At 60.5% G+C, this 57,671-nt stretch carries 49 protein-coding genes and 2 pseudogenes (2 of these 51 cut by a window edge); 36 read left to right on the top strand and 15 right to left on the bottom strand.

Going from position 1 to position 57,671, the window contains the following annotated elements; translation table 11 throughout:
- A protein-coding gene (gorA, locus tag KHU30_RS04120) for a glutathione-disulfide reductase (RefSeq protein WP_211441345.1) crosses the window boundary here: on the top strand, positions 1–765 show its 3' portion. Its footprint begins 600 nt before the window's first position; only the last 765 of its 1,365 coding nucleotides appear in the window; the start codon falls outside the window, past its left edge; it ends in the stop codon at positions 763–765.
- Positions 766–864: 99 nt separating this feature from the next.
- A complete protein-coding gene (locus tag KHU30_RS04115; protein WP_211441344.1) occupies positions 865–2,541 on the top strand; it encodes an acid phosphatase in 1,677 nt (558 codons plus the stop codon).
- Between the two features lie 93 nt (positions 2,542–2,634).
- Here KHU30_RS04115 and KHU30_RS04110 read toward each other — a convergent pair.
- Positions 2,635–3,363 (bottom strand): annotated as a pseudogene (locus tag KHU30_RS04110) (YoaK family protein); the annotation flags it as partial.
- Positions 3,364–3,399: 36 nt separating this feature from the next.
- On the opposite strand from KHU30_RS04110, the pseudogene KHU30_RS25050 reads away from it, so the two are divergent.
- Positions 3,400–3,555 (top strand): annotated as a pseudogene (locus KHU30_RS25050) (catalase); the annotation flags it as partial.
- Between the two features lie 196 nt (positions 3,556–3,751).
- Here the strand turns inward: KHU30_RS25050 and KHU30_RS04105 are convergent.
- A complete protein-coding gene (locus KHU30_RS04105) occupies positions 3,752–6,436 on the bottom strand; it encodes a TonB-dependent receptor plug domain-containing protein (RefSeq protein WP_211441342.1) in 2,685 nt (894 codons plus the stop codon).
- Positions 6,437–6,555: 119 nt separating this feature from the next.
- Here KHU30_RS04105 and KHU30_RS04100 point away from each other — a divergent pair, with 119 nt between their 5' ends.
- The 4 genes from KHU30_RS04100 (at position 6,556) to KHU30_RS04085 (ending at position 9,674) form a co-directional block, all read left to right on the top strand.
- Positions 6,556–6,810, top strand: coding sequence for a hypothetical protein (locus tag KHU30_RS04100; RefSeq protein WP_211441341.1), 255 nt, complete (start codon positions 6,556–6,558; stop codon positions 6,808–6,810).
- Between the two features lie 235 nt (positions 6,811–7,045).
- Positions 7,046–8,587: a CYTH and CHAD domain-containing protein gene (locus KHU30_RS04095; protein ID WP_211441340.1), complete on the top strand. Its 1,542-nt coding sequence runs from the start codon at positions 7,046–7,048 to the stop codon at positions 8,585–8,587.
- A gap of 109 nt (positions 8,588–8,696) precedes the next feature.
- Positions 8,697–8,921 carry a hypothetical protein gene (locus tag KHU30_RS04090; protein WP_211441339.1) on the top strand — a complete coding sequence of 75 codons (225 nt, stop codon included), beginning with the start codon at positions 8,697–8,699 and terminating at the stop codon, positions 8,919–8,921.
- Positions 8,922–8,939: 18 nt separating this feature from the next.
- Positions 8,940–9,674, top strand: a complete 735-nt coding sequence (locus KHU30_RS04085; RefSeq protein ID WP_211441338.1) for an rRNA pseudouridine synthase — start codon at positions 8,940–8,942, stop codon at positions 9,672–9,674.
- 13 nt (positions 9,675–9,687) lie between these two features.
- Here KHU30_RS04085 and KHU30_RS04080 read toward each other — a convergent pair whose 3' ends face one another.
- Genes KHU30_RS04080 through KHU30_RS04060 form a run of 5 tightly spaced genes read right to left on the bottom strand, consistent with a single transcriptional unit; the run spans position 9,688 to position 14,614 of the window.
- On the bottom strand, positions 9,688–10,965 hold the full coding sequence (locus KHU30_RS04080) for a DUF445 domain-containing protein (protein ID WP_211441337.1): 1,278 nt from the start codon (positions 10,963–10,965) through the stop codon (positions 9,688–9,690).
- 40 nt (positions 10,966–11,005) lie between these two features.
- The gene (locus KHU30_RS04075; RefSeq protein ID WP_211441336.1) at positions 11,006–11,644 is read right to left on the bottom strand and encodes a PqiC family protein; all 639 of its coding nucleotides are present in this window, start codon (positions 11,642–11,644) and stop codon (positions 11,006–11,008) included.
- A complete protein-coding gene (locus tag KHU30_RS04070) occupies positions 11,641–13,278 on the bottom strand; it encodes a PqiB family protein (protein ID WP_211442196.1) in 1,638 nt (545 codons plus the stop codon). Before KHU30_RS04070 ends, KHU30_RS04075 begins: the two co-directional genes overlap by 4 nt.
- Positions 13,278–13,991 carry a paraquat-inducible protein A gene (locus tag KHU30_RS04065; RefSeq protein WP_211441335.1) on the bottom strand — a complete coding sequence of 238 codons (714 nt, stop codon included), beginning with the start codon at positions 13,989–13,991 and terminating at the stop codon, positions 13,278–13,280. Before KHU30_RS04065 ends, KHU30_RS04070 begins: the two co-directional genes overlap by 1 nt.
- The gene (locus tag KHU30_RS04060) at positions 13,988–14,614 is read right to left on the bottom strand and encodes a paraquat-inducible protein A (protein ID WP_211441334.1); all 627 of its coding nucleotides are present in this window, start codon (positions 14,612–14,614) and stop codon (positions 13,988–13,990) included. The genes KHU30_RS04065 and KHU30_RS04060 overlap by 4 nt, the downstream gene beginning before the upstream one ends.
- Before the next feature lie 247 nt (positions 14,615–14,861).
- Between KHU30_RS04060 and ribA the strand changes: the two genes are divergently transcribed.
- Positions 14,862–15,536, top strand: coding sequence for a GTP cyclohydrolase II (gene ribA, locus KHU30_RS04055; protein WP_211441333.1), 675 nt, complete (start codon positions 14,862–14,864; stop codon positions 15,534–15,536).
- Positions 15,537–15,574: 38 nt separating this feature from the next.
- Here the strand turns inward: ribA and fusA are convergent, their stop codons facing one another.
- The gene (gene fusA, locus KHU30_RS04050; RefSeq protein WP_211441332.1) at positions 15,575–17,695 is read right to left on the bottom strand and encodes an elongation factor G; all 2,121 of its coding nucleotides are present in this window, start codon (positions 17,693–17,695) and stop codon (positions 15,575–15,577) included.
- A 203-nt stretch (positions 17,696–17,898) separates the two neighbouring features.
- Here fusA and KHU30_RS04045 point away from each other — a divergent pair, with 203 nt between their 5' ends.
- Complete coding sequence (locus KHU30_RS04045) at positions 17,899–19,719, top strand: aminopeptidase P family protein (RefSeq protein WP_211441331.1); 1,821 nt, start codon at positions 17,899–17,901, stop codon at positions 19,717–19,719.
- A 15-nt stretch (positions 19,720–19,734) separates the two neighbouring features.
- Here the strand turns inward: KHU30_RS04045 and KHU30_RS04040 are convergent, their stop codons facing one another.
- Positions 19,735–19,944, bottom strand: coding sequence for a SlyX family protein (locus KHU30_RS04040; protein WP_211441330.1), 210 nt, complete (start codon positions 19,942–19,944; stop codon positions 19,735–19,737).
- Positions 19,945–20,414: 470 nt separating this feature from the next.
- Between KHU30_RS04040 and KHU30_RS04035 the strand changes: the two genes are divergently transcribed.
- From KHU30_RS04035 to KHU30_RS04020, 4 genes are all read left to right on the top strand, one after another.
- Positions 20,415–21,764 (top strand): MFS family transporter, encoded by a 1,350-nt coding sequence (locus KHU30_RS04035; RefSeq protein ID WP_211441329.1) that lies wholly within the window; start codon positions 20,415–20,417, stop codon positions 21,762–21,764.
- 70 nt (positions 21,765–21,834) lie between these two features.
- Entirely contained in the window at positions 21,835–23,631 is a 1,797-nt protein-coding gene (locus KHU30_RS04030) for a sensor histidine kinase (RefSeq protein WP_211441328.1), read from the top strand.
- Positions 23,631–24,983, top strand: coding sequence for a sigma-54-dependent transcriptional regulator (locus tag KHU30_RS04025; protein WP_211442195.1), 1,353 nt, complete (start codon positions 23,631–23,633; stop codon positions 24,981–24,983). The genes KHU30_RS04030 and KHU30_RS04025 overlap by 1 nt, the downstream gene beginning before the upstream one ends.
- Before the next feature lie 138 nt (positions 24,984–25,121).
- Positions 25,122–26,264, top strand: coding sequence for an acyltransferase family protein (locus KHU30_RS04020; protein ID WP_211441327.1), 1,143 nt, complete (start codon positions 25,122–25,124; stop codon positions 26,262–26,264).
- A 54-nt stretch (positions 26,265–26,318) separates the two neighbouring features.
- Here the strand turns inward: KHU30_RS04020 and KHU30_RS04015 are convergent, their stop codons facing one another.
- Positions 26,319–27,677, bottom strand: a complete 1,359-nt coding sequence (locus tag KHU30_RS04015) for a TCR/Tet family MFS transporter (RefSeq protein WP_211442194.1) — start codon at positions 27,675–27,677, stop codon at positions 26,319–26,321.
- 286 nt (positions 27,678–27,963) lie between these two features.
- Between KHU30_RS04015 and KHU30_RS04010 the strand changes: the two genes are divergently transcribed.
- Positions 27,964–29,094 (top strand): heavy metal-binding domain-containing protein, encoded by a 1,131-nt coding sequence (locus tag KHU30_RS04010; protein WP_211441326.1) that lies wholly within the window; start codon positions 27,964–27,966, stop codon positions 29,092–29,094.
- 125 nt (positions 29,095–29,219) lie between these two features.
- Positions 29,220–31,184 (top strand): SPFH domain-containing protein, encoded by a 1,965-nt coding sequence (locus tag KHU30_RS04005; RefSeq protein WP_211441325.1) that lies wholly within the window; start codon positions 29,220–29,222, stop codon positions 31,182–31,184.
- 57 nt (positions 31,185–31,241) lie between these two features.
- On the opposite strand, the gene KHU30_RS04000 is transcribed toward KHU30_RS04005, so the two are convergent.
- Both KHU30_RS04000 and prs read right to left on the bottom strand, forming a co-directional pair.
- Positions 31,242–32,711, bottom strand: a complete 1,470-nt coding sequence (locus tag KHU30_RS04000; RefSeq protein WP_211441324.1) for a nicotinate phosphoribosyltransferase — start codon at positions 32,709–32,711, stop codon at positions 31,242–31,244.
- The gene (prs, locus tag KHU30_RS03995) at positions 32,711–33,574 is read right to left on the bottom strand and encodes a ribose-phosphate diphosphokinase (RefSeq protein ID WP_211441323.1); all 864 of its coding nucleotides are present in this window, start codon (positions 33,572–33,574) and stop codon (positions 32,711–32,713) included. Before prs ends, KHU30_RS04000 begins: the two co-directional genes overlap by 1 nt.
- Before the next feature lie 206 nt (positions 33,575–33,780).
- Here prs and KHU30_RS03990 point away from each other — a divergent pair, with 206 nt between their 5' ends.
- From KHU30_RS03990 to KHU30_RS03960, 7 genes are all read left to right on the top strand, one after another.
- Positions 33,781–34,470 (top strand): NUDIX hydrolase, encoded by a 690-nt coding sequence (locus KHU30_RS03990; RefSeq protein WP_211441322.1) that lies wholly within the window; start codon positions 33,781–33,783, stop codon positions 34,468–34,470.
- A 1-nt stretch (position 34,471) separates the two neighbouring features.
- A complete protein-coding gene (locus tag KHU30_RS03985; RefSeq protein ID WP_211441321.1) occupies positions 34,472–36,592 on the top strand; it encodes a hypothetical protein in 2,121 nt (706 codons plus the stop codon).
- Positions 36,593–36,668: 76 nt separating this feature from the next.
- Positions 36,669–37,343 (top strand): TetR/AcrR family transcriptional regulator, encoded by a 675-nt coding sequence (locus tag KHU30_RS03980; RefSeq protein WP_211441320.1) that lies wholly within the window; start codon positions 36,669–36,671, stop codon positions 37,341–37,343.
- A 13-nt stretch (positions 37,344–37,356) separates the two neighbouring features.
- Entirely contained in the window at positions 37,357–38,346 is a 990-nt protein-coding gene (locus KHU30_RS03975; protein WP_211441319.1) for an HlyD family secretion protein, read from the top strand.
- Positions 38,343–39,335 carry an ABC transporter ATP-binding protein gene (locus KHU30_RS03970; RefSeq protein WP_211441318.1) on the top strand — a complete coding sequence of 331 codons (993 nt, stop codon included), beginning with the start codon at positions 38,343–38,345 and terminating at the stop codon, positions 39,333–39,335. The genes KHU30_RS03975 and KHU30_RS03970 overlap by 4 nt, the downstream gene beginning before the upstream one ends.
- Complete coding sequence (locus KHU30_RS03965) at positions 39,332–40,465, top strand: ABC transporter permease (RefSeq protein ID WP_211441317.1); 1,134 nt, start codon at positions 39,332–39,334, stop codon at positions 40,463–40,465. Before KHU30_RS03970 ends, KHU30_RS03965 begins: the two co-directional genes overlap by 4 nt.
- Positions 40,466–40,475: 10 nt before the next feature.
- A complete protein-coding gene (locus KHU30_RS03960; RefSeq protein ID WP_211441316.1) occupies positions 40,476–41,984 on the top strand; it encodes an efflux transporter outer membrane subunit in 1,509 nt (502 codons plus the stop codon).
- Here KHU30_RS03960 and KHU30_RS03955 read toward each other — a convergent pair.
- Both KHU30_RS03955 and KHU30_RS03950 read right to left on the bottom strand, forming a co-directional pair.
- Positions 41,981–42,520, bottom strand: a complete 540-nt coding sequence (locus KHU30_RS03955; protein ID WP_211441315.1) for a hypothetical protein — start codon at positions 42,518–42,520, stop codon at positions 41,981–41,983. The two genes, KHU30_RS03960 and KHU30_RS03955, sit on opposite strands and share 4 nt — an antisense overlap.
- 133 nt (positions 42,521–42,653) lie before the next feature.
- Positions 42,654–43,574 (bottom strand): LysR substrate-binding domain-containing protein, encoded by a 921-nt coding sequence (locus tag KHU30_RS03950; RefSeq protein WP_211441314.1) that lies wholly within the window; start codon positions 43,572–43,574, stop codon positions 42,654–42,656.
- A 156-nt stretch (positions 43,575–43,730) separates the two neighbouring features.
- Here KHU30_RS03950 and KHU30_RS03945 point away from each other — a divergent pair, with 156 nt between their 5' ends.
- Together KHU30_RS03945 and KHU30_RS03940 are read left to right on the top strand one after the other, a co-directional pair.
- Positions 43,731–44,456, top strand: a complete 726-nt coding sequence (locus KHU30_RS03945; protein ID WP_211441313.1) for an isochorismatase family protein — start codon at positions 43,731–43,733, stop codon at positions 44,454–44,456.
- A 35-nt stretch (positions 44,457–44,491) separates the two neighbouring features.
- Positions 44,492–45,388 (top strand): pirin family protein, encoded by an 897-nt coding sequence (locus KHU30_RS03940; RefSeq protein WP_230427175.1) that lies wholly within the window; start codon positions 44,492–44,494, stop codon positions 45,386–45,388.
- On the opposite strand, the gene KHU30_RS03935 is transcribed toward KHU30_RS03940, so the two are convergent.
- Complete coding sequence (locus KHU30_RS03935) at positions 45,342–46,265, bottom strand: LysR family transcriptional regulator (RefSeq protein WP_211441312.1); 924 nt, start codon at positions 46,263–46,265, stop codon at positions 45,342–45,344. The two genes, KHU30_RS03940 and KHU30_RS03935, sit on opposite strands and share 47 nt — an antisense overlap.
- Before the next feature lie 92 nt (positions 46,266–46,357).
- Between KHU30_RS03935 and KHU30_RS03930 the strand changes: the two genes are divergently transcribed.
- The 12 genes from KHU30_RS03930 to KHU30_RS03875 all read left to right on the top strand — a co-directional run.
- Positions 46,358–47,236, top strand: coding sequence for an alpha/beta fold hydrolase (locus tag KHU30_RS03930; protein WP_211441311.1), 879 nt, complete (start codon positions 46,358–46,360; stop codon positions 47,234–47,236).
- A gap of 25 nt (positions 47,237–47,261) precedes the next feature.
- Positions 47,262–48,686 carry a 3-isopropylmalate dehydratase large subunit gene (gene leuC, locus KHU30_RS03925; RefSeq protein ID WP_211441310.1) on the top strand — a complete coding sequence of 475 codons (1,425 nt, stop codon included), beginning with the start codon at positions 47,262–47,264 and terminating at the stop codon, positions 48,684–48,686.
- On the top strand, positions 48,679–49,320 hold the full coding sequence (gene leuD / locus KHU30_RS03920) for a 3-isopropylmalate dehydratase small subunit (protein WP_211441309.1): 642 nt from the start codon (positions 48,679–48,681) through the stop codon (positions 49,318–49,320). Before leuC ends, leuD begins: the two co-directional genes overlap by 8 nt.
- A 72-nt stretch (positions 49,321–49,392) precedes the next feature.
- Positions 49,393–49,890, top strand: coding sequence for a GNAT family N-acetyltransferase (locus KHU30_RS03915; protein ID WP_211441308.1), 498 nt, complete (start codon positions 49,393–49,395; stop codon positions 49,888–49,890).
- 111 nt (positions 49,891–50,001) lie between these two features.
- Positions 50,002–51,027 carry an NADP-dependent oxidoreductase gene (locus tag KHU30_RS03910; protein ID WP_211441307.1) on the top strand — a complete coding sequence of 342 codons (1,026 nt, stop codon included), beginning with the start codon at positions 50,002–50,004 and terminating at the stop codon, positions 51,025–51,027.
- Positions 51,028–51,106: 79 nt separating this feature from the next.
- Positions 51,107–51,400, top strand: coding sequence for a putative quinol monooxygenase (locus KHU30_RS03905; RefSeq protein WP_211441306.1), 294 nt, complete (start codon positions 51,107–51,109; stop codon positions 51,398–51,400).
- 489 nt (positions 51,401–51,889) lie between these two features.
- The gene (locus tag KHU30_RS03900) at positions 51,890–53,518 is read left to right on the top strand and encodes a S10 family serine carboxypeptidase-like protein (protein WP_230427174.1); all 1,629 of its coding nucleotides are present in this window, start codon (positions 51,890–51,892) and stop codon (positions 53,516–53,518) included.
- A gap of 78 nt (positions 53,519–53,596) precedes the next feature.
- The gene (locus tag KHU30_RS03895; RefSeq protein ID WP_211441304.1) at positions 53,597–53,968 is read left to right on the top strand and encodes an EF-hand domain-containing protein; all 372 of its coding nucleotides are present in this window, start codon (positions 53,597–53,599) and stop codon (positions 53,966–53,968) included.
- Positions 53,969–54,220: 252 nt separating this feature from the next.
- Positions 54,221–55,759: a DUF1800 domain-containing protein gene (locus KHU30_RS03890; RefSeq protein ID WP_211441303.1), complete on the top strand. Its 1,539-nt coding sequence runs from the start codon at positions 54,221–54,223 to the stop codon at positions 55,757–55,759.
- 205 nt (positions 55,760–55,964) lie between these two features.
- A complete protein-coding gene (locus tag KHU30_RS03885; RefSeq protein ID WP_230427173.1) occupies positions 55,965–57,206 on the top strand; it encodes a DUF1501 domain-containing protein in 1,242 nt (413 codons plus the stop codon).
- A 128-nt stretch (positions 57,207–57,334) separates the two neighbouring features.
- Positions 57,335–57,661 carry a YbjQ family protein gene (locus KHU30_RS03880; protein ID WP_098496913.1) on the top strand — a complete coding sequence of 109 codons (327 nt, stop codon included), beginning with the start codon at positions 57,335–57,337 and terminating at the stop codon, positions 57,659–57,661.
- A gap of 2 nt (positions 57,662–57,663) precedes the next feature.
- On the top strand, positions 57,664–57,671 hold the start of the coding sequence (locus KHU30_RS03875) for a hypothetical protein (RefSeq protein ID WP_211441302.1). It continues 295 nt past the right edge of the window; only the first 8 of its 303 coding nucleotides appear in the window; it begins with the start codon at positions 57,664–57,666; the stop codon falls past the right edge of the window.

Raw genomic sequence — 57,671 nt, 5'->3', positions numbered from 1 at the left:
TTCTTGCGCGGCTTCGACCAGGGCGTGCGTCTGCATCTGAAACAGGAGTTCGAGAAAAAGGGCCTGGGCCTGCAGTTCAATGCCGACATTGCGCGCATCGACAGGCAGACTGACGGCAGCCTGAAGGTAACGCTGAAGGACCAGCGCGTGCTGGAAACCGACTGTGTGTTCTACGCCACCGGGCGGCGTCCGATGCTGGACAACCTGGGCCTGGAAAACGTCGATGTGGCGTTGGATGACAAAGGCTTCATCAAGGTCGACAGCGAATACCGCAGCTCCGCGCCGTCGATCCTGGCCCTGGGCGACGTGATCGGCAAGGTGCAGCTGACGCCGGTGGCGCTGGCCGAAGGCATGGCGGTGGCGCGCCGCTTGTTCCGCCCGGAGGAATATCGGCCGGTCGATTACAAGCTGATCCCGACAGCGGTGTTCAGCCTGCCGAATATCGCCACGGTCGGCCTGACGGAACAGGAAGCGCGCAGCGCCGGCCACAAGATCAAGCTGTTCGAAGCGCGCTTCCGGCCGATGAAGCTGAGCCTGGGCGACTATCATGAAAAGACCATGATGAAACTGGTGGTCGATGCCGACAGCGACAAGGTGCTCGGCTGCCACATGGTCGGCCCGGATGCCGGCGAAATCATCCAGGGCATTGCGGTGGCTTTGCGTGCTGGCGCTACCAAGCGCGTGTTCGACGACACTATCGGCATCCATCCGACCTCGGCGGAAGAGTTCGTGACCTTGCGCACGCCGCTGCCGGAAGCGCAATAAATCCAATGCAATCTTCCCCGGCCCTGACCGCCGGGCGCGCCTTCAGCGCCGCGGCGGGCCGGCTTTCAATATCTCCATCAAGAACTGTGAAACCCATCCATGAATGAAAACGACAAACCTGATTTGACCACGGAAGATGAACCAGGCGGATTTACGCGCCGCCGTTTTCTCGGTAGCGTAGTCGCAGCCGGCGCCACCCTGGCCTTGGCCGATTGCGCCAGCGACGGCAGCCAGCAGGTGGCCGACGCCAGCCAGGAAAAATTGCTGGACCAGAAGCTGCAGTCGGCGATCAGGCACGTCGTGGTGATCTATGCCGAGAACCGCAGCTTCAATAACCTGTACGGTGATTTCCCGGGTGTGCAGAAACCCTTGGCGCAAGCCATGCAAGGACGCTACACGCAGCTGGACCGCGACGGCAAGACGCCGCTGCCGCAACTGCCGAAGATCTGGGGCGGACTGGTGCCGCAGGCGCAGCAGGTAGACGGCCGGCGCTATGTCATTACGGAAGAGCAGATCAGCGGCCTGCCGAATGCGCCTTTCAAGCTGAGCGATGCGCAGGGCAAGCCCCTGCCGCAAGGCGTCATCACGCGCGACCTGTGGCACAGGTTTTACCAGAATCAGATGCAGATCAACGGCGGCAAGAACGACCAGTTCGTCGCCTGGGCCGATTCCGGCGGCCTGACCATGGGCCACTACGGCGAAACCGCCAGCAAGCTGCGCCTGTGGCAACTGGCCGAGCAATACACCTTGTGCGACAATTTTTTCATGTCGGCCTTCGGCGGTTCCTACCTCAACCATATTTTCCTGATTTCCGGACAGACCCCGTTCTATCCGGATGTGCACAACAGTCCGGCGCGCCATAATGTATCGACGGTAGAGGGCGACGATCCCAAGGGCACGCGCCTGAAACTGGATGACAAGAACCCGGCTTCGGCCATGGACGGCCCACCCAAATTCCTGCGCGACCGCGCCATCACGCCGGACGGCTACGCGGTGAACACCATGGCGCCGCCGTACCAGCCGAGCTTCGTCAAGCCGGCCAAGGACGGCGACGCCGCCTATGCCGACGCCAGCGATCCGATGGTGCTGCCGCCGCAGACCTATCCCACCATCGGCGACCGCCTGTCGGAAAAAAACGTCAGCTGGAGCTGGTACTCCGGCGCGTGGCAGGCGGCGCTGGACGGCAAGGCCAACGACGATGCGGTGCCGAATTTCCAGTACCATCACCAGCCGTTCAACTACTTCAAAAGCTTCGCCCCGGGAACAGCGGCGCGCGAGACGCATCTGAAGGACGCCGGCCTGGGCGACGATCCCGCCACCAATAAATTCCTGGCGGATGTCGACGCCGGGCGCTTGCCTCAGGTCAGCTTTTACAAGCCGCAGGGCAATCTCAACCTGCACGCCGGCTATGCCGACATCGAATCCGGCGACCGCCATATCGCCAATGTCATCGCCCATCTGCAGCGCGGGCCGCAATGGCAAAACATGATGGTGATCGTCACGCACGATGAAAACGGCGGCTGGTGGGACCACGTGGCGCCGCCCAAGGGCGATCGCTGGGGGCCGGGCTCGCGGATTCCAGCGACCGTCATTTCGCCTTACGCCAGGAAGGGTTTCGTCGATCACACCGTGTACGACACGACTTCGATCATGCGTTTCATTACGCGCCTGTATGGCTTGCGCAAGCTCGATGCGCTGGTGGCGCGCGATGCGGCCTTCCTGCAGAACCGGCAAGCGCCGCTGGGAGACTTGACCAATACCTTGAACCTGGCCTAGCCCAGATAAATCCGTTTGCCCTGAAATGTTCCGTTTGGCTGACGCAGCCGCACCAGCCAAGCGGCGTCATGTCTTGCGCCGGAAATTCAGGAAATCATCGAAAATGGGAACGATGGCCAGGCACATCAAGGTGGCGGCCAGCGGTGCGGTCGCAATGAAGCCGACATGCTTGAAGCCCATGGCCCCGATCAGGCCGCCGCTGAAAAACAGGGTCACCAGCGTCGCCAGCAGCCGCAGTTTGTCGCGGTCTCCGAGCACGTCTTGCCGGCTCTGGTGTGGCTTGAGCTTGTTCCAATAGACCAGCTTGCCAAGCTCGATGCCGATGTCGGTCACCATCCCGGTAATGTGGGTGGTGCGGATTTCCGCCTTGGAAATCTTGGTGATGATGGCGTTCTGCAAGCCCATGATGTAGCACAGCAGGATGACCGTGATCGGCACGAACAGCCATTTATGCCCCTCCAGGTTGCCGCCCAGCAGCCCGAACAGCAGTAGCAAAACCGCTTCCAGCATCAGTGGCAGCGCATATTCCGCCTGCAGCTCCTGGCGCCGGCCCCAGTTGATCAGCAGCGCCGATGTCATCGCCCCGGCCAGGAACGCCAGCAGGCAAGCCAGGCCTGCCAGCATCAGGCCGACAGATCCGAGCGCCAGGTTATCCGCCATCGATGAGACGATGCCGGACATGTGAGAGGTGTATTGCCCAACCGCCAGAAAGCCGCCGGCATTGATCGCGCCCGCGATAAAGGACAGGAAACATGCCAGGTGGCGATTTGCTCGCTGGCTGCGGTCCTTGCCGGTCAGCTTTCTCAGATAGGGAATAGGCATTGATTGCGGTTTTTGCAGGGGACAGCTTAATTGTAGCCTTCGCCGGTCACCAATGCGCAGGATCCCAACCGCTTCTTCAACTTCTTCAGCCATCAGCCGAAAAGCAAGGATATGCTGATCCGGGTCTAGTCCAACCTCGGCATTCCTGCCTCATGCCGCATGATGGATGGCAATGGCGAGCATGCCACCAAGATCTGGCCCGACATCGCCGAAACCAGGATCGGCGCCATGACCCTTAACAAGGTGCCGGACACCGGCAATCTCGATGGCAGTCGGAGCACGCTCTGACAAATGAACGGGCGGGCATGCCGCATGACATGCCCGCCCGCTGGCGATCTGAAGAATATCCGCCCGAACCTTAAGCTTGGGTCGGGCGCAAAACCACCGCTTATTTGAACGCGTAACGCATGTTCACATAAAAATAGCGGCCGACCAGGTCATTGGTGCTCTGTACGAAATTGTCTGCATACGCCGTGTTGGCATATACCGGGCCCTTGTCGAACACATTGTTGACGCCGAAATTCAAGGTCATGTTGCGGTTGACCTTGGTATTCACGTTCAAATCCCATACGGTAAAGGAACCGATGCGGGCATTGGTGACGGCAGGATCCTGGGTATGCGTCGGATCATCGATGTTGAGCGTGCTGGCCTGGGTCCGGGCCGTCAGGGCAAGTTCCGTGCCGGCGTACTCATAGGCGGTACGGAAGGAGTTGCTCCAGCGCGGATGATTGATGGAGTCCAGCCGGCTTTGCGGCGCCGTGCCCGGCGTGATGCTCTGCTTGTAGCTTAGCGTGTAGTTGTTGACTTCGCGGAACTTCAACTTGCCCCAGCCCGCCAGCGCCAGTTCGTAGGAGAGGTCGATGTCCAAGCCCTGGATGTCGGTTTTGCCGACATTGATGTAAGGGGTAGTGACGCTGTTGATGCGCCCCTTGGTCAAGCCCGGATGCCTGGCTTCCAGCGCCGGATTGCGCGGATCGCGTCCGACCAGCGCGGCGTAGCCCGGAATGATGTCTTCATTGTCAACGATGTATTGCGGGTCCAGCGCCTGGATCGTGTTGCGCTGCTTGATCGCATACCAGTCGACCGATGCCGACAAGCCTTTGAGCGGCTGCAGCACCATGCCGAGCGAGTAGTTGTTGGCTTTCTCAGCTTTCAGATCCGGATTGCCGACCGAATACTGGCGCGGGCTGTAGCTGCAGTTTGCACCGGTATAACCGAGTGGCCGGCAACGGGCCCAGTCCGCAATGCCATTGGCATAGCCGGCGGTGGTCGAGCTGATTTCCGGCAGGGTCGGCGCCTTGAACGATGTCGTGGCGGAGCCTCGCAGCAGGATTTCCTTGCTCGGACGCCATGCCAGCGCGATTTTCGGATTGAAGGAGCTGCCGAAGTCGCTGTAGTGGTCGCCGCGCAAAGCCAGCTGCATCTCTACCTGTTTCATCAATGGCACATTGAATTCGCCGTAGAGCGAATAGATCGAGCGGCTGGCATTGCTGGCGGTAGCGCCGGCGTTGACGATATTGCCGGCGACATTGAGCGGGTCAGGGCGGTCGTCGATCGATTCGTGGCTCGCTTGCGCGCCCCAGGCGAAACCGACCGGCGCGCCGTTAAAGGAAAACAGTTCCGGCGCGGCCATCTTCCAGTCCAGGGTTTCCAGGCGCGAGACCGCTACCCGTTCGGTGGTGGTCAGCATCGGATCGACGACGCTGGCTGGATTCCAGTAGGCAAACGGATCGTAGCCGCCCTTGCCGAGCAGGCCGTTTTGCAAGGAGACCGTCGAGACGTCTTTCAGGACGGAATTGGAGGCAGCGTCCTTGAGGCGGTTCTGGTTCAGGCTGATCGCGCCTTCGCTGTCCCAGTTGCCGATCTGGCCGCGCCATCCGCCTACCAGGCGAATGGTGTCGCTGGTGATCTTGTTGACGGTTGGCGGCGCTTCATAGATGGCGCGGTACACGCGCAATTGATCGCCGGGCGTGAAGCCCTGCAGGGAACCGTCCGGGCTTGGCCCCGGCAGGTTGGCCAGGCCGGGATTGGTGGAGCCGGCAGTCTTGCCAAGGAATTGCGAATCAAAGCTCGGCAAAGCATATTGCACGCTGGTTTCACTGTGATTGAAACTGGCCTCGCCGAACAGTTCGTCCTGGCCGCTGAGCCGTTTTGTAAAGATCGCAGAGATCCCGCCGCGCAAGATCTTTGGCGACAGCTGCACTGTCTGGTTGTTGAAGCAGCGTGTGTCGCCGGTGCCGCTGCTCACGCCAATCGTGCCGCGGCAGCCGGGTATGGGGAAGCCAGGTTCGCCGGTTGTATAGTCGTTGAGGCTGCCCAGGTAGCGATCGATGCTGCGCTTGTCGCTGCCGCCAAAGCGGCTGAAATCGCGGTTGGCGGTGGCGTCGTGCTTATCGCTCAGCAAAGGATTGCGGCGGAACACGTCGACCGTCAGCAACAGGTTCTGGCCATCCTTGTCGAGATCGCCCCAACCGGCTGTGACGCTGGCGCTGGCAGTGCCGCCGTCGCCTTTTTGATTGGTGCCGAGATTGGCCGTGCCTTCAACACCTTGATAGTTTCTTTTGGTCTTGAAGTTGATCACGCCGGCCACTGCATCGGATCCGTAGATCGCGGAAGCGCCGTCGCGCAGGATTTCAACCGATTCAATCGCGGCCAGCGGCAGGTTGTTCAAGTCGACGAAAGAGTTTTCAGCACCGTCGGCAAACCCGTAGTTCGCCAGGCGGCGGCCGTTCAGCAGGATCAAGGTGTATTTTGCATCGAGTCCACGCAAGCCGACCGAGGCGGCGCCCTGGGCGAAGGAGGTGCTGCTGTTGCCGTCGAGACCGACCGACACCGAAGGCAGCTTGCTCAATAGTTCGAGGACAGTGCTGGCGCCCGATTTTTCGATTTCCTCCCGTTTGATCACTTCGACCGCGGTTGGCCCTTCTTTGTTGATGCGGGAGATATTTGAGCCGGTAATCGTGATGCGTTCAAGGCTGTCGGGGGAAGGGGCGGTTTGATCTGCGCCGAAGGCGAGGGGGTTGTGAGCGAGGCAAATTGCAGCAATTGCCGATGCCAAAAACTTCTTCTTCATCTGAAAAGCTCTCCACTTTGTTTATAAGGAAATGATCAATTTCGCTTCATGCTTTCGTTACGGCCAATTCGGTAAATTCGCCGTAGAGCATGTTTCGTTGTGCATTGTCGGAGTGGGCTGTGTACGTCCAAGCGACAAACGCTGACCCGCGTTTTGCAACGGTTTCGGTCATCGCCATTTCATTCTGTATCAAGTTGCGAGCAGATGTAACACGCATGAAATATTTAACTTTTTACGACTGTTTTTCGTTGTTTTATTTTCCGCGGATCACTATTTTCCCGGAAAATGTGATAAATAAATTTCTTTTTGGCAATGATTGTCAAGTGATTTTGACTGCTGAAGACGTGTTTATGGAAGAATTTAATGATAAATAAAAGAAAATATAGATTGATGGATAGAAATGTAAGCAAAAAATCTTTTATTGCTTGTATGCCATGAATGTAAAATGGAGAATTGTCCAATACTGCAGTGATTGCTTGTATTTCTTACAGTAAAAATGCCGACGCAAGCCCGCTAAGGCTGCATATACTGTGCATATGGCGTGACGGTCGCGATCGTGCCGCCGGGTAGCTTTGCCGCTGCCCACAATTTTGTTTAACATTGGAAAACATGGAAATCGAATTAAAACTGTTGCTGGATCCGGTCGATGTAAATCGTTTCCGACGCCACCCATTATTAAAAAAACATGCGCTGGACAAGCCGCAATCGCGGCAGCTGAACAGTATTTACTTCGATACCCCTGAGCTGTACCTCAAGCAGAACCACACGGCCTTGCGCATACGCCAGGTGGGGCGACGCCTGATACAGACTTGCAAAAGCGGTGGCCGGGTGGCAGCCGGCCTGCATCAGCGCCCCGAGTGGGAGTCGGAAGTGAGCGGCGCCAAGCCCGACCTGCCGGCTTTGCTTGGACTCATCGAAGCCGGATCGGCGGTGGCCAGGCTGATGTCAGCGCCGGCCCTGGCGGAGCGCCTGCAGCCGATTTTTACGACGCAGTTCCGGCGCACCATCTGGCTGCTGCGCCTGCCATCCGGCGCTGAAATCGAACTGGCGCTGGACCAGGGGGAAGTGATCCATGGCGATAAAACAATCCCAATCAGCGAGATCGAGCTGGAACTGAAATCCGGCGATTCGGCCAGCCTGTTCGATGTCGCCCTTGAACTGCAGAACAGCCTGCCGCTGCGCGCCGCCAATGTCAGCAAGGCCGAGCGCGGCTACGGCTTGCATTCGCCGCAAACGCCGGAAGCGGTGAAGGCGCTGCCGCTCAGCCTGTCGCCGGCATTGACGCTGGAGCAGGGCTTCCAGGTGCTGATGCATAACTGCCTGGCGCAGATACAGGGCAATGAAGACGGCGTGATGCATGGCAGCGATCCGGAGCACCTGCACCAGATGCGGGTAGGGTTGCGGCGCCTGCGCGCGACGCTGAGCCTGTTCAAGAAATTCATCCAGGCGCCGCCGGAGATCGCCGTGCAGCTGCGCTGGCTGGCCGGCGTGCTGGGGCCGGCGCGCGACTGGGAGGTGCTGGCGGCATCTACCCTGAACGACGCTGCCCGGCGCCGGCCGCATGAGCCGCAACTGGAGCATTTGCGGCAGCACACTGCCGGCGTCGCAGGCAAACACCGACATGCGGCCGCAAATGCGCTCGCTTCCCGTGCATATGCAAGATTACTGCTGTCGTTGGGAAGCTGGCTGGAGGGGCGGCGCTGGCGCCAGCAGCAAGGCGCCGAGCAGATTGCCGCATTGTCGATGCCGCTGAAAAAATTTGCGCGCAGCAAACTGCTCAAGCTGCAAAAGAAGCTGCTGGAACGGGCCAAGGGCATCAAGCGCCAGGGGCCGGCAAAGCGGCATCGGCTCAGGATCGCCGCGAAGAAGGTGCGCTATGCGGCAGAGTTCTTCGAATCGTATTTTCCGTTCAAGCGCATGCGCCCCTATGTGCAAGCCCTGAGCGAGCTGCAAGACCTGTTAGGCGTTTCGAATGACCGCAATGTCGCCGGCAGCCTGCTGCAACAGATCGCCGAACAGCGCCCGGAGCTGGAGCCGCACTGCGATCTGGCGCTGAGCCTGCTGGACGAGGGCGCCAGGCTGCGCACCTCGAAAATCCGACGGATCTGGCGCAAATTCGCCGAATTGGCGCCGCCCGCCAGGCACGCCTGAGGCCGATAACTTGGTCGCCAGCTCTGTTTGATGCGAAAATACGCCCGCCCGGCTTTTCCTGTAACGCAGTGGATGAAGGAGAGCAGGGCGGGAAACACAGGAGTTAATCATGACCTACGAAGAATATCTGGATGAAGTCACCACGCTGATGGTTGAGTTCTACGACCTCAAGGATGAGGCTGCGATCAAATACGTGATGCGGGCCCAGGCCGCTGATTTTTTCACCTTGCACGACGACGACCCGGCCATGCGTACGCTGGAGCGCGCGCGGGAAGACGCCAAGACCATTTACGAACAGCGCAACAAGTCGCGTCCGGAACTGTACCGCAAATAAAGATCAAGGCACTCATACATGACTGAATCCGTTCGCCTGGCAAAACAACTCGCCGAACAGCTTTCCTGCTCACGCCGCGAAGCCGAACAATACATCGAAGGCGGCTGGGTCAAGGTCGACGGCGTGCTGGTAGAAGAGCCGGGACATCGCATCGGCATCCGGCAGCAAATCGAATTGCTGCCGGACGCCACGCTGGAACCGCAAGACCCGGTCACCATCCTGTTCCATAAGCCGGCCGGGCTGAACCTGTTCGCCGAGACGCCGATGAGCGAACTGGCGGCGCGCCTGGTGACCGCGGACAAGCGGGCCGCCGACGATCGTGCCGAACTGCGCTTCCTCAAGCGCCACCTGAGCAACCTGAATCTGATCGAGCCGCTGGAAACGCTGGCCAGCGGACTGCTTATCTTCAGCCAGGACTGGCGCGTCACGCGCAAGCTGGTCGACGACGCCGCCAAGATCGAGCACGAATTCATCGTTGAAGTCGCCGGCGACATCGTCCCGGACGGCCTGAAGCTGCTGAACCACGGTTTGAGCTTCAACCGCAAGCCGCTGCCGCCGATCAAGGTCAGCTGGCAGAATGAAAAGCGCCTGCGCTTCGCCCTCAAGGCGCCGCAGCGCGGCTTGCTGGTGCATATGTGTGAACAGGTCGGGCTGCAAGCGGTGGCGATCAAGCGCATCCGCATCGGCCGCCTGCCGATGGCTGGCCTGGCGGTCGGCGAGTGGCGCTATCTGCTGGGCTACGAACGGTTCTGAGCGCCGGCCTTGCTTAAAGATGCGGCAACCATTGCCGCAGTTGGGAAATCAGGAACAGCAGCAAGCCGATCAGGCCGCCGACGATGCTGCCGTTGATGCGTATCCATTGCAGGTCCTTGCCGATGTTCAGCTCGATCTGCTGCGCCATTTCCCGGCTGTCCCAGTTTTTGACGGTATCGCTGATATGGCGGGTCAGGAAATCGGCAAAATCGGGCGCCATATTCTTCGCCGCTTCCTCCAGGTGCTGGTTGACCGATTGCCGGAATGCGGGATCGTCCGCCAGCGTCTTTCCCAGCCAATGGCCGGCGTCGGCGATATTCCGGTGCAGCAGCGAGTCGCTCCGGCGCAGGTCTTCCTTTAGCCATGCGCGCAGCGATCCCCACAGGTCTTTCAGATAGAGGTACAGGGTGGGGTCGTTGAGCAGGTAGGTTTTGATCTGTTCTCCTTTGGCGATGAATTCCGGATCGTCCTTGAGCTGTTCGATGAAGCGCTTGGTGAAGACGTCGAACCTGCCGCGCAAGGCATGGTTTTTATCGCTGCCGATCTCCGCAATCAGATGGCTTACTGCGTTGACGGCAATGTCCGCGCCTTGCCGGCCTATCCATTCGGATGGCAGGACTTTTTCTTTCAACGGATGATCCTGCTTGAGCCAGATCACGATTTCGCCGGCGATCAGTTCTTGCGTATCAGGATTTGCCAGCAAGCCGGCGCATTGCACCAGCGCTTCGTCCAGCAAAGCCTGGTGGCGGCCGTCCTTGGTCAGCTGGTCGAGAATCACGCCTGCCGATTGCGACAGGTCCACTTTTGCCAGCGTCGCGTGCAGCGCCCTTGTCATGAAACGCTGCACCGGAGCGTCCTCGATGAAGTCCAGGATGCGCTCAGCTTCCCTCAGCAGGTGGCGGCTGAAGTTTTCGGTATTGCCGGGGGCGGTCAGCCAGGCGGAGAGCAGCTTGGCCGGGTCGTGCTTGCGGATCAGGCCGGCGATCGATTCGACGTCGAAGAATTTATCCTTGACGAACAGCGCCAGGTTGTCCGCGATCTTGTCCTTGTTTTTGGGAATGATGGCGGTATGGCGCGACAGCAGAGGAATCGGCACGCGCCGGAACAGGGCGTGCACTGCAAACCAGTCGGCCAGCGCGCCCACCATCGCCGCTTCGGAAACGGCCTTGACCAGCTCGGGCCAGAAGCCGCCGGGCAGCAGCAAGGTGATGATAAATACGATGCTGGCGGCGGCCAGGAACAGCATCGCGATATTCTTTGATTTTTCCAGTTCCCGCCGTTTGTCCGTCATGGCTGCTGACCTGTCGTATCCGGATTACGGCGTCGCATCCTCAGCCCTGGCAGGCCGGCGTGGCGCCGCTCTTGAACGTGTTGACGTTGGCGGCGATGGCGTTGACCGCATCGGCCACTGTCCGTTGCACGCCCAGCACCAGGGCATCGATGCCGGCGGCGACCGGCTCCGAGACGGTCAGCCGGCAGGCGCCGGTCTTGGCGTTGTCCGAACGGGTGATGCTCCAGCTGTAGGTGGCTTGCACTTTATCACCCGGAGCCGCATCGAATTCACGCAGTTCGATGGCGATCCGGTAGACCGGCTGGTCGGTCGGCCTGCCGCTGCGGCTGACGTCGGTTGCGCCCAGGCGGTTGGCGAGACCGCTGGCGAGCGCATCGCGCAATTCGTTGTTGAAGGGCGACGACCAGCGTTCCTGTTCCAGGATGTCAACCCGGGCGCCGGCATTGGCGCCGCTGCTGCGCACCACCAGTTGCGGCCGCGCCAGGCGCTCCGGCAGGGCGATCGGTGACACTTCGATAAACAGGCGCGCATTCTGTGCCTGCGCCGGCACCGCCGCCGGCGGCGCCGACAGGGTATAGAAGCGCGTCGGGCTGGAGGCGCATCCGGCCAGCGCCAGCGCCGTTGCCAGGGTGAAGAGAGCGCCGCGCGCGCGGCTTGCTGTGGTCTTGGTCGATATCATTTATTGCTTTCCTCTTGCTTGCCGCGGATCAGTGACTCCGGATGGCGTTCCAGGTAATCGGTCAGGATGCGCACCGAGGCCGCCGAACGCGTCAGTTCCTGCAAGGTCTGGCGGATGTCCTGCTGCAGCGGCGAATTGTCGGACAGGGTGCGGTCGGCGTTGTCCAGCGTCTTGCGCACGTCCTTCATCGCCGCCATGATTTCCGGCGCGACGTCGTTGTTCAGGCTCTTGGTCAGCTGCTCGGCGTTGAGCAGGGTGCGGTTCATGGTGCCGATGGTCTTCTGCAGGTCGGCGGCGATCTGGTCGAACGGCACCTTGCTCAGCTTCTTGGCGATCTCGGCGATCTGCGACTGGATTTCATCCAGGCTGTTCGGGATGGTCGGCAACACGATCACGGAAGTCGAGGTGTCGATTTTGACCGGCGGCGCTTTCGGGAAAAAGTCGAGCGCGATATACAACTGGCCGGTCAGCAGGTTGCCGGTCCGCAGCTGTGCGCGCAAGCCGCGGCTGACCATGTATTCCAGCCGCTGCTTGGCGGTATAGGTGGAATGACGCTCATCCTCGGCATACTTGCGCCCCAGCCGCTCCGGATAGATCTGCACCGCGACCGGCATCTGGAATTCGCGCAGCTTGGCGTCGTACTCGATGCCTATCGATTTGACTTCGCCCAGCACCACGCCGCGGAAATCGACCGTGGTGCCCGGCGTCAGGCCGCGCAGCGACTGGTTGAAATACATGACCACGGTTTCTGACGGCCCGTCCGGCTCTTTCAGGGCGGCTTCTTCGTCCGGCGCCAGGTTGAAGGTGGTGTTTTCCTTGGCTTTCATGCCCAGTTCGTCATCCGGCGACTGGAACGCGATGCCGCCCAGCACCACGGTCGCCAGCGATTGCGTGCGCAGCTTGAAGCCGCTGGCGTTGATCTGCATGTCGAAGCCGCTGGCATGCCAGAAGCGGGTATTGACGCCGATGAACTTGTCGTACGGCGCATCGATGAAAATGCGCAGCGTCACGCCTTTGCCGTCTTCGTCCAGATCGTAGGCGGCCAGCTGGCCGACCTTGATGCGGCGGAAATAGATCGGTGAACCGATATCCAGCGAGCCGATATCGGTGGCGTGCAGCATGTACTGCTTGCCGCTGGCGTCGAGCCTGACGATAGGCTGCACTTCCAGGCCGGTGAACTCGTCCTTTTTATCCTTGGCGGTGCCGGCGTCGGCGCCGATGTAGGCGCCCGACAGCAGGGTGCCCAGCCCGGAGACGCCTGAAGCCGCGACCCGCGGCCGCACCACCCAGAAGCGGGTATCGGCGGCGGTGAAGCTCTCCGCTTCCTTCGACAGCTGGACGTTGGCCAGCACGTGCGAGCGGTCCTTGCTGAGGGTGATGGTCTGCACCAGGCCGATGTCGACATCCTTGTACTTGACCTTGGTCTTGCCGGCTTCCAGGCCTTCGGCGGTGCGGAAGGTGATGGTGATCGACGGCCCGCGTTCGACCAGGATCTTGACTACCAGCGTCAGGCCGACCACGGCGGCAACGATAGGAATCAGCCAGATCAGCGACGGCAGCCAGTCGCGCCTGCGGCTCAGCTTAGGTTCCGGCAGCGGCGGCAGGGGGGCTGGCGGGGTGTTCTCTTCACTCATCATGTGCTTTCACTTAATTGCTTATTTTCCTGCTGAATGCGGTTTTCACTGTTATCCCAGGTGAGGCGCGGGTCGAAGCTGAGCGCGGCCAGCATGGTCAGCACCACCACCGAGGCGAACGCCAGCACGCCGAAGCCGGCAGTGATCTTGGCAAAACCTTCAATCTGCACCAGCCCCGCCAGCAGCGACACGACGAACACGTCCAGCATCGACCAGCGGCCTATGATTTCCACCAGCCGATACAGTTTCGCTCGCTGCAGGCGGCGCCAGCGGCTCTGTTTTTGCGCCGCCGCGGTCAGCAGGATCAGCGACGCCAGCTTGAACAGCGGCACCAGGAAACTGGCGATGAAAATGATCGCAGCCAGCTCCCAGGAGCCGGAGACCCAGAAATAGATGACGCCGCTCATGATGGTGTCCTGCTGCACGCCCAGCAAAGTCTTGGTGACCATCACCGGCATCAGGTTGGCCGGAATGTACATGATGCAGGCAGCGATCAGCAGCGCCCAGCTGCGCATGATGCTATGCGGCTTGCGCAGGTGCAGCGCGGTGCCGCAGCGCTGGCAGTCTTCATGCTCGGCCACGTCCTGCCACACCGTGCCGCAATGGTGGCAAGACATCATGCCGTGGCTGGCGGCGGTATGCACCGCCAGGTCTTCGTCGCCGGCGACGATGATCGGATTGTCGGCATAATCGACATTGTCGGCGCTGTTCATGGCGATCCTTGCTGGCTGCCGTCGGCAAACGCCATCTGCCAGAAGCGGCGCGGATTGAAGGAAACCACTGCTGTCAGCAGCACGGTCAGCACGCCGAAGGCCCAGAGCGCCACGCCGGGCAGCACCGTAGCCATGTTCGACAGCTTGACCACCGCCACCAGTACCCCCAGCAGGAATACTTCCACCATGCCCCAGGGCCGCAGGTTCTGCATGGCATGCACCAGCCAGCGGAAGCCGGGCGGACTGCGCTCGTTGTGCAGCGTCAGCAGCAGGTACAGCAGGAACAGCAGTTGCAGCAGCGGGAACAGGATGGTGGTCGCCAGCACCAGCATGGCCACCAGCGACATGCCCTCGGCGTTCAGCGAGAGCACGGCGCCGAACAGGGTGGTCTGGCTGCGCAGGCCTTGCAGCTCGATTTCAACGATCGGGAAGCAGTTGGCGATGAAAAACATGATCAGGCTGGCCACGGTCAGCGGCAGGATGCGTTCGCGCTGGCGGCCGTCGTCGCGGTCCAGCTCGGCGCCGCAGCGCGGACAATGGGCTATCTCGCCGCGGCGCAGCTGCACCTTGCGGTACAGGGCATCGCATCCTTCGCAGGCAATCAGGTCTGGGACTTCGCGCATTGATAGTCTTCATTTTGAGTAGATGAGATTCTAGCAATAAATCCCTTCAAACACCGGGCAGAGTGTTGAAAACGCCGGATTAATCCCTATTTACGAGGTAGCGAGCGATTTGCGCGAGCTGCCGTCATACGTATATTTTCGAAAAATCGTAGAATGACAGCTGCGCCGGACAATGTTAAGCCACATATTATTTGCGGGCATGTCATTTATGCAATGACATGCCTTTTATTCACTTTGAATCTATCTGATGAGCACCACTAATAATAAAGGCAATCTACCTGCCGCCTCAGTCAATCAACCGCTGGAGTATGTGACCTCGTGCGCGCTGCCGACGCCATGGGCGACTTTCCAGCTGCACGCATTCTTCGAGCACAGCACCGGCAAAGAACATCTGGCCCTGACACTGGGTGAAGTCAACGACGGCGCGCCGGTGCTGGCGCGCGTCCATTCCGAGTGCCTGACCGGCGATGCGCTGTTCAGCCAACGCTGCGATTGCGGCGCCCAGCTCGAAGGGGCCCTGCAGAAGATCGCCGCCGAAGGGCGCGGCGCCATCTTGTACCTGCGCCAGGAAGGGCGAGGCATCGGCCTGATCAACAAGCTGCGCGCTTATCATTTGCAGGATGGCGGCGCCGATACGGTGGAAGCCAACCAGCAACTGGGCTTTGCCGCGGATCTGCGCGACTACAGCCTGTGCGAAACCATGCTGGAACACCTGGACATCACCGCGCTGCGGCTGATGACAAACAATCCGCGCAAGGTGGCTGCGCTGCAGAAAATCGGCATCAACGTGGTCGAACGGATTCCGCTGATGCTCAACCGTAATCCCTTCAATGCCAAATACCTGGATACCAAAGCCGCCAAGCTCGGGCATCTGCTGCCGGTCGACGGCCTGGAGCGGGATCTCGACGAAAACGAGCTGTAAGCGCTGGCCGGGCTGAGCTGCCCGGCCGGCAGCGACTGTCAGTGCCTGGCGTTCCCTACGTGCTTGGCATTGATCACGGCGTCGGTCACATTGGCCGGCGCTTCCGCGTAGTGCTTGAACTCCATCGTGTAAGTGGCGCGGCCCTGGGTCAGCGAGCGCAGCGTGGTGGAGTAGCCGAACATTTCCGCCAGCGGCACTTCGGCGCGCACGATCTTGCCGACTCCGCCCGGGATGTCGTCCATGCTCTGGATCATGCCGCGCCGCGACGACAGGTCGCCGATGACGTCGCCCATTTTTTCTTCCGGCGTTTCCACCTCGACTGCCATCATCGGTTCCAGCAAGGCCGGGCTGGCCTGGCGGCAGCCATCCTTGAACGCCATCGAGGCCGCCATGCGATAGGCATTCTCGTTGGAATCGACATCGTGAGAGGAGCCGAAGAACAAGGTGACCTTGACGTCCACTACCGGATAGCCGGCCAGCACGCCGGTAGCCAGGGTTTCGCGTACGCCTTTTTCCACCGCCGGTATATATTCGCGCGGCACGGTACCGCCCTTGATGGCGTCGACGAATTCAAAGCCCTTGCCGGGCGTTTGCGGCTCGATCTTGATCACCACGTGGCCGTACTGGCCGCGCCCGCCCGATTGCTTGATGAACTTGCCTTCGCTCGATTCGCATACCTTGCGGATGGTTTCGCGGAATGCCACTTGCGGCTTGCCGACCGAGGCATCGACGCCGAACTCGCGGCGCATGCGTTCCACCAGCACTTCCAGGTGCAGTTCGCCCATGCCGGAAATGATGGTCTGGCCGGACTCCTCGTCGGTCTTGACGCGGAACGACGGGTCTTCTTCGGCCAGGCGGCTCAGCGCCACTCCCATCTTTTCCTGGTCGGCCTTGGTTTTCGGCTCTACCGCCTGGGAGATCACGGTATCCGGGAACACCATCTTTTCCAGGGTGATGATGCTGCCGGGATCGCACAGGGTATCGCCGGTGCTGGCTTCCTTGAGGCCGACCGCGGCGGCGATGTCGCCGGCATACACCTCGCTGATTTCGGTGCGATGGTTGGCATGCATCTGCAGCACGCGGCCTATCCTTTCCTTCTTGCCTTTGTTGGGGATGAAGACCGAATCGCCCGACACCAGCACCCCGGAATACACGCGGAAGTAGCTCAGATGGCCGACGAAGGGATCGGTCATGATCTTGAAGGTGAGGGCTGAGAATTTCTCGTCGTCGCTGGCGCGCCGCTCGACCACCAGGTCGTCGCCATCGTGCCCCTTGACCGGCGGGATATCCGTCGGCGCCGGCAGGAAGTCGATCACGGCGTCGAGCAAGGCCTGCACGCCGCGGTTCTTGAAGGCGCTGCCGCACAGCATGGGCACGATTTCGCCGGCGATCGTACGCTGCCGCAAGGCCGCCTTGATTTCCTCTTCGCTGATGTCTTCGCCTTCCAGGTATTTTTGCATCATGGCGTCGCTGGCGTCGGCCGCTGCTTCCATCATGCGGCCGCGCCACTCTTTCGCGCTTGCCTGCAGCGCCGCGGGGATGTCGATGTACTCGAACTTGACGCCCTGGGTGGCGTCGTCCCACATGATTGCCTTCATCTTGATCAGGTCGACCACGCCATGGAAGTTTTCCTCGGCGCCGACCGGGATCTGCACCAGCACCGGATTGCCCTTGAGGCGCTCGCTGATCTGCTGGTGCACGCGGAAGAAATCGGCGCCGACCCGGTCCATCTTGTTGACGAACGCCAGCCGCGGCACGCCATACTTGTTGGCCTGGCGCCAGACTGTTTCGGATTGCGGCTGGACGCCGCCGACCGCGTCGTACACCATGCAGGCGCCGTCCAGCACTCGCATCGAGCGCTCGACTTCAATCGTGAAATCGACGTGGCCCGGGGTGTCGATGATGTTGATGCGGTGAATGGGATAATTGCCGGCCATGCCCTGCCAGAAGCAGGTGGTGGCGGCCGAGGTGATCGTGATGCCGCGTTCCTGCTCCTGCTCCATCCAGTCCATGGTGGCGGTGCCGTCGTGCACTTCGCCGATCTTGTGGCTGACGCCTGAGTAAAACAGGATGCGCTCGGTAGTAGTGGTCTTGCCGGCGTCGATGTGGGCGCTGATGCCGATGTTGCGATAGCGCTCGATGGGGGTTTTGCGGCTCATGACGATTTCCTCTGTGAGAAATTATGATGATCAGAATATTTTGCAGCGGCTGTGACGTCAGAGCTTACTCGTTTTTTTGATTGTCAGTTGGGTAGGGCGCAAGGCTCCCGTTCCTGCTTGTGCAATGGTATGCTTGACAGCTTAGCGGTAAGTGACTCTCCCTAATTGAATTGTCCGAATTTCCATTCTGCCCACACTCAACGATGAACTCCAGAACCTTCTCCCAAACTACCGCCGCGCCGCGCATCCAGCTGCTGCGCGATGCCATGAAGCGCCACAATGTCGATGCTTGCCTGATTCCGTCGGCCGATCCGCATCTGTCCGAGTACCTGCCGGGACGATGGAAGGGCCGGGAATGGCTGTCGGGATTCACCGGATCGGTCGCCAACCTGATCATTACCGCCGATTTCGCCGGCCTCTGGGCTGACAGCCGTTACTGGTCGCAGGCCGAAGCCGAGCTGGCCGGGACCGAAATCGTCCTGATGAAAACGCCCACCGGCAGCAGCCTGCTGCACCTGGACTGGCTGTCGAACAACCTGCAGGCCGGCCAGACATTGGCGGTCGATGCCGCGGTGCTGGGCCTGGCCACGGCGCGCGCGCTGGAGCAGGCTTTGACCAAGGGCGGCAGCAAGCTGCGCACCGATCTCGATGTCCTCGGCGAGATCTGGAGCGAACGGCCAGGCTTGCCCATGGCTGAAATCTATCAGCACGACGCCGCCTACGCACCGCTCACGCGCGCCGCCAAGCTGGCCAACCTGCGCCAGGCCATGCAGCAGCAGGGCGCCGGCTGGCATTTCATTTCGACCCTGGACGATATCGCCTACCTGTTCAACCTGCGCGGCGCCGACGTCAATTTCAATCCGGTATTCCTGGCCCACGCACTGATCGGGCCGCAGCAAGCCACGCTGTTCGTCGCCGACGGCAAAGTCCCGGAGGCCTTGCGCGCGCTGCTCAGCCAGGACGACGTCGTGCTGGCGCCGTATGCGCAAGCCACCGAAGCTTTGGTGGCGTTGCCGGCCGATGCCGTCCTGCTGCTCGATCCGCGTCGCGTCACGCTGGGGTTGCGCCAGGCGGTCGGCGCCACGGTCAAGGTAGTGGAAGCGATCAACCCGACCACCTTCGCCAAGTCGCGCAAGAGCGCCGAAGAAGTCGTCCATGTGCGCGCTGCCATGGAGCAGGATGGCGCTGCCTTGTGCGAATTCTTCAGCTGGCTGGACCAGGCGATCGCCAGGCGCGAGCAGGAAGCCGTCACCGAGTTGATGGTCGACACCCACATAACGGCTGCGCGTGCGCGCCGGCCCGGTTTTGTCAGTCCGAGCTTTGCCACGATTGCCGGCTTCAACGCCAACGGCGCCATGCCGCATTACAAGGCAACTGCCGAATCGCACGCAACCATCAGCGGCGAGGGCCTGCTGCTGATCGATTCCGGCGGCCAGTATGTCGGCGGCACCACTGACATCACCCGCATGGTGCCGGTCGGCCAGCCCTCAGCCGCGCAGAAGCGCGATTGCACGCTGGTGCTGAAAGGTGTGATTGCGCTGTCGTCGGCGCAATTCCCGCGCTCGCTCAAATCGCCGATGCTGGACGCCATCGCGCGCGCGCCGATCTGGGCCGCCGGCATCGACTACGGCCACGGTACAGGCCACGGCGTCGGTTACTTCCTGAATGTGCATGAAGGTCCGCAGGTGATTGCCAACAGCGCGGCGCCGGAAGCGCATACCGCCATGGAGGCAGGCATGATCACCTCGATCGAGCCGGGAATATACCGTCCCGGCCGCTGGGGCGTGCGGATTGAAAACCTGGTGCTGAACCAGGAGGCGGAGAGCACGGAGTTTGGCGACTATCTGCGCTTCGAGACGCTGACCCTGTGTCCTATCGATACGCGCTGCCTCGACGCCAGCCTGTTGCGCAGCGACGAGATAATCTGGCTCAACGCTTATCACGCCGAAGTACGCTCGCGCCTGTCGCCGCATGTGCAGGGCGACGCCAAACAGTGGCTGGAAGAACGTACCCAGCCTTTGTAGAGCCGAGTGATCAGATCAGTAGTGCGGAGGCCGCTCGTTGGCGGCCTGGTTCGCATTACTGTTGTCGGCGGCATCCTTGATACGCTGCGCCAGCGCGGCGCACAGCGTTTCAAGCTGGTCTATCTTCAATTGCTGACGATATACCAGCTTGTTCAGCTCATCGAGCAGGTCGTCCTGGCGCGTCAGCTTGATTTCGATGTCGACCATGCGTTCTTCTTGAGTCATAGTGTTCCCTATAGCGCTTGCTTGATTTTTGCAGCGCAGATGGTAGCGCAATAGCGTCTGCCGTACCTGAATATTCGATTCCGGAATCAGGTCCGGCCGGGCGGAAAACCGCAAGAAGGGTAGCGGCGATTCCGGATTTCCGCACAAAATTCACCTGGCGCCCGCCATTCTGCTGAAAAAACCTTCAATAAATCAATCACTTGGCTTTTTCTGGCGGGTTGGCATGAAGTCTGCAAAGGCAACTATAAAAATATAATCCACAGGAGACAAGCATGCCTCGCAACACCGTTTTTTCGCAGCGTGCCCGTACCGGGCTCCGTCATTTGGCGCGGCGCCGACCCCAGCCGTAAATTCCCCCTTTGCTAGTTGTGCCTCCTGAATGGCATGATGTCACTTGCGCATCAGCACAAGTTGCCTCAATACGGTCGTTGCCAGGATTGTACAAAAAACATTAAAACCAGGAGATAACCATGTCCGTGCTTCATCCTTCCGATCCTGCCGCCGCCGCGGATACCCGCAAACGCATTTTCGCCATCGTGGGCGCTTCCTCCGGCAACCTGGTGGAATGGTTCGATTTCTACATCTATTCCTTCTGCGCGATCTATTTTGCGCCGATGTTTTTCCCCAGCAGCAATCCGACCACGCAACTCGCCAACAGCGCCGCCATCTTCGCGGTCGGCTTTTTCATGCGGCCCATCGGCGGCTGGCTGTTCGGCCGCATCGCCGACAAGCATGGCCGCCGCACCGCCATGATGATCTCGGTGCTGATGATGTGCGGCGGCTCGCTGATGATCGCCTGCCTGCCGACATACTCCAGCATAGGCATCGCCGCGCCCTTGCTGCTGTTGCTGGCGCGCCTGTTCCAGGGCCTGTCTGTCGGCGGCGAATACGGCACCAGCGCTACCTATATGAGCGAGGTTGCGCTGGAAGGGCGGCGCGGCTTCTTTGCCTCGTTCCAGTACGTGACGCTGATCGGCGGCCAGCTGCTGGCGGTGCTGGCGCTGGTGATCCTGCAGCAGCTGCTGACTTCGGAACAATTGCATGCCTGGGGCTGGCGCATTCCCTTCGTGCTGGGTGCGATGGCGGCGTTGGTCGCGCTGTACCTGCGCAAATCGCTGAGCGAAACCTCGACCGCCGAGACCCGCAAGAACAAGGATGCCGGCACCCTGGCTGGCTTGATGAAGCATAAACGGGCATTCCTGACGGTGGTCGGCTTCACCGCAGGCGGTTCGCTGATTTTCTACACCTTCACCACCTATATGCAAAAGTACCTGGTGAACACCGCCGGCATGAGCGCCAAGACCGCCAGCACGGTGATGACGGCGGCGCTGTTCGTCTACATGCTGATGCAGCCCTTGTTCGGCATGCTCTCCGACAAGATCGGCCGCCGCACCTCGATGCTCTGGTTCGGCGCCCTGGCCACGGTCGCCACCGTGCCTATCCTGCATGCGCTGAAAGACGTCGCCAATCCGTATGCGGCGTTCGGACTGGTGATCGTGGCGCTGTCCATCGTTAGCTTCTATACCTCCATCAGCGGCCTGATCAAGGCGGAAATGTTCCCGGCGGAAGTGCGCGCGCTGGGCGTCGGCCTGTCGTATGCGGTCGGCAATGCACTGTTCGGCGGCACCGCGGAATATGTGGCGCTGGAACTGAAGGGGATGGGTTCCGAGTCCACTTTCTACTGGTACGTATCGGTCATGTGCGCGATCGCCTTCATCGTCGCCTACAAAATGCGCGACCCGAGCAAGGAAGGCTATCTCAAGGACGTGCGGCTGGAAACCCGTCAATTTGCGCCGGACGGCGCGGCTGCGGGCCGTTAAGGGGCTGCGCGGCGACGGCTTTGCAGGCGCCGCCGCCATTGTTTGTCATGCTTGACTTGCGAATGCCGCCATGAAATCGAGAAAGCAGCTGTGGTTGCCGGCGCTGGCGCTGATTGCGGCGCTGGCCGTGCTGGCCGCCACCTACGTGCTGGCGGCCAGGAAAGCCAGCAACGATATCGGCGAAGCCAGCGAACGCCAGCTGCAGATCATCGCGCTGGACCTGGAATCGGTGCTGCAGAAATTCGAGACCTTGCCGTTCGCGCTGGGTTTTCAGTCAGACGTCCTGCGGGCGCTGGCGCAGCCTGACGACCTGCAGAACATCCAGCGCCTCAACCAGGCACTGCAACTGATACAGCGGCAGTCGAAAGTGGTGGCGATCTTCATGCTGGACCGCAAAGGCATGACGCTGGCTTCCAGCAACTGGGACAGCAGCGTCAGTTTTGTCGGCAGGGATTTCGGCTTCCGTCCGTATTTCCGGGAGGCGATCAAAGGCAATCCCGGACGCTTCTACGGCATCGGCAACGCCACCAACGTTCCCGGTTACTTCATCGCCCAGCCGATCTATGCCAGCGCTGCGGACTACGGCGCCAATGCGGTGCTGGGCGTGATGGCGATCAAGATCGACCTGACTGAGTTCGAGCATACCTGGCGCAGCAGCGAAGAGCCGATCACGCTGGTCGACAGCAGCGGCGTGGTGTTCCTCAGCAACCGGCCGGCCTGGAAGTATCACAGCCTGTATTCGCTGGACGGCCAGGTGCAGCAGAAGCTCGCCGGCACCCACCAATATGCCGACCAGGCCATCACGCCGGTGAGTTCCTTGTCGAAACAGCAAAGGACCGAGTTCGGCCAGCACGTCACGCGCAATATCGGCAGCCTCGGCTGGCAGCTGATGCTGTTTCCCTCGCAAGCGCGGATCGCCCGCATCGCCATGCTGTGGACGCTGGCGGCGGCGCTGCTGCTGGCGATCGCGGCGATTTCCCTGTGGGCTGTCTACCAGCGCCGGCGGCGCCTGGAAGAGCGCCTGACCTCGGCAGAATATCTGGACCGCACCATCGCCCAAAGAACCCAGGAGCTGATGGTGGCGAATCAAACCTTGGAAGCGAAATACGCCAAGCTGAAGGAAACCGAGCATCTGCTGCGTTCGACCCAGAACAAGCTGATCCAGGCCGGCAAGCTGGCGATGCTGGGGCAGATGGCGGCCGGCATCGCCCACGAGCTGAACCAGCCGCTGGCGGCGATCCGCGCCTTTGCCGACAACGCCATTACCTTCCTGGCGCGCGAGCAGCGCGACAAGGCGGCGGAAAACCTCGGCCACATCAGCAACGCCAGCGCGCGCATGGGCAAGATCGTCGGCCAGCTCAACGGTTTTTCCAGGAAAAGCCATGAAGCGGTGGCGGCGATCGACCTGTCGAAATCGATAGAGGCTGCCGCGCTCCTGCTGGGCAACGAATTCCAGACCCACGGCACCGAGCTGCGCATCGATATCCGCGACCCGGCCCAGGTGGTGGGCGATTCGGTGCGCACCGAGCAGGTGCTGATCAACCTGTTGCGCAATGCGCTGGACGCGGTGGATAATGCCGGGCAAAAAATCGTCTCGCTGGTGCTGGAACGCGATGCCGGCGAGGCAGTGATCCGCATCCGCGATTCCGGGCCGGGCATTCCGGCGCAGGTCGCCCTGCATCTGTTCGAGCCGTTCTTCACCACCAAGCCTTCCGGCAAGGGGCTGGGGCTGGGCCTGGCGATTTCATCCTCCATCGTGCAGGCGATGAACGGCCGCCTGGCGGCCAACAATCACAGCGAGGGCGGCGCCGAATTCGTGCTGCGCATACCTTTGCTGGAATCAGTAGAAAAAGCGATGGAAACATGATGGAAATGCAGGCGGCGGCATTGGAAGCGGTACTGATCGAGGATGAGCAATCGGTGCGCGAAGCGATCGCGCAGACGCTGGAGCTGGGCGGCTTCACCGTGCACGCCTGCGGCAGCGTGGAGCAGGCGCAGGCATGGATGACGACGGGATTTGCCGGCGTCATCGTCACCGATGTGCGCTTGCCCGGCCGTTCCGGCCTGGAATTGCTGACCCAGGTAGCAACGCTGGATCCGGACTTGCCGGTCATCGTGGTGACCGGCCACGGCGACGTCAGCATGGCAGTCGAGGCGATGCGCGCCGGCGCCTACGATTTCATCGAGAAGCCGTTCGGCGCCGAGCGCTTGCTGGAAACCGCGCACCGGGCGCAGGAAAAGCGCAGCCTGATCCTGGAGAACCGGCGGCTCAAGGCGGCCTGGGTGGCGCATCCGGACATGCCCAGCCTGATCGGGCAGTCGGCGGCGATCGAGCGGGTCCGCACCATGATCCGCAGCGTCGGCCCCACCATGGTCGATATCCTGATCAACGGCCCGACCGGCAGTGGCAAGGAAGTGGTGGCGCGCCAGCTGCACCTGGCCAGCGGCCGCCAGGGGCCGTTCGTCGCCATCAATTGCGGCGCCTTGCCGGAAGCCGTCTTCGAGAGCGAGATTTTCGGCCACGAAGCAGGGGCTTTCACCAGTGCCCAGAAACGCCGCATCGGCAAGCTGGAGTATGCCAAGGGCGGCACCGTCTTCCTCGACGAGATCGAATCCATGCCGCTGGCCCTGCAAGTGAAGCTGCTGCGCGTGCTGCAAGAGCGCAAGCTGGAGCGCCTGGGCGGCAACGAGGCGATCGCCATCGATTGCCGCATCATCGCCGCCAGCAAGGCCAACCTGCTGCAGATGAGCGCGCAGGGCAGCTTCCGCGAAGACCTGTATTACCGCATCGGCGTGGTCAGCATCGACTTGCCGCGCCTGAACGAGCGGCGTGACGATATCCCCTTGCTGCTGGCGCATTTCATCCAGGGCGCGGCGCTGCGCTATCAGCGGCCTTTGCCGCAATGGAGCCTGGCGCAGATGGCGCAATGGCAAACCCGCGACTGGCCCGGCAATGTGCGTGAGTTGCGCAATTTCGCCGATCGCCTGGTGCTGGGGGTGGCGGAAGGCGTGGCCGATCCGGTCCCGGGCGGCAGCGCCGGCTTGCCGCCTGGCGCCTCGCTGCCGCAGCAGCTGGAAGTCTATGAGCGCATGCTGATCGCCGAGATGCTGGAAGCCAGCGGCGGCAATGTCGCCAGCGCCGCCGACCGCCTCGGCTTGCCGAAGAAAACCCTGTATGACAAGATCAAGAAATACCAGCTGTCGGTGGGGAAAAGCTGACCGCGCATGATAAATATCATGTCGTCCGGTCAACTGTGTGCATTATGTCAACGCCGTCAAGTGTTACAAAACGATATTATGCTGGACAAGCGCGACTGAATCTTTATCATTGGCATCTTTTTTAACACGGATGTAATAATGAGCGTTTCACCGCAAACTGCAAGCTCATCCTCCGCGCCTGATCGCAATACCAATTTTCAATTCGGCTTCATCGATCTGCTGAAGGTAGTGGCAGCCCAGTTAATCGTTCTGCATCACCTGGCGTTCTACGGCCCGATGGCCGATTACGTGCGCCCGGTCGCGCCGACCCTGATCGGGTGGCTGGATAGCTACGCCCGCATCGCGGTGCAGGTGTTCCTGGTGGTCGGCGGCTTCCTCGCCGCCAAGTCGCTGTCGCCGCAGGGCAATTCCGGCATTGCCGATCCCATGCGCGTTTTGTGGCGGCGCTACATGAAGCTGGTGCCGCCGTTCCTGATAGCGACCGCGCTGGCTGTCGGGGCGTCAGCCTGGGCAGCTTTGTGGATGAACCATTATTCGATTTCGGCCATGCCGACGGCGCTGCAGCTGGCCGCGCACGCGCTGCTGCTGCACACGGTGCTGGGCTATGAATCGATTTCGGCCGGCGCCTGGTATGTCGCCATCGATTTCCAGCTGTACGCCTTGCTCACCGTGCTGCTGTGGTTTACCGGCAGCGTCGCCAGCCGCCGTTCCGCTTCGTGGCTGGCGCCGGTGCTGGTCGTGATCGGCGTTACCGCCTCGCTGCTGTACTTCAACCGCGACGCTGCCTGGGATGCCTGGGCGCCGTATTTCTTCGGCAGCTACGGCCTGGGCATCATCGCCTGGTGGGCGCGCGATCTTAGCCGCCGGCCGGCGATGGTGGCCTTGTTGCTGGTGGCGATCGTGGTACCGGCCTTGTGCGCGCTGGCCATCGATTTCCGTGTCCGCATCGCGGTAGCGCTGATGGTTGCCTGCGCGCTGGTGCTGGTGAGCCGACGCGGCATGCTGATGTCGCGTCAGCGCCTGTCCTGGATCCGTGCCTTCGGACGCATTTCGTATTCCATTTTCCTGGTGCATTTCCCGGTGTGCCTGGTGATCAACGCCGCCTTCGCGCGTTTTGTGCCGCCGCAGCCGCTCTACCAGGCTATCGGCATGCTGATGGCATGGGCCGCCAGCCTCGCCGCCGGCGCGATTTTCTACCGCTGGGTGGAAATTCCCTTGAGCCGCCTGTCGGCGCGCGCATCCGGCCGCAGCATGGCCTTGCCGGCGACCGCAGCGGCGTAAACCCTGCCGCCGGGGCCGCCATCAACATAGGTGGCGCCGGCAGCATGTCATCCATTACATGGCTTCTTCAGTTTCCTGCCGGTTTTCTGCCGGCTGGGATTCCGTGCGTGCATGACGTTGCCGCCGGAAGTGCAGAAACGCCAGCACCAGCGCAATCAGCTGCAGCGCCGCGCAAAAATAAAATGGCGTGCCGATGCGCCAATCGCCTTTCGGCAGGTGCGATACCGCGCCCAGCAAGGGGGCGGCGATGATAGGCGCGACCACCGCCATCAGGCTGTTCAGCGAGCTGACCGCGCCCAGCGTCTGGCCCTGGCTATGCGAATCGACCGCGCTGGAGATGATGCTCTGGATCGACGCATTGACCGTGGCGCCGAAGATATTGGCAAAGATCACCGCATACATCATCCAGCCCTGGCTGGCGGCGCCCCACAGCAGATAGGCGGCGGTGGACGACACCAGGCCGATGACCGCCAGCCGCTGCGGACTGAAACGCTTCAGCAGCGGCCCCAGCAGCACGCCTTGCACCAGCACCGACATGATGCCGACCGCGGCCAGCGACTGGCCGTTTTCCAGCGGTCCCCAGCCGAACTTGAAGGTGGTGTACAAGACCCAGATGGTGAACAGCATGAATTGCGCCAGGCCGTTGCAGGCAATCACCGCCACCAGCGGGCCGACCGTCTTCAGGCGCGACAAGGCCTGCAGTGATGTCAGCGGATTGGCGGATTTCCAGCTGAAGGCGCGGCGCCGGTCTACCGGCAGCGACTCGGGCAGGACGAAGTAACCGTAGGCCAGGTTGACCAGCGCCAGGCTGCCGGCGACGATAAAGGGCAGGCGCAGGTCGACCGCACCGAGCAAGCCCCCCATCACCGGTCCGATGATGAAGCCGACGCCGAACATGGCGCCTATCATGCCGAAGCGCTTGGCGCGCTGCTCCGGAGGAGTGATATCGGCGACATAGGCGTTGCACACTGCGGCATTGGACTGCATGGCGCCGCCGACCAGGCGCACCACGATCAGCATCCACAGGGCAGTGGCAAAAGCCGTGGCGAAGAAATTCAGCGCCAGTCCGCAAAAACCCAGCAGCAAAACCGGCCGCCGGCCATGGTTGTCGGACAGCGCGCCCAGGATGGGCGAACCGAAAAAATTGGCCAGGCCGAAGGCAAACGCCACGGCGCCGTACCAGAACGCCTGGTCGGCATGGGTGCCGGTGAACTGGCCGACCAGCGCCGGCAGGACCGGAACGATCAGGCCGATTGAAATCATGTCGATCAACACTGTCAGCATGATGAAGGGCATGGCAGCCTCGCGGGCGCGATGCTGGGGCGGGGTGGTGGTGTCGGTCACGCTGTGCTGCTCCGGTAGGTAGTGTTGGGTCGTTGCGGGCTCAGTGAATGCCAGGCTGCCAACCGTCATCATATCCAAAATAAGGCGTTGCAGCCCGCATTGCCGGAAATGTTCCAAACGTCTGGCCGATGCTGTCAGATCGCTGCCGGCTTTTTTCTCAAAAAGCCGGAGAAATATGTCCTCTGAATATCAGTGATTCATGCGGGCCGGCCTGAGGAAATACTCCAATCGCAACCTTCCGAAATCAGTAGCTAGCGACCGGTTTAAGGTTCAGAATCGTTTCGTCTTCAGTGCATTTCTCCAGATATTCTGGAGTGGGCCGTTAGACATCTATCGTCGATAAAAAGGAAGGCGTATGGCTAAAGTAACTGGTTTATCCGGGAATGAAATTTTCTGCCTGGCGTTAAAGAATTATTCGGCGGGCGAAATTGTAGTAGGCAACAGCGTCAACTCGATGGGCTTCCTCGGCGGCATAGGCGCCGGCCTGAAAAACATGCTGGGCGGGGAGATCACCCAAGTCACCGCGGCGATCCATGAAGGCCGCGCCAACGCCTTCGAACGCATGAGCAAGGAGGCGATGCAGCAGGGAGCTTCCGGCGTGGCCGGGGTTTCCAGCGAACTGCGTTCGTTCAGCGGCAGCACCGAATTCCTGTTCGTGGGTTCCTGCATCCACTCGCGCGCGCTGTCCGGCCGTTTCTTCACCACTGCCGGCGATGCGCAGGAGCTGTACTGCCACATGGATGCCGGCTATATGCCGATCCAGCACGCATTCGGCAACATCGCCTATTCGATGGGTGTCGGCCGCGGCATCGTCGGGTCGCTGAAAACCCTGGTGCGCGGCGAGATCGCCGAGTACAGCAATATCTTCAACACGACCCGCCACAAGGCGCTTGAGCGGCTGGTGGCGCAGGCCAAGGCGGACGGCGCCAATGCAGTGGTCGGCATCCGCACCTCTATCCTGCCATGGATGGGCACGCACGAAATGCTGATGGCCGGCACCGCATCGCGGCACAGCGCGCTGCCCGCCGGCGCAGATGGCAATCCGGTCACCAGCGACCTTACCGGGGAAGAGCTGTGGGCCATGACCAGCCTCGGTTATGCGCCGGTCAAATTGCTGATGTCCACCTCGATCTACTCGCTGGGCGTGGTGGGCGGGGTTATGGCGGCCTTCAAATCCTTCGCCAAGGGCGAAATCAGCGACCTCACCACGCTGATCCACGACGCCCGCGAAATTGCGATCGATCGCCTGAAGAACGAAGCCGATGCGCTGGGCGCGGAAGAAGTGGTCGGGGTCAAGACCTATATCGCCGAAATCGGCAACGGCCTGGTGGAGTTCATGGCGATCGGCACCGCGGTCAAGAAAATGCCCGGCTTCTCGGTCCAGACCGCGGTGCTGCCGGCGCAGGCGGTCAGCCGCGACAAGGATACTTGGATCGACGGCGGCTTCGGCATCTCGCTGGATCGGGATCGCGGCGCAAATTCCTGACGGCGCCAGCCCCATATCGTCATAAAAAATCCCACACTTTGCTATGACACTCTGGCTGGAAAATCGCCGGCAGGCGCGTGGCGACGGGGAAAACGTAGCACTCAACAATAAAAGAAAGAAATGAAATGCTGAATCTGATCACAAGCCTGGGCTGGTTGCCCACGGCGCTTATCATTCTGGTGGCGGCGGCCATCTTGCTTGCCATATTTTTTTCGGTGTCGGGCATCATCCGATACATACCCAACGACCGGATCGGCGTGGTCGAGAAGTTGTGGAGTTCGAGCGGCTCGGTGAAAGCCGGCTTGCTGGCCTTGCATGGCGAGGCTGGCTTGCAGCCTGACCTGCGGCGCGGCGGCTTCCACTTTTTTGCGCCGTTCCAGTTCCGCGTGCACATCCATCCGATGGTATCGGTGACCCAGGGACGCATCGGCTATGTCTTTGCGCGCGACGGCATCGACCTGCCTGCGGGACAGACGCTGGCCGACAACGCCAAGGTGGAGGACTTCCGCGACGTCCGCTCCTTCCTTGAAGGCGGCGGCCAGAAAGGGCCGCAGCGCAAGATCCTGCGCGAGGGCACGCACATCATCAATCCGGCGCTGTTCGTGGTGATGACGGAAGAAGCGACTTATTCGCTGTCGCTGGATGCCCAGGAAAAGGCGTATTACGAGCAGATGCGCGGCGTGCTGGATGAGCGCAGCGGCTTTACCCCGGTGGTGCTGAAGGAAGTGGCCGGCACCCACGATTCCGACCAGCTGGCGATCGTCACTGTGCAGGACGGCCCCGGCTTGCCCAAGGACGAGCTGCTGGCGCCGGATGTCGGCGACAGCCACAACTCCTTCCAGGAACCGGAGAAATTCCTCGCCGCCGGCGGCCAGCGCGGCCGCCAGGAGCGGGTGCTGGTGGAGGGCACGTATTACATCAACCGCTTGTTTGCCACGGTTGAGCTGATCAAGAAGACCATCATTCCGGTCGGCTATGTCGGCGTGGTGGTGTCCTATACCGGGCGCAAGGGTTCCGATTTGTCCGGCAAGGAATACAGCCATGGCGAGCTGGTCGAAAGCGGTTGCCGCGGCGTCTGGCGCGATCCATTGATGCCCGGGAAGTATGCATTCAACACATACGCCGGCAAGATCGAGCTGGTGCCGACCACCAACTTCGTGCTGATGTGGAAGTCCGGCGAGAGCGGTTCCAGCTTCGACAGCAACCTGCGCGAGATCACCTTGATCACCAAGGACGCGTTTGAGCCGCAGCTGCCGTTGTCGGTGGTGGTGCATATCGACTACCGCAAAGCGCCGATGGTAGTGCAGCGTTTCGGCAATGTCGCCCAGCTGGTGGAGCAGACGCTCGATCCGATGGTGTCCTCGTATTTCAAGAACGTCTCGCAAACCAAGACCTTCATCGAACTGATCCAGTCGCGCAGCGAATTGCAGGGTAATGCTTCGGCCGACATGAAAGAGCGCTTCCAGGCCTACTCGCTGGAATTCCAGGAAGTCTTGATCGGTACGCCGAAGCCGCAGCCAGGCGACACCAAGATCGAAAATATCATGGCGCAGCTGCGTGACCGCCAGATCGCCCGCGAGCAGGTGGAAACCTTTGCGCAAAAGCAGATCGCCGCCGACAAGGAGCGCGAGCTCAACGAGGCTGAACAGCGCGCCTCCAAGCAAAAGGAACTGACCGGTTCGCTGGTGGATATCTCGATCAAGGAAAACCAGGGCTCTGCCAATGTCAAGGCGGCTGAAAAGAGGCGCCAGGAAATCGAAGCGCTGGCCCATGCGGAGAAATTCAAGCAGGAAATGGAAGGCTCCGGCCGTGCTTCCGCGATCCGGTCGGTAGGCGAGGCTGAAGCGTCGGCGATCAAGGCCAAATCGGAGGCGATGCAGGGAGAGGGCGCCGACAAGCAGCTGATGCAAACCGTGATGCTGCGCCTGGCCGAAGCGTTTGAAACGTCCAAGGTGCCTCTGGTGCCGCAGATCCAGATGGGCGGCGGTGGCGATACCAATGCGTTTAACACCTTGCTGTCGCTGATGGGCTCGCTCAAGGCTGGTGAGCTGGCGCAGTCGCTGAAACAGGACCAGGCGCCGCGCGCTTAACGTGCAATAGTTCAGACTTGACCCGACGGGAACTGTCGGGTCAAGTCTGGTCCGCAATTAAATCGCGGCGGCCAAACGTTCCCTTACCTCAGTAAGGGTTACCGCGTTGAGTAATTTTCCGTTTTCAAACACGGGAACAAATTCGCAGTTATTGACTTCATTCCAGCTCGCTTGATCCTTCAAATAAAATTCACCTCGCTCATTTTTGTATACTGCTACCAGGCCTTTGGCAGAATTCTTGGTTCCATCTCCCGTTTTGGGCGCTTTGAAAATTTCGCGATTTTCACCGGAAATTTTGGCGAAAGTCGCTTTAACGGCGAAACCATCGGTATCGCGTGTGACGTACTGATAGGTGTAACTGCCAATTCCAAAAACCACATTGGTTGAGGCAAATCCTTTGGCTTTGAGTCCTGCACAAATTGCCGTGGCGCGCTCAATAGTGATGGAGTCGCCATAAATCAATCCAACACGGGGATTCAGAATTTTGTAGCCTTGCTTAGTTTCGCTACCGCCAAACACTTCCCACAAGCATTCAATCGCGCCTTTGTATTCTGGCGAGCCGATTTCGGCATCTGCATCGCCACAAATCATTTTGACTGGGCAACCGGTATCGGGACGAAACACGACTTTCCCATCTCGCGCCAAAATCTGTTCTTTAAGTTTGACGGTAAAGTCCGTCATCACTTGCCAGAAATCCCAGGAGTCCGACACGATACTAACGATTCCAGCCGGATAGATGTCCTGAATCAAGCGCCGGAAGGTTTCAAGTTCATTGTCCATGCCGCCGGCGCACATGACTGAATGCTCCGTTGCTGCAACACTGCCGCCAACCAGCTCTAAATCGCTATTGGCTCCGTAAAAGTCTTCCAGGAAATCGATGGCAGGAATGGTGTCTGTGCCTGTAAAACTCAATAAGTGCGCAGCACCGCTCATTGTGGCAGCTTCAGCGCCATACATGCCGCGAAAACTAAAGTCGTGTCCTTGCCAATTCACGAACTCGGTGCTGCCGTCGGTTTCTAGTGCGTAAGTCGTCAGTATTTTTTTGTATTCGTGCGCTGTAGTCGCACTGGTGCACATGCCCCATACATTGGTCGAGAGGATCGTTTCTAAATAATTGGTGAGCCAAAAAAATCGCTCGTCTGTATTAAAAATCACAAGACATGGCACCCTTAGCGAGTAAACTGAACCTTCGGGCAATGCCATAATTTTTATGGGCAAGTAGCCTAGGTCGTGGAGATCCGCAATGTGCTGAGTGCCGACATTATTCGGACCCAAATAATTATTTATACGACGAGAAAAGCGACGGATGACTTCGTCTTTTGGCTGTTTAAAAAAATCTTCTTCCCAGCTTTTGATTAAAAAACTTTTTATAAAATACTGTAATCCAAAAAAAACCAGGTGATCGGTGTATTCGCGGCGAGTTGTTCTGGCAGTCAGATTGCTGAATACAACTTCAGTATTGTCGGGATATTGGCGGCGATGATCGACTTTGTAGCCATCGATCGCAGTGGCGGGATTCAAGTTCATTATTTTTCTCCTTGTGCGGGCATAAAGTGCCAGATATTTTTTACGTTTAGAAATGCCGTTGCGGCGGAGTCATGCAAGCTGTTGGTGGTGTATATCGCATCAATGCCGCTTTCCATTAATTTTTTCTCATCGGCGGTGCCTTCGTAGTGAGACACAGCCAAGATGATTTTTTTGCAGTTTTTGGCCTTTAGTTTTTTCGCCAATTCGATAAAAGTCCTACCGCCGGCACAAATGTCATCGACAATCACTGCCGTCTTCCCGCTCAAATCGTCACAATAAATCTCTGTGCCGATAATTGCTCCGTTCCGTACGTCGCGAATTTTGTCCGCCCGGATCACGGGCAATCCGCCCAGCTGACAAGATAATTCAAAGATTTTTTTATTCGAACCGGCATCCGGCGAGACCAAAATAAAATCTGATCGGATGTCATTCACGACGTCTCTGATGAATAGATGGTTTTTGACGACATGGACGTTATTCAAAAGGGCAACGACCACATCGCTGTGGGGATCAAAAACGCAAACCTTTTGATAGTGCTGTTGATTGATTAGATCGGCGTAGACCTTCACCGACAGTGGTTCGCCTGCATTGCAAACGCGGTCTTGTCTTGCACCTGGAAAATAGGGAATACATAAGTCGATCACATTTGCGCCCTGGCGGCGAAGTGCATCGGTCAGCAGCAAGAGCTGGATTAGCGATTGATCTCCGCTGTAGCGAAACATGATTTCGACGTGGGGACTGCTGGGCGCCAAAATTTGGAGGTGATTTTCACCGCTCTTAAATTGAAAATGCTTAAACGAATCTTCAGCTTGTTGATGATTTGGTAAAAAATATCGATTGTTGCTTGTAACGTGGCTGCCCATTTGCTAACCCTGTTTTGAAGTAATCAGAGCGCAGTCAATTCTTGCTCGTTTGACTATGCTTTCTTTAGTTTTATCGAGGGATGAATAAAACATGGATAGATATTAATGTCCTTGAGACATAAAGTAAAGTGAAATTTGGCAACTTTTATCAAGCTGCCATTTATGCTATAAGGAAAGTGTCCCAAAGACATAAAAAGACAAGAAAAATGAATGCCATATTGCAAATAGATAAACCCCTGTTCACTGTAGACAGCGTACTTTTCACTGTGCACGATGGCGTTTTGAAAGTGCTCATGGCCAAGCGCGCTGAATCTCCGTTTGCGGGTTATTGGGGGCTGCCAGGTGGATTTATTGATATCAGCTTGGATGAAAACACTGATATGACTGCGCGTCGAAAGTTGCTGAGCAAAACGGGGCTTGTACCGAGCTATTTAGAACAACTGCAGGTAATCTCCGGGCCTAGGCGTGACCCGCGTGGATATAGCGTGACGCTTGCCTATTATGCGCTGGTGGCGCATCAGGACGTTGAGTCCAAAATCTCGTCCGTAGAGAGCAGCTGCTGGTTGAACGTGAGTGAATTGCCCAAGCTAATGATTGCTTTCGACCATCGATACATCATTGATATGGCGCAGCAGCGACTTCAACAGAAAACGCTGTATTCGATGATTCCAGTATTTTGTTTGCCAGAAAAATTCAGCATAGGCCAATTGATCAAGGTCATTGAAGCAATCATCGAAAAGCCAATTCAAAGAAAAAGCTTGATGCGACGAATTGAGGCATCGGAAATGTTTGAAATTTCGAATGAAAAAATATCTTCAGGGGGACGATTGGCGCAGCTCTATACCCTGAAACCAGGCGTTGATATTGTTAATTTTGAACGCAATTTAAGCGTTTAACATGAGAGAAATCGTTAAGGAAAACAAGATGGCATTTAACGCGCCTGCGCCGATCACCGAATTATCAGGCACCAGTGAATTCCCAGGAATTATCGACGATCTTTCATCTTTGTCCTCAGTCGGGCAACGCGACACGATCGCGGACACTGTTTTGGCAATACTCGACAAATACGCGATAGCTCTCGATACGCAAGATTATCCAGCGAACCTCTATGCTGAATCACTGCTGTACATGGTTTATTGGTTCCATCGCCTGCGTGATCCTATTCGCAAGAATGGGATTGAGAATTGCATCGGTAAATATCTAAACGTTGATCATCAATCCGCAGTGGTGAGCGCGTTGTTGTCCGATCAAGAACTCAAAATTCAGGCAAAGCAGCGAATCGATCAGGGAGTCATGGTTCGTAAGACTGTCGACGTGCTTGTGATGCGAGACGGCGAGCACGGGCGGGAGTTCCTGACGGTGAACCGGACTTTTTTCCCTGAGGGCATGTCGCTGCCTGGCGGGTTACTTCGGGATGAAGATGAGCAAAACGAAATCGGAATCCCTGGCAATATTTTTGCAGCACTGAGGGTAACAGGCAGCAAAGTGTTCGGATCAGATACACCAGAATATGGCATTGCGGAATTAGACGAGCGTAAATACTATTTCGTTCGGAACGAAGCAGGAAAAGAAGCGCGAATCTATATGGATAGAACCATTTCTCACGGATATCGCGATCATCTTAAAGACATCGCTCTTCCATCAGATCCGCGCCATATCGTTGACACGATTGGATTCCTCGTAGAAATTCCCGAAACGAAAGAGATCGATGGCCGATGGCTTCCGGAGAGCGTGATTACTACGCCGAACGCGAAAGAAGGCTCCTTTATCTTCGGTCACCATAAACAGATTGCCGCTGCGCTCATTGCGAAAAATTTTACTAGAACGCTGGGAGTTTCTCATCATGAATGGATACGGGAAACTGTAAAAAAACCATTGGATGTTTACCGCGAATTGCGGACTCGGTTTGCGTCGAATAACGATAGCCTGGATACGCCAATCCTGGAGTTGTTGCCGGTGGTTGAGTACGTTCGCAGCCAGTTGCTGCTATCTGCAATAGAAGAGAAGTGCAGCGGCAATGCCGCGCTTGCGTCGATGCGCGACCAGTTGCTGCATAAGCTTCACCACGTTACGATCAAGAATGGCCCGATGTGCCCCTATGCTCCGACGCTGCGTATCTTGTTTGAAGCGGTAGGTTTCTTTGATGTGGCCTGCCGCATTGAGAAAGATTTGAGTACCCACTTTCAAAAGAAGTACTGGTACCGGTACGAGGAGCTGATGCATCGACTTCCAGAAGTGATCATCATTCCGACTTTTGACAACATTTCCGCTACTGACCTCATGAAAATCCGTGGTACTCCAATATATTTTGTAGGGGTATCAACGGAACCTGTCTATGTTGATGAGTTCTGGCAGTCCCCGCTCGAATTCCTCATTCACGACCTTAACCACGCCTGGAAGATGATGGACATGGACGACAGATTCTTGCAAATACAACCAGAGTTGAGCAGGGATGCGCTCATGAACGAATCCAACACGTTCATTCGCGAGTACTTTCCGAGTATCGCCATCCAAAAAACAGACACGGAACAACAGAGAGAAATGAAGAAGCTCAAGAAAATTCTCTTGTTTGAAGTCGGTCACGAAGACGCGAGGCCTCTGCTGCCGAACATCGTCACTGAGGCACTTCTGGAAGATGAAGGATACGAGTTTCCAGACAACGTTGTCCGTTATGATGAGGGCGTGAATCAGGCTTATCTGGAAAAGCGTACCATTGCTGGGATCACCGCTCTTTCTTATGTCAGGCACAAATTGCAACACGGTTTCTTTGACCAGACTGACTCGCAGAACATTCAAATAGTATCTCCGAAATATCGCACGGTAGAGTGGATTGTGAGAGCAACGGAAGAATTGCTGACAGAAATGCATGCGGAAATTCCTCTCGCAGTTCAAGCAGAAGGATTGACGGAGTACCTGACGCGGCAGGCCTGCTCGCGAGGCCCCACGATTCTTCACTCGCCAGAAAATTTAGATCCCGTTGTAGGAGAGTATGGAGATGGAACGATTATTCAGACGTAGTTATCTTGATTTGAATCGGCTCGTCGTTACATTTCTATCCTTGTAATTAATTAATGCATTGATTAATCTTCGATGCATGACCACGCCCACACCCGCCCGCGGCAGGCCGCTGGCGTCCGACCAGGACAGCCGGGAAAAGCTGCTCGATACGGCCACCTTGCTGTTTTCCTCGCAGGGCATCGCGGCCACGACTGTCGCCGCCGTCGCGCGCCAGGCGGGCGTCACTGCCGCCATGGTGCATTACTACTTCAAGAACCGCGACCAGCTGATCGAAGCCGTGGTCGATGAGCGGATCAGCCTGTTCATCCACAGCATCTGGGATCCGATCAGCGGCGAGCAGCCGCCGGAGCAGATGATCATGGGTATCGTCGACCGGATGATCAGCACAACCGAAAAAATGCCCTGGATGCCGGCCTTGTGGGTGCGCGAAGTACTGAGCGACGGCGGCCAGCTGCGCGAGCGCATGGTGCGGCGGGTGCCGCTGGCCAAGCTGGCGCTGTTCGCCGACAGCATCGCGCGCAGCCAGCAGGCCGGTCAGCTCAATCCGCAGCTGCAGCCCGATCTGATTTTCGTTTCTGTCATCGGCCTGACCATGCTGCCGCTGGCGATGGCGCGTACGCTGAAGGACAAGCCGTCGCTGCCGATCGCGCGCAAAGTGGCGCTGATGGACAAGGCGGTGCTGGTGCGCCATATCAAGGCGCTGCTGTTGCACGGGCTGGCCATGCCCGGCGCCGCCTTTACAGACGACTAACCGGAGACTTTCCATGCGCTACAGCCTGGCCGAGCATCTCAAGCAGTTTTCCCGCCCTGCAGCGATGGCGGCGGCAGTTGTCGGCTGGCTGGCGCTGACGGCTTGCACAGCGGCCAGCGACAACGACTGGCAGGGCTATGTCGAAGGCGAGTATGTGTACGTCGCCTCTTCCCAAAGCGGACGGCTGGATCGCCTGTCGGTGCAGCGCGGCCAGCAGGCGGCGCTGGGCGCGCCGTTGTTCGCACTGGAAGCGGGCGATGAAATCGCCGCCCGCAACCAGGCGCAGCGCCAGCTGAAAGCCGCCGAGGCGCAGCTGGTGGATATCCAGAGCGGCAGGCGGCCGCAGGAGCAGGACGTGACGCGGGCGCAACTGGCGCAAGCCCAAGCGGCGGCCAGCAAAGCCGCGCTGCAGTTACGGCGCGACGAACTGCAGTTCCAGGCCGGCGGCATCGCCCGCCAGCAGTTGGACGATTCGCGCGCGGCAGCCGAGACGGCGAGCGCCCAGGTCCGGCAGTGGCAAAGCCAGCTGACGGTGGATCGCCTGCCCAGCCGCGAGGCCCAGGTACGGGCGCAGCAGGCGCAGGTCGCCGCTGCGCAGGCAGTGCTGGACCAGGCCGACTGGAAGCTGGGACAAAAGACGATAAGCGCAACCCGTGCCGGACTGGTGTTCGACACCATGTATCGGGAAGGCGAATGGGTGGCCGCCGGCAACCCGGTACTGCGCATGCTGCCGCCGGAAAACGTCAAGATCCGCTTCTTCGTGCCTGAAACCGTGCTTGGGAAGCTCCGCATCAACCAGGCGCTGACGCTCAGCTGCGATGGCTGCCAGGCCAGCGTGGCGGCGCGCATTTCCTATATATCGACCGAATCCGAATACAACCCGCCCATCATCTACAGCAACCAGTCGCGCGCCAAGCTGGTGTACATGATCGAAGCGCGGCCGGCGCCGGCCGATGCCGTCAAGCTGCACCCGGGGCAACCCGTGGAAGTGAAGCTGCCATGACTGCCGCCAGCGAAACTCGCAGCGTCGCTGAAAGGCCCGGCGGCGACCTGGTGGTCGATGTCGACCGCATCAACAAGCACTTCGGCAGCAAGCACGTGGTGAAAGACCTGTCGCTGCAAGTCAGGCGCGGCGAGATTTTCGGCTTCCTGGGGCCGAACGGCAGCGGCAAGACGACATCGATCCGCATGATGTGCGGCTTGCTGACGCCGGATTCCGGCCATGGCACCTGCATGGGCTTCGATATCATCAAGCAGAGCTACCAGATCAAGCGGCGGGTCGGCTACATGACGCAGAAGTTCTCCTACTGGGACGACCTCAGCATCCGCGAAAACCTGGATTTCGTGGCGCGCATCTATGGCATGAAGCAGCGCAAGGAAGCGGTTGACCAGAGCCTGGAGAAACTCGGCCTGAGCAGCCGCGCCAAGCAGCTCGCCGGTTCGCTCTCGGGCGGCTGGAAGCAGCGGCTGGCGCTGGCCGCCAGCATGCTGCACCAGCCGGAGCTGCTGTTGCTGGACGAACCGACCGCCGGCGTCGATCCGGCTGCGCGGCGCGATTTCTGGGAAGAGCTGCACCGGCTGGCGGCGGAAGGCATCAGCGTGCTGGTCAGCACCCATTACATGGACGAGGCTGAGCGCTGCCACAAGCTGGCTTACCTGGCCTACGGCAAGCTGCTGGTGCAAGGCACGGCCGTTGAAGTGGCGGCGGGCCAGGGATTGACGACCTGGGCGATCTATAACGGCCGCGATAGCGACGACAACAAGCTGGTCGGCCTGTCCCGGCAGCTGCACGGGCAGCCCGGAGTCGACCAGCTGGTGGTGTTCGGCACCTCTCTGCACGTGTGCGGCAAGGACGCCGCCGTGCTGGAGCAGACCTTGCGCCGCATCACCGCCGGCCAGGGCTTGCGCATGGAACCGATCGACACCAGCCTGGAAGACGTCTTCATCTACATGATGAACCGCTCCGCCGATAATTTCGGAGACCAGCCATGAGCGGCTTCTCCTTCAGCCGCTGGTGGAGCATCGTCCTCAAGGAATTCCTGCAGCTGATGCGCGACCGCGTCACGGTGCGCATGATCACCGTGATCCCGGTGATGCAGATGGTGCTGTTCGGCTTTGCCATCAACAGCGATCCCAAGCACATGCCGACCGCGGTGATCGCCGCCGACCATAGCGAATTCACGCGTACCTTCATCGCCGCCATGAAAGCTTCCGACTATTTCGACATCGTCGCCGAACTGCCCAACGAAGCGGCGGCCCGCACTGCGCTGGCGCAAGGCAAAGTGCTGTTCGTCCTGAACATCCCGGCCAGCTTCACGCGCGACCTGCTGCGCGGCCAGCGGCCGGCCTTGCTGGTCGAGGCCGACGCCACCGATCCTACCGCCACCGGCATGGCGCTGGCGGCCTTGCCGCAGCTGGTGCAATCGGTAGCCAACAAGGACCTGAAAGGGGCGCTGGCGAAATTGAGAGGCGGCGCGCCGGCCTTCGATGTCCAAGTGCAGCGGCTGTACAACCCGGAAGGCGTGACCCAGTACAACGTCGTGCCCGGCCTGATGGGAGTGATCCTGTCGATGACCATGGTGATGATGACCGGTCTCTCGATGACCCGTGAGCGCGAGCGCGGCACCATGGAAAACCTGCTGGCGACGCCGGTCTCGCCGATCGAGGTCATGACCGGCAAGATCATGCCCTATATCGCCATCGGCCTGATCCAGGCCAGCATCATCCTGCTGGGTGCGCGCTTCATGTTCCATGTGCCGTTCGCCGGCAGCGTACCGGCGATCTACCTGGCGGCGCTGCTGTTCATCGCCGCCAGCCTGACGGTCGGCATCACCTTGTCGTCGATCGCGCAAAACCAGTTGCAGGCGATGCAGCTGACCATGTTCTACTTCTTGCCGAACATCCTGCTGTCGGGTTTCATGTTTCCGTTCCAGGGCATGCCGAAGTGGGCGCAGTTCATCGGCAACCTGCTGCCGCTGACGTATTTCAACCGCCTGATACGCGGCATCCTGCTGAAAGGCAACGGCTGGGTCGATCTGTGGCCGAACGTCTGGCCGCTGATGCTGTTTACGGTGATCGTGATGGGCATTGCGCTGCGCTTCTATCGCCGCACACTGGATTGAGGGAACCGTCATGAAACCAGCAATCATGAGAATCCGCAGGCGGCGAGCAGCAAGGCCAGCCTGGTGCCTGGCGATCTGCGCTACGCTCGGCGCCTGCGCGGTCGGACCGGATTTTCAGGCGCCGGCGGCGCCGGCAGTGGCGCAGTACACAGCCGGTGTGCAGCCGCAGGTCACGGTGGAGAGCAGTGGGGCTGGCGGCGCGGCCCAGCAGTTTGATGCCGGCATGGATATTCCGGCGCAATGGTGGCAGCTGTTTCATTGCGCGCAGCTGGATGCGCTGGTGCGCACGGCATTGGCCAACAGTCCGCAGATAGCGCAAGCAAAAGCCACCCTGCGCCAGGCCGGCGCAACGCTGGAAGCGGAAACCGGCGCGACCCGCTATCCCCGGGCCGACCTGCAACTGGGCGGCGCGCGCCAGCAGATCGACACCACTGCGCTGGGGATTCCGCATGTGCCGCCGGCCGGCCCGTTCAACCTGTACAACGCTTCGCTCAATGTGTCCTACACCGTCGACGCCTTCGGCGCCAACAGCCGCATGCTGGAAGGTTTGCAGGCGCAGGCGCAGAACCAGGCCGAGGAATTGCAGGCGGCGCGCCTGGCGCTGGCCGGCAATGTCGTCACGGCAGCGATCAGGCAAGCGGCGCTGCATGCCCAGATCGACAGCAGCGAACGGATGCTGGAACTGCAGCGCCAGCAGCTCGCCATCATGGCGCAGCGCCTGGCCGCGGGCGGCATTGCCGAGCTGGATCTGAAGAACCAGCGGACTCTGGTGGCGCAAAGCGAAGCAGGGTTGCCGGCGTTGCGGCAGCAAATGGCGCAGGTCACCCATCAGCTGGCGGTTTATCTGGGGCAGGCGCCCGGCGCGGCTGATTTGCCGCCTTTGAAACTGGATGCGCTGACCTTGCCGGAGCGGCTGCCGCTGAGCCTGCCTTCGGCACTGGCGCGCCAGCGTCCCGACATCCGCGCTGCGGAAGCGACGCTGCACCAGGCCAGCGCCCAGGTCGGCGTAGCCACCGCCGGGCTCTATCCGCAACTCACCTTGTCCGTCAGCGCCGGCGCGGAACAGACGCATATCGCCGACATCGCCGACAGCCTGAATGTCTGGAGCCTTGGCCTGAAGCTGATGCAGCCCTTGTTCCACGGTGGCGAGCTGCGCGCCAGGAAACGTTCAGCGGTCGCCGCCTACGATGCGGCCGCGGCCGGCTATCAGCAAACGGTGCTGCAGGCATTGCAGCAGGTGGCGGACAGCCTGCGTGCGCTGGAGAACGATGCGCTGGCGCTGCAGGCAAGGACGCAGGCGGCTGAGGAATCCCGCTACAGCCTGGCGGTCACCCTGAAGCAGTATCGGGCCGGGGGCGTCAGCCATCTGAGCCTGCTCGACGCCCAGCGCCAAAGCCTGCAGAACGATCTTGAGCGTACCGTGGCGCAAGCGGCGCGCTACACCGATACGGCGGCGCTATTGCAGGCGCTGGGCGGAGGCTGGTGGAATCAATCCGGCGCGGCGGCGGAGCCGCACTAGCGGCCCTTTAATGCGATATAGGCCAGCACCGGGTCCAAGCCTTCGACGCCGGGTGCGCCGGAGATCACGGCGTCGGCCGAACACCAGGGATAGGGCAGGACCGAGACCCACTGCATGACATCGCCGACAACGTCGGCCGGCAGCGTTTGCATGGCTTCTATGGTGATAGCCAGACCTTGCGCCAGATGGGACTCCTCGGCAAATGACCAGTCGTAACGGCCGCATCCCACGCGCACGGCACGGCTTTCCTTCTCCGTCATGGCCACCAGCCAGTCGCAGGAAAATGCGGATTCCTGGTTCTTCGGCGGCACCGCAAGGCAAAAAGTGTAGATATTCTCGTAAGTCTGGCCGAAGCGGCGCACCAGCACGTCGGCGATGTTGTCGCGTCCCGCAGTGGCCGGCGGGAAGGCGATGGCGCCGCCGTTGACCGCCATGGCCAGCGTGGCGTCCTCGGCAAAGGCGTACGCCATCAGGTGCGGCCGGTTGCCGTCCTTGGCCTGGATATAGGCCAGGATGGAATTGGATGGTGTGCGCATGCAAATACCTCGTATGGAGAAATCAGGCAGTGTCGATTGCCGATATTATCAGTCAGGCGCTGCCGGTGCGCTGGGCGGCCTGCATCGCATCCGGCTACGCCGCCCAAATGCCCGACTTATTTTCCAACAAGCCCTAAGCCAGCGCGGCCGGCAATTCGCTTTTGAGGAAATCCACAAATGCCCTGACCGCCGGCGCCAGGCCGCGGCGCGACGGAAACAGCACCACCATATGGCCGGCCTTGGGCCGCCATTCCGGCAGCACCACCTGCAGCGTGCCGGCAGCCAGTTCGGCAGTGCAGGCATAGCGCGGCAGGGTGGCAACGCCCATACCTGTCAGCGCCGCCTGTTTCAGCATGGATAAATTATCGCTCTGCAGCCGCAGCTTGCCGATCGGCGCCTGGTGCCGCGCCTCGTCCGGTCCCAGCAGGCGCCAGCTGGCGTCGCTGTCGCTGAGCGGCGCGTAGTACAAGGCGTCGGCGGCGGCGAGCGCAGGCAGATCGTCGATCGGCCCGCTATGGCTCAGATACAGTGGGCTGGCCACCAGCGCCCAGTGCACCGAACAGAGGCTGGCTTGCACCAGGCTTGAGGGCTCCTGCTGGGCGCCGAGCCCGCGCACCACGACATCGATGTTTTCTTCAATCAAGTCGATCTGGCGGTTGCTGGCTTGCACCATCAGGCGCACCTTGGGGTATTGCTGCATGAAGCGCGGCAGCAGGCGCGGCAAGGCAATGTCGGCGATCGCCATCGGCAGGCTGACGCGCACCGTGCCGCTGGGCTCGCCCAGGCGCTTGCGCACCGCATCTTCGCCGGCGTGGGCCTCGGCGATCATGGCCGCGCAATGTCGGTACAGTTCCTGGCCAGCCTCGGTCAGGCTCATGCGGCGCGAAGTGCGTTGCAGCAGGCGCGCGCCCAGGCGTGCTTCCAGTTGCGTGATACGGCGCGAAATGCGCGATTTCGGAATGCCCAGCGCATCGCCAGCCGCGGTAAAGCCGCGCCGCTCGACTACCTGGGCAAACAGGTAAAGGTCATTCAGGTCGATCGCCAGAGGATTCATGGAAGCGGATACCTTGTTTGTTTTTATCGTTCCATCAGCGAAACGATAGGTTGTTATTTTGCACCTTTATCCATGATCGTTGCAAGCGCATGATGGATCCCAGGCAAAGAAGGCAATTGCCGCTTATCGAAAACCGCTTCCGCAAAGGAGATTCACATGAAACGCAGCAAATTTATCCAGGCTGGCGCCATTGCCGCCTTGGCTTTCTCGTTATTCGCCGTCAACGCTGGAGCAGCCGCCCCAGCCGATGTGCGCGTCCAGGGCAGCAATGCCTATCTCGCCCCGCAATCGCGCGACGACACTGTGTTGCTGCTGGTCGATCATCAGGTCGGCCTGTTTACAGGCGTGCGCGACATGCCCGTCGCCGAGCTCAAGCACAATGTGGTGGCGCTGGCCAAGGCGGCGCAGGCATTGGGCGTGCCGGTGATCATGACGGCCACCATGCCGGACGGCATGTGGGGGCCGACCATCCCGGAGCTGCGCGCAGCCTTGCCAGGCGTGCCGGTGATCAGCCGCAACGTGGTCAATGCCTGGCAAGATCCGCAGGTGCAAGCGGCGATCCGTAAAACCGGACGCAAGCAAATCCTGATCGCCGGCGTCTCGCTGGAAGTCTGCGCCACCTTCCCGGCCTTGTCCGCCAAGGCCGCCGGCTACGACGCGCGCGTGGTGCTGGATGCCTCCGGCACATTCAATGACGCCAAGCGCACCGTCGGCTTGCAGCGGCTGGCAGGCGCCGGCGTGCCGGTGACCGACTATGCGACGGCAGCCGTGGAAATGCTGAGGGATAACACCGATCCGAAGGCGCAGGACGTCTATGCGGCGCTGGACATGCCGTTCGCCAACCTGGTCTGGCAATTGCACAGCGCATTCAGCAATAAATAAAGCCGCCATCCCTTATCCGGAACAGAGGAATTCACATGAACAAGAAATTATCCGTCTCGCCGATCGTCGCAGGGCATGAGATGCACATCGGCCAGGATTTCAAGGCCAGGCATTTTGCGGAAAATGATTTCCAGGGGCTGGTCGATCCGGTCGTCATGCTGGACCACTTCCACATGACAGCGCCAACTTTCGAGCCGCACCCGCATGCCGGCATCTCGGCGGTGACTTATGTGTTTGAAGATTCCGCCAGCCCGCACCACAACTACGATTCGCTCGGCAACCAGGGGCCGATCCATGCCGGCGACCTGCACTGGTTTGTCGCCGGGCGCGGCGCGGTGCATACCGAACAGCCGGAAGGCCAGAATCCGCATGTGCATGCCTTGCAGATTTTCGTCAACCTGCCTGCGCAGCAGAAAATGACAGCGCCGCATGCGGTGCATGTGGACGCTGCCGACATGCCTGTGTTCCGGGCGCCGGGCGTACGGGTGAGGGTGGCGGCAGGCGAATCCCAGGGCCTGCGCTCGCCGGCGCGGCTGCCGCAGCCGTTCACGCTGCTGGACGGCTTTCTCGAAGCCGGCGGGACCTTTGAGCACGCCATTCCTGCCGGCTGGAACGCCATGGTCTATGCGGTGCAGGGAACGCTCAGCCTGAGCATGGATGCGTTTGCCTGCACCCAGCAGCTGGCGGAAGGCCATGCGCTGGGAGTGGCCGAGGCAAGCACCGTCAGGTTGACGGCGGCTGGGCCTGCCCACTTCGTGATTCTGTCCGGCCCGGCGCTCAGGGAACCGATGGTCAAGCACGGGCCGCTGGTGATGAATACCGTGGAGCAGATGAATGACCGGCTGCAGGCTTACCGGCGCGGCGAGTTCGGCAGCCTGGAAATGCCTACCAGCCGTGCCGCCCATCCTTCTGCGGCAGAAGATGGGCTGTGAAGCGCGCCGCAAGGAAGTCGATAAAGGCAGTGACCTTGGCCGACAGGTTAAGACGCTCCGGGTAGACCGCGAAAATGTCGGACGGCGGCAGAGCCCATTCCTGCAGCACCTGGCGCAAGCGTCCGGAACGCAGGTAAGGGGCCGCATCCCATTCGGAGCGCATCAATATGCCATGGCCTGCCAGCGCCCAGGCCAGTACGGTTTCGCCGTCGTTGCTGCTGAGGGCGCCGCGCACCTTGACGGTTTCCTGGCGCTTGCCGCGGCTTAAGTGCCAGCTGCCGTAGGCGGCCTCGTTTTCCCGCAGCACGATGCAGGCATGGGTTTGCAGATCGCGCGGCGTGGCCGGCGCCGGATGCTGCTTCAGGTAGGCCGGCGCCGCACACAGCAGCCTGCGGTTGGCGGCGATCTTGCGCGCAATGATGCGCGCGTCCGGCAATTCGCCGATGCGGATGCCGATATCGAAAGCCTGGTCTGCCAGGTTCAGGGGGCGCTCCGACAGCAGCAGTTGCACTTCGACTTCCGGAAAGCGCTTGCTGAATTCCGATACGGCGGGGCCGATATGCCTGCGACCGAAACCGAAACTGGCGTTGACCCGCAGCAGTCCCTTGGGCAGCGCCCGGCTGCTGCCGATAGTGCGTTCCAGCGCTTCGATGTCAGCCAGGATGCGGGCGCCGTCCGCCAGGTAGATCTCACCCTCGTGCGTGACGCTCATGGTCCTGGTGGTGCGGTTCAGCAGACGCACGCCGAGCCGCTGTTCAAGGTTGGCCAGCCTTTTGGTGACAGCCGGCGGGGTGACGCCGAGTTCGCGCGCCAACGCGGCAAGGCTTCCGGTCTTAACCAGCGCGGCAAAAAATGCAAGGTCGGAAAGCGTATTCATTATTAACCTAAAAGAAATAATAGAATCAATATTAATGAATTATAAATCGAGCCGCCGGCTATACAATCTCTTCATCAAAAGGAGAGCGAGCAATGTTTCCAGGATTCGCGCATGGCGTGGCCGAAGTCAACGGCACGCAGATCAAGTACATCCGGGGCGGCGGCGGCCCGGCCTTGCTGCTGTTGCATGGCCATCCGCAGACCCACGTCATCTGGCACAAGACGGCTGAGCGGCTGGCCCGCCAGTTCACCGTCGTCGCCGCCGACCTGCGCGGCTATGGCGACAGCGGCAAGCCCGCCGGCCTGGCGGATCACAGCAACTATTCCAAGCGCACCATGGGACAGGACCAGGTCGCGCTGATGGCGCAGCTGGGATTTCCGCAATTCCTGCTGATGGGACACGACCGCGGCGGCCGCGTGGCTTACCGCATGGCGCTCGACCATCCGCAGGCGGTGCGCAAGCTGGTGCTGCTGGACATCGCGCCGACGCTGGCCATGTATGAACAGACCAGCATGGCTTTCGCCACGGCTTATTACCACTGGTTCTTCCTGATCCGCCCGGCGCCTTTCCCGGAACTGCTGATCGGCTCGCATCCAGAAGAATATCTCAGGCACACGATAGGTGGCCGCAGCGCCGGCCTGGCGCCGTTCACGCCGCAAGCTTATGCCGAATACCTGCGCTGCCTGAGCGATCCGGCTACGATCCACGGCATCTGCGAGGATTACCGCGCCAGCGCCGGCATCGACCTGGAGCACGAGCGGCTGGACCTGGCGCAAGGCAACAAGATCGAGTGCGCAACCAAGGTCTTATGGGGCGCCGACGGCGTCATCGGAAAATGCTTCGATCCGCTGCGGGAATGGGAGAAGCTGGCGACGCATCTGAGCGGCAAGGCGCTGGCCTGCGGCCATTACATTCCGGAAGAAGCGCCGGACCAGCTGCTGGCCGAAGTCCTGCCATTTCTCGCCGACTGAACGACTGAACGCCGGAGACCATACCATGCCACATCGCACGCTATATCGAAAGCTGGTCGACAGCCATACCGTCGCCGTACTGGATGAACAGCACGTGCTGCTGTATGCCGACTTGCACATCATGAACGAATACACCAGTCCGCAGGCGTTCAGCAGCTTGCGCGCCAGTCATCGGAGCGTGCTGCGGCCGCGCCAGCAGCTTGCCGTGGTGTCGCACATCATCCCGACCCATCCGGTGAGCGTGGACAACCGCGTGATCCTCGATCCGGCATCGGCGCTGCAGGCCAGCAATCTCAAGCGCAACTGCCGCGAGTTCGGCATCAAGCTGTTCGATGCCAACCATGAAGAACAAGGCATAGAACACATCGTCGCGCCCGAACACGGCTGGATCCGTCCCGGCATGGTGGTGCTGTGCGGCGACAGCCATACCACCACTTACGGCGCGCTGGGCGCGCTGGGATTCGGTGTCGGCACTTCTGAAGTGGAGCACATCCTGGCGACCCAGACCCTGGTCTACCGCCTGGCGCAGGACATGCGCGTCAGGGTCGACGGCGCGCTGCCGGCGGGCACATCGGTCAAGGACCTGATCCTGTTGATCATCGCCCGCATCGGCGCCCAGGGTGCGCGCGGCTACGCCGTCGAGTTTGCCGGCACGACGATAGCGGCGCTGTCAGCCGAGGCGCGCATGACCTTGTGCAATATGGCGGTGGAAGCGGGCGCCAGGGCGGCCTTGATCCAGCCCGATGAGACGACTTATGCCTATGTCAGGGCGAAGGCGCAGGATCTTGGCGAGCAGGATTTTGCCCGGGCGCTGGGCGACTGGCGACAGTTATATTCGGATGAAGAAGCCGTATTCGATGTCGAACATGCATTCGCCGCGCAGGAAGTCGCGCCGTTTGTCACCTGGGGCACCAGTCCCGACCAGGCGATTGCGGTCAATGCCCTGATTCCCGATCCGGCGCTGGCAGGCGACGAACAGGCAGCGGCGACGACGGCCATGGCCTTGCAATACATGGGCCTCTCGGCCGGAGCTGCAATTGCCGGCCTGCCGATAGACCGCGTCTTCATCGGTTCCTGCACCAATGGCCGCATCGAGGATTTGCGCATCGCCGCCGCCATCGTCGCCGGCAAGCGCGTCGCCGCCACGGTGCGGGCGATGGTGGTTCCCGGTTCCGGCGCAGTGCGGCGCCAGGCCGAGCAGGAAGGCCTGGCCGCCATCTTCGTCGACGCCGGTTTTGAATGGCGCCAGCCGGGCTGCTCGATGTGCCTGGCGATGAACGACGATGTGCTGGCGCCGGGCGAGCGCTGCGCCTCCACCACCAACCGCAATTTCGAGGGCCGCCAGGGCAGGGGTGGCCGAACTCATCTGATGAGTCCGGCGATGGCGGCCGCCGCCGCGCTGAGCGGCTGCATCAGCGATGTCCGCAACTTGGAGAAGCAGCATGTCTGAGCATAAACGCATCGAAGGCATCGCCGCGCCGCTGCTGATCGATAACCTCGATACCGACCAGATCATGCCCAAGCAGTTCTTGCGCACGATCACCAAGGAAGGGCTGGACCGGGGCGTGCTGTTCGACCTGCGTTTTCATCCTGACGGCAGTCCCAGGCCGGATTTTGTGCTGAACCGTCCTGAATACAAGGACGCCAGCATCCTGGTCGGAGGCTCCAACTTCGGCTGCGGTTCAAGCCGGGAGCATGCGGTATGGGGTTTGCAGCAATTGGGAGTGGGAGCCGTCATTGCGCCCAGCTTCGGCGAGATTTTTTTCAGTAATGCGTTGAATAACCGCTTGCTGCTGATCGTGCTGGAGCAAGACCGGGTTGCCTTGCTGTTGAAGACATTGAACACCAACAGGCACCGTCTGCTTATCGACCTGGAACAGATGCAGCTGTCGTGCGGATCGCTGGCATTCGCCTTTACGCTGGGCGAACGGCACAGGAAGATGATCGTCGAAGGACTGGACATGGTCGGCGCGACTTTGCAATTTCTGCCCCAGATTATCGCCTTCGAGAATCGCCATGAAGCAGCTTCTCCGTGGGCCAAGGTGCTGCCGGCAGATGAAGGCAATCATGGGCATATCGCATGATTTGCGCTAGCATCGCCTAAGAGGCGCCTCGGGGCGCCGGTTGAAAGCGAATGCTACGCGATGAAAGAAACCATGTTCAGTATCATGCCGATCCGTGCCGAGCACGCTCCGCAATTCCACCAGGTGCTGGACGCCATCGCGCGCGAACGCATTTACCTAGGACAGACAGAAGCGCGCTCGCCGGCCTGGGTCAGCAACTTTGTCGCCAACAATATCAAGAACGATTATGCACAACTCGTTGCCGTGCACGGCGAGCAGATGATCGGCTGGTGCGACATCCTGCCCCATCCCTTGCCAGGCTTCGGCCACGGCGGCACGCTCGGCATGGGCGTGCTCAAATCCTGGCGCGGCCAAGGCGTCGGCCAGGCCTTGCTGGCGGCGACTATCGAAAGCGCCCTGAGCCGCGGCATCACGCGGGTCGAGCTGGAGGTCTATGCCGGCAACGCCGCTGCGATCGGGCTTTACCGGAAACATGGCTTCGTCGTGGAGGGCGTGAAGCGGAAAGCAAGGTTTCTGGATGGGCGGTATGACGATGTCGTCATGATGGCGTTGCTGGTTGGGATGGCCTGACGCACACCAATTGATTCCGGCTGCTGCCGTCCAGTCCGCTTTATGTCCGAGCCCAGCGCAGCTTTGGCAATTTAGCTACACTGTGAGGCCAACAGCAACCAGGCTTCCAACATGCACAACACCTACCAGAACCGCCAGTGGTTTTACGTCAAGCGTCCGGATGGACGGGTCAGCAATGATCATTACGAATTGCGTGAAAGCGAACTCGACGGCAACCTGGCGACCAATGAAGTGATCCTGCGCGCCAAATTCATCAGCGTCGATCCGTATATCCGCATCCAGCAGCACGAACGCAATACCTACGATGTGCCGCATCCGCTGGGGATCGTGCAGCGCGCCGGCGTGGTCGGCGAAATCGTGGCGTCGGCCAGCCCGTTGTACCAGGCTGGCGACTGGGTATCGGCCTATAGCGGCTGGCAATTGTATGCGCGTTGCCATCACAGCGAATTGACCAAGCTCGATCCCGGCGCTGCGCCGGTTTCCACCGCGCTCGGCGTGCTGGGCATGCCGGGACGCACCGCCTGGTTCGGCCTGACCGAAGCCGGCCGTCCGCGTCCGGGCGATACCTTGCTGGTGTCGGGAGCCGCGGGTGCGGTCGGTTCGCTGGTGGCGCAGTTCGGCAAGCGGGCAGGGTGCCGCGTGATCGGCATCGCCGGCGGCGCGGAGAAGTGCCGGTTCCTGACCGAGACGCTCAAGCTGGACGGCGCCATCGACTATCGCGCGCATACAACGCCTGAAGCATTGAGCGCTGCGATCCAGGCGGCTACCGGCGGCGTCGATATCTACTTCGACAATGTCGGCGGCCCTATCACCGATGCGGTCATCCCGCTGATCAAGCGGCGCGCCCGCATCATCATCTGCGGCGCCATCAGCCAGTACGACGGCGGCCTCGATACGCCTGACCTCGGTCCGCGCTTCCTGCAGCATATGCTGTTCCAGCGCGCCACCATCCAGGGCATCCTGGCGCGCGACTACACCAGCCGCATGGATGAGATGCTGGCGGTGGTGGCGCCTTGGGTGAAAAGCGGCGAAATCGTGTTCCAGGAGACCTATGTCGACGGTTTCGAACATCTGCCGGATGCGCTCAACAGTTTGTTCGAGGGCAAGAATATCGGCAAATTGCTGGTGCGCGTCTGATAGCTTGATCCGGCGGCATTGCAATGCCCGCGGGGACGGCTAAACTCTAGTCGTCCATGCATGTCACCGGGAGGTCGCAATGGCTAATCTGGGTCTGTTCGTCAGGCTGGAAGCCCGGCCAGGAAAGGAAGCCGAGGTCGAGGAGTTTCTGCGCGACGGCTTGGCAGTTGTGCAACAAGAGCTGGCGACCACCACCTGGTACGCCATCAAGCTGGGGCCGTCTACCTACGGCATCTTCGACACTTTTCCTGACGAGGCGGGCCGCCAGGCTCATCTCAACGGGCGGGTAGCCGCCGCGCTGATAGGCAGGTCGGCCGAACTGTTTTCGCAGCCGCCGGCCATCGAAAAAATCGATATCCTGGCGTCGAAGTAATCGGGAAAACGGATTGCCGGACGGTTCGCCGCATGCACTGCGGCGCATCCTCGTTTGCCTGCGGCCAGCCTCTGCGCTGTGCACTACGGCTCAATTGAAACTTTCCTTGAAGAAATGTATTTTTGTAGTATACCTTTGAGGTGGCGGGGTCGAATCTCACTCGGTTTATTGAAGCGGTGAGAGTCGCCGGCCAGGCCGCAAGATCTTGCGGCTGCCTATCCAATCTGCATCCATCCATGAAGCACCGAAGCGGTCGCGCGGACAGAGTTCGTCTGTTCAATTGTAAAAAGGGAGAGTAGCAACAGCTTGCAGGCGGCGACCGGGAGACTACCTGGCGCAGCAAGCGATGGCGAAGTAACGGTAGCGCTTTTGTCAGTCAAGTCACCCGGTTGTGCCGCCTGGCGGCATGTCTCTAACAAGAAAGGGCAAGAGATGAAAACAGGTCGTCCCATGAATGCCAGTACTGCCCCCCGTACAATCCGAAGGACCATGCGCGCGGCGGCGCTTGCCGCAGGACTCTGCGCGATTTTTTCTACGCCGGCGGCGGCCGAAGTGTTCCCGCCCGACCAGCCCTACATGGATAACACAGCCTACGCATTCGGCCCCGCTGACGGGCTGGCGGCGTCGATTGTCAATGAGAAGGCCGCCGTCGCCTATCATCAGCTGACTTATCGCGAAAGCGGCAGGCGCGTGGACTACGCCACCACCACCGGACACCTGACCGCGACGGACGCCAACGGCAAGCCTGAGGCCTCGATGTTCTACGTTGCCTATACCGCAAAAAACCGCGGGCCGTGGCCGCGTCCTGTCACTTTTTTCTATAACGGCGGCCCCGGATCTTCGTCGATCTGGCTGCGCCTGGGTTCTTTCGCGCCGAGCCGGGTCGCCACGCCTGATCCGTACACCACCGGCTGGCCCAACTTCCCGCTGGTGGATAACCAGGAGAGCCTGATCGACACCACCGACATGGTGTTCATCGATCCGCCGGGCACCGGTTTCTCTGAGGCGGTCCTGCCGAATACCAATCAAACGTTCTGGGGCGTCGATCAGGACGCCGGCGTGATGCGCGATTTCATCCTGCGCTATCTTGCGGTCAATCCGCGCCCGCATTCGCCGATCTACCTGTACGGCGAATCGTACGGCACACCGCGTACCGATGTGCTGGCGCCGTTGCTGGAACAGGCCGGCGTACGACTGAGCGGCATCATCCTGCAGTCTTGCATCCTCGACTACAACGACCAGTATCCGAGCGCATCGGATCTGCAGCGGGCCACCGACTACCTGGTATCGCTGCTGCCAGGCTATGCCGAAGTTGCAGCATTCTTCGGCCAGGTCACGCCGCCGCCGTCCGGCGTACGCAGCTTCGCCCGCCGCATGCGCGATTTCTCGACTGATCGTTACGCGGAGTTCCTGCCTTACGGCCCGACCTTCCTGGGCCTGGCCAATCCGCCGGTATTCCCGACACCCGCCGTGTATGCGCAGATGTCGCGCCAGAGCGACATCAACGTGAGCGCTTTGCAAGCCTACCTGGGGGCGAATCCGCTCAACACCACGCTGGTGCCGGGCTACACCATCGGCGGGTATGACGGCCGCGTGTCGGCGCCGAACGACAGCCCGATGCTGGTGGGCGATTCCGATCCGTCCGATGCCTTGATCGCCAAGCCGTTCCCGGCGATTCTCAGCCAGCAGCTGCCGGACTACCTGAAGTACACGGCGCCGAACGCCACCTACGTGACCTTGAGCAATAGCGCGAACAGCAACTGGGATTTCAGCCATGGCGGGCTGCCGGTGCCGGATACGCTGCCCGACCTGCTGGCCGAAATCACGCTCAATCCGCATATCAAGGTGCTGGTTGAAAACGGCTACCACGACCTGGTCACGCCATTTTTCATGACCGAGAAAGATCTGGGACGGCTCAAGAGCGTTGCCGGCATCCGGCCTGACATCCAGGTGACGCATTATGCCGGCGGCCACATGATTTACCTGGACGACAGCTCGCGGCCGCGCATGAAGGCCGACCTGGTCGATTATTACCAGGACCGGCGGATAAGGGGCGCCATGCGGTTTGCAGAGCTGCCGGCGCCATGGTCGGATATGGGGCCCGCTGGCACGCCATAGGTACGTGAGGCAATACGCGGAACCGGCGCCGACGGCGTCCGGATCGACTATGATGAAGAAAGGCGTATAGGAAATCCTATGAAAAATACATTTTATCTAATGGTATTTGCCCTTTGTGCAACGGCAGGCCTGGCGCAGGCCAGCGATACGGCTGCGACTCCGGCCGGCATTGCGAAGCAAGGTGTGGAAGGCCCGTTCTTCCCGGCAGCGCGGCCGGCGGCGCCAGTCGCAGCGGCATCCACCGGCGACACGCTCAAGGCGCAAGCCATGAGCCGTTTGAAATCGAATTTCGATGCCGCCGATGTCGCCAAGACGGGCACGCTGACCCAACAGCAGGCGCAGAAAAGCGGCCTGGGCTACGTGGCTAACAATTTCGGCAAGATCGACGTCAACAAGTCCGGCAAGGTGACATTCGACGATGTGAAGCAATACTTGCAGTCGCAGCCGTAATGGAGAGCGGGCTCCCGGCCAGGGAGCCGACAGGAAAAGCGCAGCCGTCCGATTGGAGGGCTGCGCTTTTTTCTGCCGCCGTGTTCCGGGCGAGATTTGCGTGAGCCGAGGTAACTTAATGTGGCCTTTACAGCTGGTTACAATCGATACATCTAGGTGGTGGCAGAGGCTCATCTGAAATGCGTTAATGTAGTCAATGCGAGAGGCATTTCATTTGCTTCCAATCCTGATCATTCCTGCCGGTGCCCATCCATGAAACTGCCCATCCGCTTCGCCGTACTTACACTGCTCTCGGTCAGCGCCCTGGCGGCGATGGCCGCGCCCTTGTCCAGCGATCAACAGGCCTTGCATGTGCTGGACAGGCTGGGCTACGGTCCCAAGCCGGGCGATATCGAAAGGGTCAAGCAGATGGGCATCGAGCGTTATATCGACAGCCAGCTGCAGCCGGAAAGCATTCCCGTGCCGACGGCACTGTCTCAGCGCCTGAGTACGCTCGACGCCAGCAACGCCAGCGCCGGCGAAGTGCTGTCCGAGTTCCTGGCGGTACGCAAGGTCGCCAATGACGGCGACGACGCCGCCAAGCAAAAGCGGCGCGAGGTGGTCGGCAAGATCGTCGAGCAGAATGCCGAAGCCAGGATCGCCCGCGCCATCGACAGCCCGCGCCAGCTGGAAGAAGTGATGGTCGATTTCTGGTTCAACCACTTCAATGTGTACGGCGGCAAGGGCCTGGACCGGGCCCTGATCGGCAGCTACGAACGCGATGCGATCCGGCCTTATGTGCTGGGCTCCTTCCGCGACCTGCTGGGAGCGACCGCCAAGCATCCGGCCATGCTGTTCTACCTGGACAACTGGCTTTCCACCGGCAACGATTACCAGGCGGGGCAATTCAGAAAAGGCGCCGCCCAGGGACCCAAAGCCAAGGCCACCGGCCTCAATGAAAACTATGCGCGCGAACTGATGGAGCTGCATACGCTGGGCGTGGATGCCGGCTATACCCAGAAGGACGTGACTGAACTGGCGCGCATGCTGACCGGCTGGAGTTTCGATCCGCGCGAGCTGGCGCGCAACAACCGTACTTTCCGTTTCGACGCGCAACGCCACGACATGGGCGACAAGGAATGGCTGGGCCATCACGTCGGCGCCCAGGGCCAAGGCGAAGGGGAGTTCGCCCTGGACGTGCTGGCCATGCATCCTGCCACCGCCCGCCACTTGAGCTATCAGCTGGCGCAGTATTTTGTCCAGGACAATCCTCCGCCGCAGCTGGTGGAACGCATGTCCAAGCGCTATCTTGAAACCAGGGGCAACATCCGCGAAGTATTGCGCACCTTGTTCCACAGTCCTGAATTCATGGCTGCCGGCACTGTCGGCGCCAAGTTCAAGACGCCTTACCAGTATGTGATTTCGGCGGCGCGCGCCGGCCAGATGCCGATCGCCAATGTCCGTCCTTTGCTGGGCGCCTTGAACCAGCTCGGCATGCCGCTGTACGGCGCGCAAACGCCGGATGGCTACAAGAACACCGAAGCAGCATGGCTCAATCCGGATGCGCTGGCGCGGCGCATCACGTTTGCTGCCGCGCTGGCAGCCGGGCGACTGCCTTTGAACAAGGCCGTGGGCCAAGACAATAACGCCGCGAATACGCCCGCCGCTGCCGAGCCGCCGCTCGACGCCGACGCTTTGCTGAACACGCTCGGTCCGGCGATTTCGGCCAAGACGCGCGCCACCATCAACAATAATCCCGCCGCTTTGCGCGCGGCCATGGTGCTCGGCAGCCCGGATTTCATGCAGCGCTGAGCAGTGACCAGATTGAATGTTGGTGTAGTGCTTCGCACATAATGCCACTTAATAAACGGCGCCTTTTCGCGCCATGCGTCGTTGCAAATCCTCGCGATAGCCCACTATCGCTCCGGTTTGCGTGGGGCGGCCATCCGCCTAGCCTGACACGAAAATGCACCATTTCTTAAGCACCATTACGTACGAAACACTACACCAGGAGACCATGATGGACCGTAGAAATTTATTGAAGCTGATGGCGCTGACAGGCAGCCTGGTGATCCCGGTCGGCCGCCAGGCCTGGGCCGCGGTCGGCGACGACAGCAGCGCCACCCGGCGCAAGCTGGTGGTGGTGATGCTGCGCGGCGCGGTCGACGGCCTGAACGTGGTCGCGCCATACGGCGACGCCAACTATGCGCGCCTGCGTCCGACCATCGGCCTGGCGCGGCCCGGGCAGGACGGCGGCGCGCTGGATCTGGACGGCTACTTCGGCCTGCATCCGGCATTGGCTTCCTTGCAACCGCTGTGGGAACAGAAGAAACTGGCTTTCATCCATGCCTCGGGATCGCCCGACGCCACCCGCTCGCATTTCGATGCCCAGGATTATCTTGAATCAGGTACGCCTGGCAGGAAATCGACGCAGGACGGCTGGCTGAACCGCCTGCTGACGGTCTTGCCCGGCACGGCAACGCCGACCCGGGCGATCAGCATCGGTCCGCTGATGCCGCGCATCCTCACCGGCCGGGCGCCGGCCACTAACCTGGCGGCGGGTGCCGCAGGCACCAGGCAGTCGATACTCGACCGGCCGCAGATCGGCAGCGCTTTCGACCAGATGTATCAGGGCAGCGATAAATACGCCAGCGCCTACCAGGACGGCCGCGATGCGCACAAGGAAGTCATGACGGCTTCCATGCAAGATGAAATGAAGGCTGCTAACGGCGGCGCGCCATTGCCGAACGGCTTTCCGAACGACGCCGCGCATCTGGCCAAGCTGATGCGCAACGATCCCAAGATCCAGATCGCTTTCGTTGCGTTGGGCGGCTGGGATACGCACGCCAACCAGGGCAACGGCAAAGGCCAGCTGGCCAACCGGCTGGCGCCTCTGGGGCAGGGCCTGGCGACGTTGGCGCAAGGCCTGGGGCCGATGTTCGACGACACCGCCATCGTGGTGATGTCGGAGTTCGGCCGTACCGCGCGCCAGAACGGCAACGGCGGCACCGATCACGGCCATGGCAATGTGATGTGGGTGCTGGGCGGCGGCGTCGCCGGCGGCAAGGTGCACGGCGACTGGCAGGGCCTGGGCGAGGGCCAGCTGCATGAAGGACGCGACCTGCCGGTCAGCACGGATTTCCGCTCCGTGCTGGCGCAGGTCAGCGAACGCCATCTGCGCCTGAGCGACCAACAACTGCTTCAAGTCTTCCCGGCGATGCCCGCGGCCAATCCCGGACTCAATTTCCTGCGCAGCTGAATCGCTCCTTTCTAGTATTTCCCTTCTTTTGCTCAGGCCTCAAGCCATGCCGGCCTGAGCAAAATTGTTGCCGCCTGCTTGCTGCAGTCAATTACAATTGAAATCCGGCAATACGCAAAGAGGGAAACATGCTCGTCGTTACAACAGAAAATATCTCCGGTTATCGCGTCAAGGAAGTCAAAGGCCAGGTATTCGGGCTGGTGGTGCGCAGCCGCGGGCTGGCCGGCAACATCATGGCCGGGCTGCGCTCCATCATCGGCGGCGAAATCACGGAATACACGCAATTGCTGGAAGAAGCGCGCCGCCACGCGGTCGACCGCATGGTCAAGAACGCCCACCGGATGGGCGCCAACGCCGTGGTGATGATGCGCTTCGACTCTTCCGAAATGGGCCAGACCATGAGTGAGATCGTGGCCTACGGCACGGCCGTGATCATCGAACCCGTGGCGCCTTGACCATGTTGCG

Origin of the sequence: Collimonas humicola (assembly GCF_018304945.1) — a bacterium.
GTDB lineage: Bacteria > Pseudomonadota > Gammaproteobacteria > Burkholderiales > Burkholderiaceae_D > Collimonas > Collimonas humicola.
The sequence above is the reverse complement of the archived record's forward strand: the minus strand, read 5'-3'. Positions and strand labels throughout refer to the sequence as shown.

Coding starts and splice junctions, on each gene's coding strand:
- KHU30_RS04095 (WP_211441340.1), top strand. CDS start 7,046: ATGGAAATCGAATTAAAACTGTTGCTGGATCCGGTCGATGTAAATCGT.
- KHU30_RS04085 (WP_211441338.1), top strand. CDS start 8,940: ATGACTGAATCCGTTCGCCTGGCAAAACAACTCGCCGAACAGCTTTCC.
- leuC (WP_211441310.1), top strand. CDS start 47,262: ATGCCACATCGCACGCTATATCGAAAGCTGGTCGACAGCCATACCGTC.
- KHU30_RS04080 (WP_211441337.1), bottom strand. CDS start 10,965: ATGACGGACAAACGGCGGGAACTGGAAAAATCAAAGAATATCGCGATG.
- KHU30_RS03895 (WP_211441304.1), top strand. CDS start 53,597: ATGAAAAATACATTTTATCTAATGGTATTTGCCCTTTGTGCAACGGCA.
- KHU30_RS04020 (WP_211441327.1), top strand. CDS start 25,122: ATGAGCGTTTCACCGCAAACTGCAAGCTCATCCTCCGCGCCTGATCGC.
- KHU30_RS04045 (WP_211441331.1), top strand. CDS start 17,899: ATGAACTCCAGAACCTTCTCCCAAACTACCGCCGCGCCGCGCATCCAG.
- KHU30_RS04015 (WP_211442194.1), bottom strand. CDS start 27,677: ATGACGGTTGGCAGCCTGGCATTCACTGAGCCCGCAACGACCCAACAC.
- KHU30_RS03975 (WP_211441319.1), top strand. CDS start 37,357: ATGCGCTACAGCCTGGCCGAGCATCTCAAGCAGTTTTCCCGCCCTGCA.
- KHU30_RS03970 (WP_211441318.1), top strand. CDS start 38,343: ATGACTGCCGCCAGCGAAACTCGCAGCGTCGCTGAAAGGCCCGGCGGC.
- leuD (WP_211441309.1), top strand. CDS start 48,679: ATGTCTGAGCATAAACGCATCGAAGGCATCGCCGCGCCGCTGCTGATC.
- KHU30_RS03935 (WP_211441312.1), bottom strand. CDS start 46,265: ATGAATACGCTTTCCGACCTTGCATTTTTTGCCGCGCTGGTTAAGACC.
- KHU30_RS04010 (WP_211441326.1), top strand. CDS start 27,964: ATGGCTAAAGTAACTGGTTTATCCGGGAATGAAATTTTCTGCCTGGCG.
- KHU30_RS03960 (WP_211441316.1), top strand. CDS start 40,476: ATGAAACCAGCAATCATGAGAATCCGCAGGCGGCGAGCAGCAAGGCCA.
- fusA (WP_211441332.1), bottom strand. CDS start 17,695: ATGAGCCGCAAAACCCCCATCGAGCGCTATCGCAACATCGGCATCAGC.
- KHU30_RS03985 (WP_211441321.1), top strand. CDS start 34,472: ATGAGAGAAATCGTTAAGGAAAACAAGATGGCATTTAACGCGCCTGCG.
- KHU30_RS03885 (WP_230427173.1), top strand. CDS start 55,965: ATGATGGACCGTAGAAATTTATTGAAGCTGATGGCGCTGACAGGCAGC.
- KHU30_RS04005 (WP_211441325.1), top strand. CDS start 29,220: ATGCTGAATCTGATCACAAGCCTGGGCTGGTTGCCCACGGCGCTTATC.
- KHU30_RS03880 (WP_098496913.1), top strand. CDS start 57,335: ATGCTCGTCGTTACAACAGAAAATATCTCCGGTTATCGCGTCAAGGAA.
- KHU30_RS03950 (WP_211441314.1), bottom strand. CDS start 43,574: ATGAATCCTCTGGCGATCGACCTGAATGACCTTTACCTGTTTGCCCAG.
- KHU30_RS04090 (WP_211441339.1), top strand. CDS start 8,697: ATGACCTACGAAGAATATCTGGATGAAGTCACCACGCTGATGGTTGAG.
- KHU30_RS03900 (WP_230427174.1), top strand. CDS start 51,890: ATGCGCGCGGCGGCGCTTGCCGCAGGACTCTGCGCGATTTTTTCTACG.
- prs (WP_211441323.1), bottom strand. CDS start 33,574: ATGGGCAGCCACGTTACAAGCAACAATCGATATTTTTTACCAAATCAT.
- KHU30_RS03965 (WP_211441317.1), top strand. CDS start 39,332: ATGAGCGGCTTCTCCTTCAGCCGCTGGTGGAGCATCGTCCTCAAGGAA.
- KHU30_RS04000 (WP_211441324.1), bottom strand. CDS start 32,711: ATGAACTTGAATCCCGCCACTGCGATCGATGGCTACAAAGTCGATCAT.
- KHU30_RS03915 (WP_211441308.1), top strand. CDS start 49,393: ATGTTCAGTATCATGCCGATCCGTGCCGAGCACGCTCCGCAATTCCAC.
- KHU30_RS03930 (WP_211441311.1), top strand. CDS start 46,358: ATGTTTCCAGGATTCGCGCATGGCGTGGCCGAAGTCAACGGCACGCAG.
- KHU30_RS04115 (WP_211441344.1), top strand. CDS start 865: ATGAATGAAAACGACAAACCTGATTTGACCACGGAAGATGAACCAGGC.
- KHU30_RS03905 (WP_211441306.1), top strand. CDS start 51,107: ATGGCTAATCTGGGTCTGTTCGTCAGGCTGGAAGCCCGGCCAGGAAAG.
- KHU30_RS04105 (WP_211441342.1), bottom strand. CDS start 6,436: ATGAAGAAGAAGTTTTTGGCATCGGCAATTGCTGCAATTTGCCTCGCT.
- KHU30_RS03980 (WP_211441320.1), top strand. CDS start 36,669: ATGACCACGCCCACACCCGCCCGCGGCAGGCCGCTGGCGTCCGACCAG.
- KHU30_RS04060 (WP_211441334.1), bottom strand. CDS start 14,614: ATGCGCGAAGTCCCAGACCTGATTGCCTGCGAAGGATGCGATGCCCTG.
- KHU30_RS03945 (WP_211441313.1), top strand. CDS start 43,731: ATGAAACGCAGCAAATTTATCCAGGCTGGCGCCATTGCCGCCTTGGCT.
- KHU30_RS04070 (WP_211442196.1), bottom strand. CDS start 13,278: ATGAGTGAAGAGAACACCCCGCCAGCCCCCCTGCCGCCGCTGCCGGAA.
- KHU30_RS04025 (WP_211442195.1), top strand. CDS start 23,631: ATGGAAATGCAGGCGGCGGCATTGGAAGCGGTACTGATCGAGGATGAG.
- KHU30_RS04035 (WP_211441329.1), top strand. CDS start 20,415: ATGTCCGTGCTTCATCCTTCCGATCCTGCCGCCGCCGCGGATACCCGC.
- KHU30_RS04040 (WP_211441330.1), bottom strand. CDS start 19,944: ATGACTCAAGAAGAACGCATGGTCGACATCGAAATCAAGCTGACGCGC.
- KHU30_RS03990 (WP_211441322.1), top strand. CDS start 33,781: ATGAATGCCATATTGCAAATAGATAAACCCCTGTTCACTGTAGACAGC.
- KHU30_RS04065 (WP_211441335.1), bottom strand. CDS start 13,991: ATGAACAGCGCCGACAATGTCGATTATGCCGACAATCCGATCATCGTC.
- KHU30_RS03955 (WP_211441315.1), bottom strand. CDS start 42,520: ATGCGCACACCATCCAATTCCATCCTGGCCTATATCCAGGCCAAGGAC.
- KHU30_RS03890 (WP_211441303.1), top strand. CDS start 54,221: ATGAAACTGCCCATCCGCTTCGCCGTACTTACACTGCTCTCGGTCAGC.
- KHU30_RS04075 (WP_211441336.1), bottom strand. CDS start 11,644: ATGATATCGACCAAGACCACAGCAAGCCGCGCGCGCGGCGCTCTCTTC.
- ribA (WP_211441333.1), top strand. CDS start 14,862: ATGAGCACCACTAATAATAAAGGCAATCTACCTGCCGCCTCAGTCAAT.
- KHU30_RS03940 (WP_230427175.1), top strand. CDS start 44,492: ATGAACAAGAAATTATCCGTCTCGCCGATCGTCGCAGGGCATGAGATG.
- KHU30_RS04030 (WP_211441328.1), top strand. CDS start 21,835: ATGAAATCGAGAAAGCAGCTGTGGTTGCCGGCGCTGGCGCTGATTGCG.
- KHU30_RS03910 (WP_211441307.1), top strand. CDS start 50,002: ATGCACAACACCTACCAGAACCGCCAGTGGTTTTACGTCAAGCGTCCG.